The following is a 57,671-nucleotide window of genomic DNA, read 5'->3' as shown; positions in this document are numbered from 1 at the left end:
ACCTTGAGTCGTACTTTCAAGACCAATCACTTGTGTTTCAGTAAGCAACTGACAGTTTGGAATCGAGTCAAGAGCCAGTGTAGCCGATGCTGCAATACGAAATACGCTCCAGCCATGTTCCTGAACGGCGACTACTGGAAACTTCAAAGATTCCAAGTCCGCTGATTTCGCGAATGGTATCACCCAGTCGTCAACATGTTTTGGTTGTTCAGGTTGACTGCGACTGGCTAATTCTTCCAATTCGTCACGACCATAGAACTTGTAATAATCGCAAGGTTTGCCCAACACTTGGTTCGCTGGATCTGAATCCACCAGCTCCTGGTAGCATCGTTGTATGGTGATCAATCGTTCATACAGCTCATCGGGACTACCACCGTCGCTATAAGGCACAGCAATGACGGTTGGACGTCGATTGATGGTATGTGGGTATAGGCGAACCGTTTCAATGGATTGTTTTAATAGTTCGATACATTGAGAAGTCGAGATCTCTCTGTATAAATTTCCACCAGCGTGTAAATGGCAAATCGGAGGGCCACTGATTAAAGTTTTGCTTTTTTCAAGCAACACAACATTTATACCGATTTCTGCCAAGTGCAAGGCTGCGGTCGAACCAGCAATGCCTCCACCGATCACAGCGACAGTAGGCGTATCAAATTTTGTATTATCAGGCTGCATTTATGTTGCTAATTTATTCATTCTCAGAACATTTTACTGTGTTTGTACACCCAAAAAAATCACATTTTTTGAAGGGGATAAATATGACAATTTCAAGTAAAAAAAATTAAAAAAAGTCTTGACTCATATCCTGTGACTACACAAAAAATTGTCACTGTGAATAACAAAAATCCCCTAAACATTACGCTTATTGGCTTCGCACCAAATGACGAGTTATCTACAGGCTAAGTTATCCAAAACTTTATCCACTGTTTTTGTGGATAACTGGATAACTTAGCCACTGAAGCGCTAGTTAAAGTCTTTGTTTATAGGGACTAGCAGTCGTTTTAACAGACTGTTCACAACCAGCGCAAGTGTGCAAAACGTCACCAATGGCAATGCAAACCAAAGTGAAAAATGAAGGCTGGGAGAAAGATCAAACCCAAATGACATAATGCCCCCAACAACGGCTTCTGCACCTATGGTCGCTATCAATCCAGCCACCAGAGCCATCAATCCATATTCTGCCCAAATAGTTCTCGTTACCCGCTTTTTACTGGCTCCTAACGTCCGATATAACTGTAATTCAGATTGCCTCTGCCCCAAACTCAAACGGAGCAAAGTGAATATCAACAGTAAACCAGCAATAACGCCGAGCGCAGCAAGTACCGTGATAGACCAGACAATCTGAGTGAGTAATTGCTGAATTTTTTCGCCCATACTACGAATATCCATCAGACTCACGGTTGGATGATTTCTGGACAGCTCATTAAGCACACCGTTATGCTGCTCTTCCACTCTAAAACTCACCAAGTAAGTGGCTGGAATGCTCTTTAGGACATCGGGAGTGAAGATAAAGTAAAAGTTAGGTTTCATATCACGCCACTCAACTTGGCGAATACTGTTCACGTTCGCTTTCACTACCTGGCTGTTGATCACAAACGTAAGTTCATCACCTAAATTGAGGTTAAAGTCCTCAGCAACATCCGATTCAACAGATACGCCGTTACTCTCAGACCACTGTCCTAGGAGAACAGTGTTATGTTGGGGAATGCCTGTGCCAAAGGTAAAGTTAATTTCACGTCGTAGTACGTCGCTACCCTCTTCCCCTTGAGCCTGATCTTTGGCATCAATACCGTTGATTTCGGTCAAGCGCCCGCGAATAATTGGGTAGTCTATTGAGCGCTCAATATTATGCTCATCTAACACACTCAGATAGCCGTCTTTTTCATAGGGCGCAATATTCAGAGCAAATGCGTTCGGCGCATTTTCAGGAATCGTTTTTTGCCAATCAGACAACAAGTCGGTGCGCACCAGCCACATAACGGCCAGTAACATCAATGACAGAGCCAAGGCACCAAACTGGATACCAGTGGCAAGTGACGAGCGGTTAATTCGACTCAGTGCAAGTTTGAATGACGTCGATAACGGGAGGCGTCCCAACATTCTGGTGACAAATAAGCTCACAACTGCAAGGGCAGCAAATAAAGCAATCATGCCCCCTAAAACAATCCAAACCAACGTGTTTTCGCGATAAACAAACAGCATCGGCACAATGGGCACTAATACTAACCAGCGTGTTTTACGATCTTTTTTGGTTGTCGTCTGAGGTTGCATGACATCTACTGCACTCACATTCAAAAGGCTTAGCAGAGGAATACCCAATGCTGGCACAGCAATTAAGATACTGGTGAAAATGGAGACGAAAACTGGTTGTAACCCATAACTCGGTAGAGGGTTGGGTAGCAAATCGACAAGCGGTATGCGAAGCAGGTATTCAAGCACGATACCAATGATCACTCCGATGACCGATGCACTGGTCAGTAAGATCATAACCTGCATACCGAGCCAACGACCGATCCATCGCTTACTGGCGCCAAGGCTTTTCAGCATTGAGATAGTTTTCCGACGCGTTGCCACATAATGCTGGCAGGTCAAAACTAAAGTAGTTGCTGCCATAATGACAACAATCGCCACCGTTAATGACAGGTATTGTTCAGTGCGCTGAAACACTTCGTTGGTTCGGCTCGCACTATTTTGATCACGCCAGCGGTCACTAGGAGTGAGCTCAATTGACTGTTTGACCTGCTCAATATCGGAGTCTTCACCATTGATAAACAAGCTAAAACGAACTCGACTTCCTAGCTGGACTGCACCTGTCTTGTCTAAATCAGAATTATGGATAAATGCCGAAGGCATCTGCTGGAAAGGATTAAAACTTAAGCCGGGTTCTTCAACAATACGGCCGGTAACGGTAAAATCAGCATCACCAACAGTGACACTGTCACCAATAGTCACCTCTAATTGGGAGAAAAGTCGTTCATCAAGCCATAACTCGCCGGGCTTCACAGTGTTGAACTCTTGTTTGTCATCTGACAGCACCATCTCACCACGCAAAGGGTAAGCACTATCAACGGACTTCACAGTAATCAATTTCATGCTCTGGTCGCTAAACGCCATGGTTGCAAAACGAGTTTGAGTTGACGTTAAGAGCCCAGCATCATTGGTTGCTTTGTAGAGCAGATCGGGGATTGGATTTGCTGTCGCAAAAACCGTGTCAGCCGTCAACGCCTCTTTTCCCTGTTTAACGATAACTTGTTCCATTCGTTCAGCAAGGGCTGTTAACGCGAAAATGCAGGCAATAATGAGTGTAAGAGCAATCGACACAGGCCAAAGCTGACCATATCGAATTTCACTCAGACTCCAAGAAAAGAGTCGGCGATTCAGTGCTGGAGAATTAGTCGTTCCCATTACGATTCCTCCAGATGTCCCGCCTGAATATGAACGCGGCGATCACACAGTTCTGCTAGCTTCATATCATGTGTGACAAGTACCAAAGTCGTCCCGTGCTGTTTATTCAGTTCGAAAAGCAGTTCGACCACTTTGGTTGCCGTTTGCTGATCTAAATTACCGGTTGGTTCATCGGCAAATAGGACTTGAGGCTGGACCATAAACGCACGAGCAAGAGCTACACGCTGTTGCTCGCCACCAGACAATTGGGATGGCGAATGATGAAGTCGATGTTCTAGACCCACCGATGTCAACAAGGCTTTGGCACGTTCAACATCTTCATTTTCACCTTTTAACAAACAAGGTAAGGTGACGTTTTCTAATGCACTGAGGCTAGGTATCAACAAAAAGCTCTGAAATACAAAACCCACGGATTCACTACGAATAGCCGCCCGCTCTTCATCACTCAGTGTATTCAGTGTTTTACCCAGTAAATGCACCTCACCCGAAGTCGGGGTATCGAGCCCAGCCAACAAGGTCATTAACGTCGATTTACCTGCTCCAGAAGTGCCCACGATGGCAACACTCTCGCCTTCCTTGATGTCAAGATTTACCTTTTCCAGGATTGTTAATTGTTCCTGATTAGTAGAGACTACTTTGGATAGTGATTCAGCTTTAATTACGGATGCATGCATGTTTCGATTACTTTCCTTTGTATTGGTTCTTTTTTTTCGTTAACCCAGCAAGTGCCACCAAGCTCTTGATTTTAGGTGATAGCCTAAGTGCAGGCTATCAGATGCCAATTGAAAAAGCATGGCCTACATTATTGCCTGATGTTATGAACCAAAAAGGTAAAAATCTGACGGTCATTAACGGCAGTATTTCAGGTGATACGACAGGTAACGGCTTAGCACGTTTGCCTGAATTGTTAAAAGAGCATCAACCTGATTCGGTACTCATTGAGCTTGGTGCCAACGATGGCTTACGAGGTTTCCCACCCAAACTAATTCAGAGCAACCTCACTCAACTGATCAGTATGATACGCGACGCTGGCTCAGCACCGTTATTGATGCAGATACACGTGCTCCCAAACTATGGGAAACGCTACACTCAGGCATTTTCCGCAGTATACCCAGCAACAGCAAAGCAGCTTAACGTTCCGTTACTGCCATTTTTCCTTGAAGGTGTCATTATCAGGCCCGAATGGATGATGGACGATGGTCTCCATCCAAAAGCAGACGCTCAACCTTGGATAGCAGAATTTGTTGCCAATGAACTAATTAATCATCTCTAATTGGTCTAGCTCAATAAAATTTACCCAGCTTTACGTTAATGTTGCGAAACTCCGTATTGCAAAGGATGTTTCCATGATCATTCAACCAGTCATCGAAGGCGTGATTGCTCGCTCTGCCCACCCATTAGGATGCGAGCAATCTGTTCTCCAGCAAATTGAATACGTACGCCAAACCAAGCCGATCAAAAACGCCCCTAAACGCATATTAATAATAGGTGGTTCGTCAGGCCTCGGCCTCGCGTCACGTATTGCTTTGACGTTTGGGGGTGCCGAGGCCGATACCATTTCTGTTTCATTTGAACGTGAACCATCTGAAAAATCGGTGGGCTCTGCAGGCTATTTCAATAACACCTTTTTCAAAAAGCACGCACAAAAAGAAGGCCGCGTAGCGATCAACATTCAAGGTGACGCATTTGCCCCGCAAACAAAATCAACAGTCATAGAAGCGATTGAAACCTATTTTGAAGGCGAAGTGGATTTGGTTGTCTATAGTGTTGCCAGCGGCATGAGACCTGTACCCAATAGCCAAGATGTCTGGCGTTCAACAATTAAACCAATAGGTCAAAGCGTGTCTGGTGTCTCCATTTCCCTTGAACACGACCAATGGATTGAAACCACACTTACGCCCGCGTCGGAAGAAGAAGCAGAGTCAACACGGAGAGTGATGGGAGGCGAAGATTGGGAATCGTGGATAGATACGCTCATTAACTCTGAGTCTATCGCTCAAGGTTGTCAAACCATCGCTTTTTCATACGTGGGCCCACAAGCAACTCATCCTATCTATCTTGATGGTACGCTCGGGCGGGCCAAAATCGACTTACATCAAACTAGTCACGCTTTAAACCTCAAAATGGCAAACTTTAGTGGTGGTGCTTACGCCATTGTATGCAAAGCATTGGTGACTAAAGCGAGCGTTTTTATTCCCGGACTTTCTCCCTATATCCTAGCGCTTTATCAGGTGATGAAAAAGAGGGTTTACACGAAGGATGTATTCAGCAGATGCAACGCTTATTCTGTGAAAAACTGTATAACAGAAACGTTATTCCCGTTGACAATGAACGCTTGATAAGAATGGACGACTGGGAGCTAGACACAAACATTCAGGCGAAAGTCAGTCTTCTACTTGAAAATATGAATCGCAACAATTTCAAAGAGCTCGGTGACTATGAAGGTTTCAAGACAGAGTTTCTCAACATTAATGGGTTTGGATTTAGTGACATTGATTATACCAAACCGGTTGAACTGAGTGAGTTTTGCTCGTAACGTTTTTGCCTACAGCGTTCGTCTTACAAGTAAGACAGCCATACAACAAACGCCCTACTTTACTGACAGGGCTTTTTTTTTATCCGTAGCATTTGCCCTTCTTAATAATAAGAACAAAGGTTGTCTCCCTATCATGCTTCCTTCTAGGGCTCCTGACTAATTAGCGACTATTATTACCATAAGGGCTAGGATTGCCCACATAGAAGGCTAAGCGGCCAGGGATAAAAAATGTATGTCAAAAATCAATACCACAAACTTGGTCATTCCTGATGAAATGACCAGTGGTTGGCAAAATATTGTCGACCTGCTTGCTGAGATTGTGTCGGTGCCTGCTGCATTAGTTATGCGTATTTACCCTAAACATATCGAAGTTTACTCATCAAACAACAACGGGCAACACCCTTATCGCGTCGGTGACTCAGAAACCTTGGGACAAGGCTTGTATTGTGAAACCGTGGTGAATAAACAGAGCCAACTCATTGTTCCGAACGCCGAAATTGACTCTCAATGGCAAGATAATCCAGATATTAAATTTGGTATGCTGGCTTATTGTGGCGTACCAATCAACTGGCCGAATGGAGATACGTTCGGTACAATCTGTGTGCTTGATAACAAGGAAAATCATTTTTCCGAAACTTATCAACAGCTGATTGAGAGCTTTCGTGGCTCCATCGAATCACAACTAAAAACTCTATATCAAAATGAAAAGCTCAAACACCTCAACTTAGAGCTCAAATCCAGACTCCACACTCGCACGCAGGATCTTGTCGATCTCAACTATTCTTTGAACCAAGAAATAGACAAACGACGTGCCGCTGAACAAAAAATCCGCTATCAGCAAAGACACGATTTAGGTACTGGATTTTTAAATCGCTCCGCCCTTGAACACGAAGCGGATCACTTCATCAAAGACGTAGGCATCAGCCCTTCACTGCAGGCGGCGGCCATTCATATTGGCTTTACAAATGGCCGAAGGATCCAATCAAAATACGGCTACAGCTCGTGGGAAACCGTGTTGGTCCAATTCAGTAAAAGACTGGGCGACTTAAGTCAGTATCAACTCCTAACTTCCCGTCCGACATCGACCGATTTAGTCTTACTGCTAGAATCCTCTGAGCTTGACAACGATTTAGGGTCACTCTGCCATCATCTGGTTGAAATAAGTCAATCCGAATTTGATATCGATGGTGATAAACTACATCTCAATGCTTATATTGGAATCAGCACCACTAAGGATACACTGTGCCCAAAGAGCCTACTCAAATACGCCTCTGAAGCGATGCAATCGTGCAAAGACTCGGGACACAAATTCAGCTATTACTCACAAGCCATCGCCGATATTCAGAAACATATCAATCAGATGGAAAGCTATTTACTCCAAGCGGTTCGTAACGATGATTTATTGCTCTACTTCCAACCGAAAGTATCACCAATGACACATAAGTGGACCGGCGCTGAAGCTCTGCTTCGATGGCGACATCCAGTTTTAGGCGATATCTCTAATGAGACTCTCATTCATATGGCTGAGCAAAATGGTCTCATTTTTGAGGTAGGAAGCTTCGTACTTAGAGCGGCCATTCAAAAAGCGGCGGACTGGATGACACTCGTAGAAGACTTTAAGATTGCTGTCAATGTATCCGCTATCCAACTAAAGAATCCGAATTTTATAGATCAAATCGAAGATCTACTCAATGCCTACCAACTACCAGCAAAATTCCTCGAGCTTGAAATTACGGAAAGCGGCTTGATCGCTGATGAAGCCATAGCACTCAATACCTTAACCGGTTTAAATCGCCTAGGAGTGACGCTGTCACTTGATGACTTTGGCACAGGATACTCATCCTTTAATTACCTGAAGAAGTTTCCATTTGATGCCATTAAAGTAGATAAAAGTTTCGTCCAACAATTAGACGAAAGCGAAGAAGATAAAGAGATCGTCAGATCCATCATCCATGTTGCAAAAAAGCTAAACCTCGCCGTTACGGTTGAAGGCATAGAAAGCGTAACTCAAGAAAACTTTATCATTAGCGAAGGTTGTGAATATGGGCAAGGTTACTTCTACGGTAAACCTATGCCATGCGACGAATTTGAAACCAGTCTATTGAGCCAAAACTACCCAGGAAGTACAAACATTACCTATCAGTAGCTTAATCCTTTACTCTGTGGCGAGCGATTCTTATAATCCTCGCCTTTGTTTATCTCGCTTGAGAACGTCTTATGGACCAGCTAACCGCTACGTTAAAAAAAATCGAAAAACAGAATTATCGCGCTTATCAGCAGATAAAAGGTCAATATGACTTCGGCGATTACGCCTTTTCATCGACCATGTTCAGGCAGACCCTTACGCTTCAGCGTCGCGAGTGAGAGCGGTTAGACCATGGTCACTGACAGGATTGCAGTGGCTACGCGAAACGTCCTGTGCCTATCAAGTAGCAGCACGTGATTTCATTGCACGTAGTTTTGCTGAGTTCGCCAAGCAAGAAAACAGCGTAAGTATCGCCCTTACCGGTCAAACTGTTATGGATAGCACTTCCGTGTTATTCACAGACGAAGGTATCGAACTTCGATTCCGCGTTAATCTGCCAGCCGAAGGCCGCTCGGTATTGGGTAAAAAGGCGAACAACATCCTGACCTTCCACTTACCTAAGTTTATCCGTCGTGCCACACTAGAGCGTGAATTGGATAAAGATGCACTGGTTCACCACTGTCAAATCGTTGAAGACCAAGAATTCATTCGCAGTAAGTTAGATGAGTATAACTTGGTTGCGTTCGTTGGTAATGGTTCTGTTCTACCTCGAGTGGCTGGTAACTGTGATTTACCCATGAAAGACGCAGTCGCGCTAACTGCACCAGAGTCTTTGCAGGTGACTATCGCAACACCAAACCAAGGCGAAATCACTGGTTTAGGCATCCATAAAGGCATTACTTTAATCGTCGGTGGTGGATTCCACGGTAAATCTACTCTTCTGAATGCCATAGAGCGTTCCATTTACAACCATATTCCGGGTGATGGCCGCGAGCGTATTGTAACGAATCTAAATGCAATGAAAATTCGAGCAGAAGACGGTCGATGCGTACATAGCCTCAATCTTTCTAACTATATCAATCATCTTCCAATGCAACGTGATACCGAAGATTTCACGACACAAGATGCATCAGGTTCAACCTCTCAGGCGGCTTGGCTACAGGAATCAATTGAGGCTGGCGTTCAAGGTATTCTGATTGACGAAGACACGTCCGCAACAAACTTCATGATCCGAGATGAACGCATGCAAGCGTTAGTTAGTAAGGGTGACGAGCCAATCACGCCTTTGGTTGACCGCATTGGTCAATTGCGTGACGAACTTGACGTGTCAACGGTTATTGTTATGGGGGGTTCTGGCGATTACCTAGACGTAGCTGATACTGTGATTCAAATGCACGATTATCAAGCCGTCGATGTAACGGAAAAAGCACGACAAGTTGTAAAACAACACCCTACAGAACGAAACAACGAGTGTGAGAACGAGCTTAGGACATTCCGACCAAGATCTTTGAATCGAGTTGCTCTACAAAAAAATTCTCGCCGACGGAAAATTCCGAGTTTCAGCGAAAGGCGTCGACTCTTTACGATTTGGTAAAGAGTTTACCGACCTGTCTGCGCTGGAACAGCTGGAATCCAGCTCTGAAATTAACGCCATCGGTTGGTTGTGGTTTCAGCTAGCGCAATTGCCAGGCTGGTCGAACAATCCAGCTAAGGAAATACAGAAAATGCTTGAAGGTGATTGGTCTAAGAACATGCCGAATCAGGGTGACTTGGCCAAACCACGCACCGTAGATGCGATGGCAGCATTGAACCGAATGAGAAAATCGCAGTTCAAATCAGCAAATTAACGAAAAAGCGCCTTATTCAATAAGGCGCTTTTTTCAATGTCTTAATACATGCCAAGCTTCACAAAGTACGCGGAAGCGATCACTATTTCCGTTTTCTCTATCGGGGTGCCATTTCAGCGCAAGTTTACGCCAAGTTTTGCGGATTTCCGTTGGGCTCGCGTCGTGTGGAAGTTTAAACAACGACAACGCTTTCGCTCGATCCATGTCACCGCCGTTAGTACTGCCAACAAATTCACGATAACGAGTCCAGAACTCATTCAGCAGCCTCTTGACTTCCCCCTCTTCTGCTTCGTAATTATGCCAATCGAGATAATAATCACGCAAAGGATCTTCATGATCAACTTCATGTCCAAAGACTCTAGATTGAGGCATCAGTACGATATCCATCGCTTGCACCTGTAGCCAATTGTCTGGGTACAAGGTTTCTTGCAATTGGTACAATGCATTCATAATAAGAAAATTGCGTTTGAAGAGGTCTTTCTCGGGCGAACCGTCTAGCACTGGCAGTAGCTCTAGCTCGCTGAGATGGGAAGATAGTGTATGAACTTTCCATCCTGAAGGCTGTTTTCTGAGAATTTCCATAATAGGCCACAGTAGAGGGTTTTCCATATACTGCTGGAACTGGGCCGCAACTTCATGATGCTCGTTCATATGTACTCTGATTGGGGTTTATTTCTAATGAAAATCCAAAATGCACCGTTTGTCGAGTGAATATCTCAGATTTGAGGATCGCGACCCAAAAAAAAGAGCCAGCTATTGCTGGCCCTTTCTCAGTAACGAGGGATTAGATTACCCCTAGTTCACGTAGTCTTTCCATTAAGTAGCTGTCGGCGGTATGGCGCTCTGACAACACAACTTCTGGTTTAGGGTGGAGAAACAGTGGCAGCGAAATGCGTGACGTTTCCTGACGTGCACCGGTTGGGTTGATCACTCGGTGCGTTGTCGATGGGAAGTAACCACCCGATGCTTCTTGAAGCATGTCGCCAATATTAATGATCAGGCTACCAAAATCACATGGCACATCGATCCAGCTACCCTCTTTACTCTTTACCTGCAAACCTGGTTCGTTCGCGGCTGGAAGAACCGTTAGCAGGTTAATGTCTTCATGCGCCGCTGCACGGATTGCACCTGGTTCTTCTTCACCAGTCATTGGTGGGTAATGAAGAACACGCAGCAGCGTTTTGTCGCTCCCATCAATCATGTCAGACAAGGCAACAGAGAATTTCTCCTGTACATCTTTTGGTGCATAAGCTTCAACCCAACCTAATAGTTCTTGAGCGAACTTGTTGGCACGATCATAGTAATCCATGATCTGTTCTTTAAGCTCTTCTGGCATTTGCCCCCAAGGATATACATGGAAGTATTCTTTAATATCCTTAACTGTATGCCCTTTTGCGACTTCAGAAACTGAAGGTGGGAAGTAACCGTCTTGAGTTTCAACATTATAAGTAAACTCGTTCTTGCGCTCAGTCATAAAGAACTGATACCAGTTCTCATAGATAGACTCGACAAGCTCTTTAGGAATCGGGTGGTTTTTCAATACACCGAATCCAGTCTCACGCAGTGAGGTAACAAATTGCTGAGCAGCATCTTCAGCAAGGTAATCGACAGTTTCCAGTTTCATGGCTTTACTTTGAGTAGTTATTTAATAGTTTGAGCGGAGATTTTAAGTGTGACATATAGGTAAATCAAACTTTGATGAAATGAAACAGACAGTTTGAGTGTTAAATGTGCGATGTTTAAGCGTTTCAACATAAATAGTTAATTATCAGTTGACGAAAACGTTCAAATGAGCAATTGAACACCGTTTTATTAAATGGCATGATATAGAGAAATGTATTCAGGAAATCTTTCAATGAACTCTAACAACAGGTCTTCATTTTCGCTTTTAAGTGGTTTAACTACTACCTACGTTCTGGTCTTTTTGTTTTCCGCTTTCGAGCCATCTTCGCGCGCAGTTTGGATAGCTGAAATCATTCCCGCAATTGCTATTCTGGTACTTATCTGGCTTGTATCGCGCCAATTTCAGTTTTCTAGAACCGCATACTGTCTGATGTTTATCTGGCTGACATTGCACACCATTGGCGCCAAATACACATTTGCTGAAGTACCATTTGATTGGTTTAGCAACTTAATCGGTTCAGAAAGAAACCATTTTGATCGGGTGGCGCACTTTTCTATTGGGTTATACGCGTACCCTATTGCCGAATACTTAATCAAAAAACAATTAATGAACACAAAGCTAGCAACCGCTTTTGCTCTATTTGCAATCATGTCTCTGGCTGCAGGCTATGAAATAGTAGAATGGTGGTACGCAGCGATCGCAGGAGGCGACGAAGGCATCGCGTTTTTAGGTTCTCAGGGTGATATTTGGGATGCGCAAAAAGACATGCTTATGGATACGCTCGGAGCGCTCACTGCTCTAAGCTTGCTGGTTTCTCAGCAGCGGGTGCTTTCTTCAATCCAAGTAAGGTAAGGATTAAACCCTTCATTAAAAGGAACTTGAACAACTTGAGGCACCTCGTAGTTATGATTGGAAACGATCACTTGTTCAAGTTCCGCGTAGCAGGCTTTTCTGGTTTTGATGATCAACAGACTTTCGTTGTCACAGCACACTTCACCCTCCCAAATATAATGGCTATTGACTGGCATGGTCTGAATGCAGGCCGCCAGTCCTTTTTCAATATTAAGTCGATGATTTTCTGTTTGATTTCATCATTATTTGTGGTCGTTAGCGTAATACAGAACTGTTCACTCATACTTAATTCACCGCTCTATTTCTTAACTATTACCGGATAATCTTGTTCAATCAGCTCTTTGACGAAGCTAGAGCCTAGTCCCGTGTATGTTACCCATACCTTTTTCTTTGCTCGAGTTAACGCGACGTAAAACAATCGTCTCTCTTCAGCATAAGGGAAAGTATCACCCGACTGCGTTAGCGCGCCATCAATGTGGAGAGCTTTAACACGAGCAGGAAACTGACCTTCATCAACAGAAAGTACAATGACAAAATCGGCTTCCTTACCTTTACTTGCATGGCAGGTCATAAATTCAATCGACAGCAAAGCGAACTGTTTCTGCCATTCAGAAAGAAGCTCTGGCTTGTGATAATGATTTCTGCCGAGGAGTAATACTGTCTGAGTGCCTTTGGCTTTGTGATTGAGTTCATCTAAGATTTTCTCAACGGAACTACTCGGTGCTAAAGTAACGGCTTTTGATTTTTGCTCTTTATGACTTTGCAGCACTTTAACCAATTGAGAAGGGTTTTGTTGTACAAATTGGTTCGCTACTTCGCCTATCTGATTGTTAAAGCGATAGGTTGTATCTAGGTGATGTATCGTTGAGTGCGGGAAACGCTCTGCAAATCCTGTCGTCAGTTCAACATCTGCACCCGCGAATTCGTAAATGGACTGCCAGTCATCCCCTACAGCAAACAGCACACAATTGCGCTCATCCTTCTGGTTACATAATGCTTCAACCAAGGCCAAGCGTTGAGGTGAGATATCCTGATATTCATCAATCATAATGTACTTCCAAGGCGAATGAAACTTACCTTTGTTCACATGCTTTGTCGCTTGAGTGATCATAATATTGAAATCAATGTGGCCTTCTGATTTAAGCATCTCAAGCCATGCCTGATAACAGGGCCATACAAGAGCGAGTTCACTGTTTAATCGCGTATAATCACTATGTTCCACTAGCTTTTGCTGAATCTCTTTCTTTGTACAACCCATGGCTGAAAGTTGCGTGAGTTGTTGGTTTAGCCAAGCGATCAATTTGGGGTTTTCTACATGACTGCCGAGCTCATCATCCCCAGCTAAATAGGCTATTGGCCATTTTTGAAGGTGCTTTTGCCAACGTTTAAAAGCCGTAGGCGTCATCCAGTGCTTTTAAGCCAATCAACACACCACGCACTTTTGAGCTTGTCATCTAACGCAATGGGAGAAATAGTGACAGGCTGTTTTTCAACGTGGTTGAGGACTTTTAAGCCTAACTGGTGAAATGTGTTTACAGTAACACTCTCTGCACTCAAACCTATTTTGTTCTCAAGACGCTGCTTCATTTCCTCAGCCGCATCTCGCCCAAACGCAAGCATGAGTATATCTTCAGCCTGTGCAAGATGGCTTTGTAATAGATAAGCAACCCTTGTTGTTAAAACACTGGTTTTACCTGATCCTGCTCCAGCTAAAACGAGGTTATTATCATCATTAAGCAAAACCGCTTGTTGTTGGGACAAATTAAGTGGCGAAGATTCTATTTGCGAAAAAGCACTTTCCAATTATCAAGTTCCGTCACCATCCAATCCCGATTACGCGAGGCGATAACTTCATCGGTTTGCGCGATCCACGGTAACACAGTGGCCATTCTTTCTGGCATTCTCAACATGGCGTCTTCCAGTGCCATATCCATGCTAGAGAAATCACGCTTCAGCTTATCAAGCCAAGTATCTACGGTCGAATGCGTCAAAAAAGAGGGTTGACGTTCGAATCCTCGAATTTCCATTTCCCACTCAGGTAGGAATTGATTAAGCTGTGTACATTGGTGATGGTGCCATTTCTGATAAGAGGCGACAGCCAGTCTGGCAAACTCTCTGCACGATTCCCAAGGTAATCCCTGAATCAACCAAGAATGCTGTCGGCCATCTTCTGGGTGTGCAAAGAACTGCAAGCCTCCCCAACACAACCCTCGCTTGAGCTTCACTTTGCCATTCCAAACGTTAAATGGAATACGCTCTTCACAAGTTGCGGAACATAATACGAGAAAGTCAGACTCGATAGAAACCTGATGGTACTCATTTTGGATGAGATATTGCGCAGTCTTGTTGGCGATTAGCTGCATTCTTGTTTTGCCCTTGAATTCAATTGCTGCCATGATAACTCAACAGGATTGAAGAATGAAAAGATCCTGTCAATATCTCCTGCTAAGCTCACTGTGTAGAAAAGTTAATCAAACACACTTGTTTCTTTATCTGTATCAGAAGTTTACCATTGACTATTAGATACAATAGTTAATCTACAATAACTCTAAGAATCGATAACGTGCAATTTTTTAGCCAGCTTCGCCTTTATTGGGTAAACAAAACCATTAACTACAGCCTGCTTATTATGGTGACTCTGCTGGGAGTGGTCATTCCCAGTTGGTATTACCCCATTGACGCTTACATCATTCCTCTCATTCTCGGCGTTATTGCGGCAGCGTTGGCCGAAAATGATGATAAATTCAGCGGCCGGCTCAAATCGATCACTTTAACATTGGCGTGTTTTGCCATCGCGTCATTATCGATTGAGCTGTTATTTGATACCCCTATACTCTTTGCCTTAGGGCTGTTTGTATCCACATTTGGCTTTATCATGTTAGGCGCCATTGGCCCTAGATACGCCAGTATAGCGTTTGGCTCATTGCTTATCGCCATATATACAATGCTAGGCGCCCATGAGAGCACCAACATATGGCTACAGCCCATAATGTTACTTTCAGGTGCAGCATGGTATTTTTTTATGTCGATGGTTTGGTCAGCATTGTGGCCAATGCAACCTGTTCAGCAAAGCTTAGCAACCGTTTTTCTTCAGTTGGCCAACTACCTTGAGTCTAGAAGTCAATTATTCCACCCTGTAACCAATCTCGAGCCGCAACCATTCCGGATTAAGCAAGCGACGCTAAACGCAGCCACTGTCACAGCATTAAACCTGTGTAAAGCTACATTGCTAAGCCGTTCAAAACGGGGGCATGTTGATGTTGCAAGCGACCGATTTCTCAATATTTACTTTCTTGCACAGGATATTCATGAACGGGTCAGCTCAAGTCATTACCGTTATCAGGAGTTGGCTGAACACTTTGGACGCTCAGATGTCTTGTTCAGATTTAAACATTTACTGGAAAGCCAAGCCAAAGCATGTCGAAACGTCGCTCAAGCCATCCGATTAGGCAAAGAGTATCAACACAGCGAGGACTCCGTCGTTGCATTGGATGAGTTAATGAGCTCTCTTACGCACCTACAGGAACAAAATAATCCCCAGTGGAAGTCCCTTATACATCAGCTCAGCTACCTTTTCAAAAACCTCGCGACAGTAGAAAAGCAACTTAGCAACATCACTAACCCCGATGCTAGTGCACTAGAAGAAGATGTACTTGATGATACAGAGGTTCACACACTTAAAGCGATGTGGCTACGTATCACATCCAATCTAAATCAAGATTCGATGTTGTTTCGTCATGCAATTCGGATGTCTATCGCCCTAACTGCTGGTTATGGCATCATCCAAGCTTTCGGTATCGAAAGAGGTTACTGGATCCTGCTGACAACCTTGTTCGTATGTCAGCCTAACTACAGTGCTACGCGACAGAAACTCGTTGCTCGAGTGTTAGGCACCATTGTGGGCTTACTGATTGGTGTACCCTTGTTAACTTTTTTTCCCTTCTCAGGAAAGCCAATTAGTTTTTATTGTCGTCTCCGGTGTTGCGTTCTTTGCTTTCCGACTAGCAAATTATGGTTACGCAACGGGCTTCATCACTGTGTTGGTTTTATTCTGCTTCCACCAACTTGGAGATGGCTATGCTGTTGTTTTACCACGCTTGGCCGATACAATTATTGGCTGCGCTTTGGCAGTAGTCGCCGTCGCTCTTATTCTGCCTGACTGGCAATCAAAACGGCTCCACATTGCCATGGCAGATTCGATTCAAGCAAATCGCAGCTACCTCGCACAGATCATCGGCCAATATCGGATTGGTAAAAAGATAGTTTAACCTATCGAATAGCAAGAAGAAGTGCTCACAACCACGACGCAAACCTGACCAATGCCATCAGTTCCATGTTGGCAGAGCCAGGGCGTTATCGATCCGCAGTCGACGAAAGTTTTCGCTTTCTGACACTCAGTCATGCCTTGCTAAGCTATATTTCAGCATTAGGTGCGCACAGGACAAGAATCAATGATGAGGATACGCATAGACTTGTGCTCGACGCACACCGAGTGATTCATCAGCACCTAGATGTCCTGGTCAATCAGTTGAACGATCATTGTGATAGTTGTGATACCACCACAATTGACGATCCCGCGCTAGAGGCTAGATTGGCTGAATGGCGTGAAGAAGATGACAATTCGGCAAAAATGGTTTTGCAGCAATTGTATCTAATATACCGAATGCTTCCAGAATTACATTCATTGGCAAGCAAGTTCGCAGTGCGCGTGAGTCATTCAGACACTACCAACAAGGAACACTAATTAAAGTAGGCAGCAATGCTGCCCACCTCACCTTTTCTTTACACTCCCTGACATTACCCGGACATAATTTAACCACTTTCCCATAAACTAGAGTGACATGATTCTTACGGGAGTAAGAAGATGAAAGGAAGCATCTCTTGCTTTTCGAGCCAAAAGTCTAGATTGATTCGGAGGCAGCAGACTATGAACTCTAAACAGTTTGAACTGTTCAAACAGCAAATAAAAACTTTGAGTCCGCAACAGTTACATAAACTCAGAGGCGAAATTACACAAACACTGGAAGGTTCGAACCGTGTTCTGATTACAGATGAAGAGCAAAAGCTCATCGCTAGTCTGTTTTCTTAGCACAACTTGCCAAAAACGCAAATACACCTTAAGCTTACATTATACAGGGGGTGTCTATGTCAGTTTCCTCAGTACAGGCCGGCTATCAGCTGATTACGCAGTCATCGAACATGGCAGATGAAGCTGCACGCGAAATCAATCAGGCCCAGCATACTCCTCCTGTTCAAAAAGACGACTCCTATGAGTTCAACAAGGTTGAATTTAAACAACCAGAACCCTCAGTAGAGCCTTTAATCAAACTGACTCAGGCTGAACAATACAGCCATATAGGCACTAATGTTCTGCAACGAGATCAGGACATGATAGGAACACTGCTAGATATACACGTATAGCGTTAAATTTGAATCGATAGTAAAACAGCAGTTGTCTTCCCGCCCAGAGACGCTAGAATCCACTGATAATTTTCATTTTGTTTTCACCATGCCTAAACTCAATTTGTCTCACCGTGACAACGATACTGTTTTCAACCAAGGGCCACAATCCGATCACCTTGAACAACAACTCAAACCCCACTTCGAGCGCACTGCAATACGTTTAACGCCCAGCCCTTATATTTCTGAAAAGAACATAGTCAAGCGATGGGATAAACTAGGCGCATTTACCTCCAAGGAAGCATTGCTCGATCCGGTCACAGCCCAACAATCAGATGTGTACAACAAGAACATTGAGCACTTTATAGGCACAGTAAAACTACCTGTAGGTGTCGCGGGCCCATTGCGCGTCAATGGCCTCCACGCCAAACGCGATTATCATGTACCTCTAGCCACGACCGAGGCCGCCTTGGTTGCTTCATACAACCGTGGTGCTCAATTGATTACAGCCGCTGGCGGTGCAAGTGCCATGTTATTGAATGAAGGTGTGACTAGAACACCAGTGTTCGAGTTTCAACAACTCGTCGATGCTGGTCGGTTTGTCGCTTGGGTGGTGACACAATACGACCATTTTAAGCAAGTCGCGGAGTCTACGACATCGCATGGACAACTTCACGATATTAACGTCAATATAGAAGGCAATCACGTTTACCTTGTATTCGAGTTCTATACTGGCGACGCCTCTGGGCAGAATATGGTCACAATCGCGACCAACGAAGTTTTCAATTACATACTTAAGCATTCACCTATTGAACCTGAGGATGCGTTCCTTGATGGCAACCTCTCAGGAGACAAAAAACCGAATACCCATACTTTGCGTCATGTGCGTGGCAAAAAGGTCACAGCCGAAGTCAACCTTTCAAAAGAGTTGGTTGAAAAATTTCTCCACACTACACCAGAAAAAATGGTCAAGTTTGGCCAGATGACAACCACAGGAGCCGCATTAAGTGGATCTATTGGGGTTAACGCACATTACGCCAATGCACTAGCCGCTTTGTATATTGCTTGTGGTCAAGATGCTGCCTGTGTTGCGGAGTCCGCGATAGGAATCACACGCATGGAGATGAATAAACAAGGTGGCCTTTATGCATGCGTTACACTGCCAAATCTCATGGTGGGTACTGTGGGTGGAGGCACTCACCTACCTAGCCAAAAAGCCTGTTTAGAGCTCATGGGGTTATATGGCTCAGGTAATGCTAAAGCTCTAGCAGAAGTATCGGCCGTGCTTTGTCTCGCTGGTGAACTTTCCATCGTAGGCGCGTTTTGCGCTGGACATTTCTCTAAAGCTCACCAAAAGCTCGCCAGATAACAATCGAACTTTCTTATCGTTAGCCCTCGCCTAGTCGAGGGCTTTTTTTATTCTTTACACTTTCATTTTTCATAAAAAATTTCGTTTTGCTTTCGCAATTCTTTCTCATGAATGATCTAGAATCATATTTCTTTAGGTTAAACCTAACATCATCGACTACAATATGATTATATTCCGAAAAACAAATGCTCGTACGAACATTAGGAAGCGAAAAGATGACCATTAGTTACTTAAAAGAACAGAAAGAACAAGAATTACTAGACTTAATCGTCGTCGGTGGTGGTATCAATGGTGCTGGTATCGCTGTAGACGCCGCTGGTCGTGGCCTAAAAGTTGGCCTTTATGAAACTAAGGACTTTGCCGGTGCGACATCTTCAGCCAGTTCAAAATTGATTCATGGTGGACTTAGGTATCTAGAACATTATGAATTCCGCTTGGTGGGTGAAGCTTTAGCAGAACGTGAAGTCTTACTTGCTAAAGCACCACACATTGCTTTTCCCATGCGTTTTAGGTTGCCCCACCGACCATTTCTTCGTCCTGCATGGATGATCAGAGCGGGTTTATTCCTCTATGACCATCTGGGAAAGCGCACTTCTTTACCGAGTAGTAAGAAAATCCAATTAGATAACCAGAATGTTACCTTACCTGAACTCAAAGTGGGCTTTGAATACTCTGATTGCTGGGTTGACGATGCGCGACTAGTAATACTTAACATCATCCAAGCTCAAGAGCTGGGTGCAGAAGTGAGCAACTATTGTCAGGTAACGAAAGCGCAGCGTATCGAGGGCATCTGGCACGTTGAACTGTATGACCAACGTACCTGCAAGACCTTCTTCAGAAAAGCTAAAGCGTTGGTTAATGCCACTGGCCCTTGGGTTAAAGAGTTTCTAACAGAAAACACAAAACTACCCTCTCCTTACGGTATTCGCTTGATTAAGGGCTCTCACATCATCGTTCCAAAAATTCATGATGAAGAACAAGCTTATATCATGCAAAATGAAGATAACCGCATTGTGTTTGTGATTCCTTATCTCGGCAAGTTCTCAATGATCGGTACCACCGATGTTGAATACAAAGGCGATCCTCGTAAAGTCGCGATTAGCGATGAAGAAAAACAATACCTGATCGATGTGACTAACCAGCATTTTCGTAAACAAATTACTATTGACGATATCATTAGTGACTTTAGCGGCGTCCGACCACTTTGTGATGATGAATCTGATTCACCGCAAGCCATCACCCGAGATTACACCTTAGCGTTGGATCATAAAGAAGGCGAAGCCCCTTTATTGTCTATTTTTGGCGGCAAATTAACCACATACAGAAAGCTCTCTGAGTCCGCAATGCAGCACCTTTCTCCATACTTCAACTTGAAAGAGTCTTGGACTAAGAACGCCCCACTTCCTGGTGGCGAAGACTTCACATGGGAAAAGATGGAAGTTCAATTAGCGAAGCAAGTTCCATTTATAGGCAATGAAACACGCTTACGCTGGCTAAGAGCTTACGGCAGCCGTGTAGAACAGCTTCTAGAAGGTGTAAGCACAGAACAAGATCTTGGTATCAAGTTCTCTGCAGGAATCTATCAAAAAGAAATCGACTATCTGGTAAAGCATGAGCTTGGCACCAATGCTGAAGATGTTTTAAAACGCCGAAGTAAGCTTCATCTATTGTGCGACCAAGAATGTTATCAAGCTATTGAAAGCTATCTCGATGGAACAGATTACAGCATCCACGAACAATGTGCATAACAAATTGGGGGCTAAGCCCCCTGTTTTTAGCTTCAGAAGTGTCACTTATTCACAGAGGGAGTATATTTAAACAGATGTCGTTAAAATAATACTTAAGATATTTCTACCATGCCCTCTGTAAAAGACACCGCAACTGAACTTGTTAAATTACTTATCCCTGGAATGCGACTCTCTGCAACTATTGAGTTTGGCCCTGCCGATCAGTACCCGTTTAGCACTCACTACATCGGCTGCAAAACCAATCAATTTCTCATCATTGATTTACCTCAGAAAGTAACTGAATCACTTGTCATGAGAAAAATAAACAATGCATCAATCGTGATAAGGGGAATAACGAACACCAAACTTGGCCATGTCGTTGCTTTTAAAACCTCTGTTATTTCTCAAATCAGCTCCCCCGTACCTCTGATTTTCCTTCGTTTGCCTCAGCACTTTGCTTCAAAACCTATACGCGAGCACGAGCGATACGCTATGGACTTTCCTATTGAAGTCAAATCCAATACCATCAGCTACAAAGCAACGATGGTTGATTTTTCAGTGTCTGGGTGCGCATTTTTCATTTCAGGTGAGAGTGAGTTAAGCAAAAGCAGCACTCTAGAGTTGTACACTCCACTGGATGAGCTACTCCCAGAAGACCTGAAATATACGATTGTCGGTATTCAGAAAGAAAAGAAAGGCCATCGATTTGGTGTCAAATTCAATAAAAACATTCAACTCTCGGACCAACTAAAGCAAGAACTGCTTGAGCAATCTGCGTTGTCAACACTCTTCTAGTTTGGTAAGGAATTCGTCTTTGAAATGAATGAACGCCTGATTCAACGCGAGCTCTTTGATCGGCTTGACGATCACATAGTCGGCACCAACACTTAAAAACGCACGTTTAGTATCTTGCATTCCGTCCGCCGTACAGGCGAATATTGGAATGTCTAACTGCAAGTCCTCACGGATAATTTTGGTCGTTTCAATCCCACCGAGGTTTGGCAGCTGATTATCCATCAAGATTAAATCTATGTTTTCTGACTTCTTCAGATGGCTAATCGCATTGTGCCCATCCTGAACCCAAACCACCTCCATACCGTATTTCTCACAGAACGCTTTAGCGATAAACGCATTGGTATGATTATCTTCAACAAGTAAAACCTTTAGGGTTCTATCAAACAGCGTCTCAGGATCTGCCAACAACGTATTTGCTTCGAGCTGCTCAACTGACTCGGTCAATTCTATTGGTACGACCAAGCTAAACTTAGTGCCCTGTCCAATGGAGCTTTCGATATCAATATGGCCATTCAACATTTCAACTAAGCTATGAACAATAGCTAAACCTAGGCCACTCCCACCGTATTCTCGAGTGGTGGTGGTTTCGGCTTGAACAAACGGTTCAAAAATATGCGAAATTCGCTCACGCTCAATACCGATACCAGTATCCGAGACACTGATATTGAGATGAGGGTTGTGATCATCTTCATTACAATACAGTGATACGGTAACATGCCCCTCATGAGTAAATTTAATCGCATTACTAACTAGATTGAATAGAATCTGGTTAAGTCGTACCTGATCACTGTGCGCAAATGTTGCATTACTCACATTAGTGTCGACTTCGAAGCCAATGCCTTTTTCATCGCAAAGAGGTGTATAAATCTTCTCAACCGCACTAATTAACTCAATCAGTCTAAAATCTGCCGACTGGATATGGAATTTGCCCTGCTCAATTTTGGAAAAATCCAAAATATCATTCAGTACAGCAAGAAGGTGTTCGCCGCTATTACACAGCACATCAAGATGCTCAATATCTTCGGTATTAGACAGCTTCCCTTTCAGCAACTGAGACACGCCTAAAATACCATTGAGTGGCGTTCTAAGTTCATGGCTCATCTTAGCTAAGAAGTCAGCCCTAACCCGGGCCGACTCCTCTGCCTCTTTTCTAGCGGTTTGGCTTTGAATCTCTGCTTCTACAAAGCTAGTGACGTCCTGGCCTTGCGCCATGACATTATTAATTCCCTTATCAATAAATATTGGAGATAGATTCCAGCGGTAGGTCTTATCTCTTATCGCAATATTAATGCCCGTTAACGTCGCGCCTTTGGCACACATTCGAATATGCGGTCCAAGCTTTTCAACTAACAGATGGTAATCATCTTGTTCTGAACCTGTGTCTCTTCTAAAACTACGCTCAGCAGATGGATTGATTCTCAGGAGTTTACCATCAACATTCCACAGAGTAATCGGAGAAAGGGAGAAGTTGAACAAATCAGCAAATTGCTTCTCTTGTTCGCTTAACCTTTGGAAAGAGCGTTCAAATGAATGTCCAATCTGGTCAAACTCTTCGATCGACGAGCCAGGAAATGTGTAGGTGATTCTTGATTCAACGGTGTTTTCGGTATAGCTCATCAGCTTAGACAGTTCTTTGGATACCCGCTTACCCAACCATATACGGCTATATATCGCTATAACGATTAATAGTAATGCTGCGAGCGCCACCCACATATAGTGGCTGTTCACTAAAGTAACAATTGGCTTGTTATCTTGAATGGTATAAATAGATAAAAACGTCGTAACATTGCTGATCGTTAGATCGGTTTTAGACACCATGTATTGACCAGCGGTCAAGTCAGCAGCCGATTGCTCTAAAAAATCAATATGACGAAACTCCTTGTCTTTCGTACTAGAGGCGATGACTTCTGACCCAACAGCCAGTAGGACTTGATCGGCATTCCCGCCTTTCTGTAACGCATTAATTAGCGCGAAATTGTTGTTAAGTACTACGCCGATGTGCAGATAGCCCAATACTTCACCAGAAACCATATTGATGATTGGTACTCGACGTATCATCAGGTAACGAGTACCCAACAACGAGGGCGTTTGTGACAGATGCCAGCTCCCTCCTGTGGTCATTTCATTACTGAGATGCGCTAGCTGCTCTGGCGAAATACCGTAAAACTGATAATTGGCGTCGTCCCATATCATCTTTTTTTCAGAGGTAATAAAACGAAAATCTGGGGCCAGTTCGGGTTTAGCTTGATCAATACCATTAAAAAATCGGTCCAGTCCAGTCACATTGGCCCTGACAAAAGCGTCAACTAATGATTCGTTTCGGCTATAACTGTCTTGCTGAATTTCTAGAGCTTTAAGTCTAAAGTTGAAGATTTGTTGCACAAGGCTTTGCGTCTGCAATTTCGAACGCGCAACCTCTTGGGAAACGACTTGGCGATTTACCTGATAGTTCTGAAATACCATCACCAAAGAGAGGACCCCTATGGTGAGGAATATCGAACGGGTAAGTAATGTGGCGAGGCGGCTTTTGCTGCCTCGCTGCGATAATAATGCCATTATTGATCCGAGTACCTAAATGCTCTCTGCTTTAACTTATTCACGTTTTCCTGGCTGTCAGCCTTAGTCACCACTTCAAAATCACCAGAATAGACATGAGGCACATCTTTGCCTTCTAAATCCCACTTGATCGCTTCAGCCATTGCAATACCAGTATCATCGTTCATTCTCATCGCAGTGACATCCAAATCGCCTTTCGCAATCGCTTCAAGTTCAGCACTTCCTCCACCCCAGCCGTTTATGAGGATATCTCCCCTTTTCATAGACTTAAGAGCTTCAGAGGCACCGAGCGCAACGTCAGTTGAGCATGCATAAATAAAAGAAATACTCGGGTCCTTCTCAATCGCTTTCATGGCAGCGTTGAAACCTGATTCGCGAGTAGCGTTTGTGTAATAAGAAGAAGATAGCTGATAAGAATCATGATGGCTCATCTCTTCAATAAAAGTATCACCCCGAGCATCACTCACGTACCCTTCAGAGAAATAAAGTACGGAATAGCGGCTCTCCTTCGGAATGACATCTTTATAGTATTGCTCCAAAAGGCGAGCTCCCTTGATGTGATCAAACCCCACATACATGAAAGGCTGTTGATCATCCCAAGCGCGCACAGGCGTTGTGATGTTTTGTAAAATGAGTTTGGTGTTTGTCGAACTGAGTACATGTTCAATAAATTTTCGGTGCCGGGTCGTATCTAACGTAAAAATGAGATAGTCCGTTTTGTTTTGTACGGCTTCTAACAACGATAAGCTTTGCTGCCTTACATCAAGATTAGGACGAGTGAACACCTGATTGATATTGTATTTGATACCTAATTTTTCGAGTCGAGTTTCAAAGGCTTGGATGTTTCTCACCCAGTAATCAGAAATTTGTTGCCCCGGATAAATCACAGCGATCGAAACCGGTTTATCTTGTTTCAACATGATCGGAGTTGGATCGTTTCGCACTGTCTCTGAGAGCGCATCCGTTAGCTGTTTCTGCGCGGGGTTAGATTTTAGGTACTCATCATATTGCCAGTAACCATTGAGGACTTGTGTGGTGTGTGCATAACTGGTCGCTGATGCAACGACTGCCATTGATAAGAGCGTTGTTTTAAACATTGTTTGTCCTCTTACTGGATAACTAGCTAACTTTAGTTTTTAATTTATTAGAGAGTACTCTTTTATCTGCACTAGGTCGACTGTACGGCAATATATTAACTGATTAAAAACATTAACTTACAAAAAAGGCAATGTGGCATAATCGCCCTTAAAAGGTAAAAGACAGATTGCCCGACACACCATATTGGTTATTACCTGCATAGCTTCCAGCCAAATCCAAACTCACTAAATCACCGGGGCTAACGCCCACACCAGCGGTAATGGAATTGTCCAATGTGTCCTCGAGATCAATCTCATAGCCCAACCGAAGTTGCGCCCAGCCCATCGCATTCCCTTCAACCCCAAAGCGTAAAAATTGAGTGTCATCATTCTGGTCACTGAAGCGCTCTTGCTTAGTGAGATCCCAGTCAACCGTTGCAACGAAGTAATCCAAGGCATAGGCACCTGAAACGGTGGCCTGTGTATCCAACTTATAAGTACTCACACCACTGATATCAAGAGTCTGTAATTCCCGCGAAAACAAGTCTTTTATGGCGATACCAGCACGAAACTGGTGATAAAACCATACAGCACCAAGGTCCAAATTAAACGCGTTTTCCTTGGTTTCGCTTTGATCATAATCACTCAAATCAAAGTTTTCGACGGTTAGGGCTTGCTTGTAGGTACGCAAGGTTTGAAATTTTGGTGAGATACCAAGCGAAACATCCTGTCCTGAAATAGACACGCGCTTAGCAATGGCCACTCCAAACTCACTGTAGCCGAAAGCAATCATGTCTACGCGGGAGTTTTCATAGCGAGTTTGAGTATTCCCGCCGCTAGATATATCTGTTTTGGCGATGACATCAGCGTAGCCACGCAAAAACAAATTTGTGGAAAAAGCATCCAGAGGCAACGCAACAGACGCTATAACACCGCCGTTCACACCCAGAGGTTTATCATCTGAGAGCTGATCCAAATAACTGTTAATTTTCACTTCAAGGCCCGGCGTTGAAGAGTTGGCTTCATATTGTTTGATTGCATCTTGAAGATCATCAACGGTTTCAAGGGTTTTATCTGTATCTCGAATTCTGGCTCCAATACCGGGAAAAAGGATACCGAAACTATCAGAATCTCTGTATACCGCTACCAAAGCTGGGTTGTAGAAAGGCGCTAACACGTAATCGGCAGTCGTGACTCCCGTGTTCCCCATGCCATTTCCACGACCGTCGGGAACCACCGTTGCTGCTTGCGCAGTTAAGACAGCTAGACCAGACACAATCAATAATGATGTTTTTGTCAATAATTTCATATCCATATCAACCTTTTTGACATCTCATAATCAAGGTTAATACAAATTTCAGAAAAAGATGGGAATTTAATTGAGCAGATCAATATCAAAAAAGTCAGTTAAATTTGAGCTGCCTGAAATCAACTGCTCCTTTTGCGATTTCGTGAGTTTCTTGACGCGACACTCTATTTTTGAGGCAAATGAACGACTTTGACCGACTTTGGCTGACCATTCCAGTGTTAATGGCCCCTTTCCCTTTAACGCTTTAGCGCCAGTGCCTAATTGATGTTGAGAGTAGCGTCGCTCAACATCCGTAGTGATACCACAATACAGAGCATTCAAGCGTGTTCGAATAAGATAAACGTACCAATCCGAACACGTTACAGGTTGTTTGAACTGAGACATTAAGCTGTGAGTTGCTCGACAAGTTGACGAAGTTCTGCCATTTCCGATTTTAGCATCGCCACTTCTTGTTCAAGGACCTCGACACGATCATCGTTCACCGTTGCTTGAACAGAAGAAGCACTTATCGCTGTCATTGCTTCTAGATCCACGTCACCACTGAACAAATGCATATAACGTGATTCTCGCTTACCTGCTTCACGTGGCAATTTTACCACCAAAGCCCCTTCCTCTCGATCCGCCATTCGTTCCAGTACAGCTTCGACTTCTTTCACGTCCGTAAATTCTGCTAAACGGTTAGTACGGGTACGCAACTCACCTGGAGTTTGAGCACCACGAAGCAGCATACAGCAAACAATCCCTTTCTCTTGCTTAGTCAGTTTCAGATCACCAAATTCAGTGTTGCAAAAACGATGTTGAAACTTACTAGCGCGACTATTAAACCCACTCTCATCACTGACTAGACGACGTGAGATAAGTCCATCAATGGCTTGTTGAACGTCAATATCACTCAGTGCCATGACTGGTTCACGATTGCTCTTCTGATTGCACGCGCTGGTAAGGCTATTTAGGGTCAACGGATAGTAATCTGGCGTGGTGACTTCTTTTTCAATCAAACAACCAATTACACGGGCTTCAATAGGATTTAGTTCTATACTCATTGTTATTTCCTTATTTGAATCTTCCCAAATCAATGTTCAGAAAGGATGGGAACTTTTCTCATGATTCCGTTTTCATCGATCATCACGATTTTACTACGATTCAATTCAACGTCGGTGATCTCCTGACAAGTGCGTTCTTTGCGGTAAGCTTCAACGAGTTTACTGGAACGTTGGGGTGCTTCAGTGAGTGTAGGTTTGGGAATGATAATGTCAGAAGTTCGCATAGTATTGCGGCAGCAGTTGATATTGATAGTCAAATCATATCCTGAACTATAGCTGCTACTCAATGATCTATTAATTGGATCGGCGATAAATCCACCAATGCTTTGTAATGATTGATCTTAAGACTGTTATCGGTAGGAATGTTGTGTTTTAATCATTGACAGTTAAAGGTAAGTAAAGATAGGAAAGGAACCTATGAGTGGTGTATTTGAAATTGTAGCTCAGGCCCGCCGTAAAAATAAGCTAAAGCGCGAGTTGCTTGACAATGAAAAAAAGGTTCGCGATAACCGAAAGCGTGTAGACCTGTTAGACAACCTGATGGACTACATCAAACCAGAGATGACGCCAGAAGAAATTGTCGCCATTATCAAGAACATGAAAGCCGATTATGAAGACCGCGTTGATGACCACATCATCAAAAGCGCCGAAATTTCCAAAGAGCGTCGTGACATCAGTCGCCGTATACGAGAACTGACAGAAGAAGATAAGCAAGTACTGCAAGGTAAAAAGAAGTAGTTTTTTGCATCATTAACACGTTAAGCCCGCATGAAACAATGCGGGCTTTTTTAATCAAAGTCGAGATATAACCAACATTTTTGGTTATTAAAATTGACTAATCCACGTAAAACGTTTGCGTAATCGCTAACCTTCTACAAACACAAAACTGGGGCTTTCATCACACATTTAGCCCTGCTATATTTCATTTAGATAATCATTCAGACCATTCGAGGCATGGAGCTTCCTCATATATCTCACGATGAGAAGAATTGGTACCGACACGGTTCGGCAAACTTTAGAGGGTCAAATTATGGATATGAATATGGTTGAAATTTTAGGCTACGCTGCATCTATCATGGTAGCTATCTCTTTAACCATGAAAGACATCGTTAAGCTACGTGTACTCAACTTTATTGGTTGTGCACTTTTTACTGCTTACGGTCTTATGATTGACGCATGGCCAGTCGTTGTGACTAACGGCTTCATCGCTTGTGTTAACATTTACTTCCTTGCAAAGATGCAAAGCGAAAAAAAGAGCGCTGAAGCGGAAAGCGCCGCTTAACGAATGAATATCAGCAGATATAAAAAAGGCCCCGGATTCATCCGGGGCCTTTTGTTTTAGTCTTCGTCGTGCATCTCTGCCCAAGCTTGTGCGCATTTCACCGCACGCTTCCAGCCTTTGTAGCGACGACTGCGTTTTTCTTCATCGTGGTGAGGGGTAAAGGTCTTGTCCACTTCTGCTTTGTCTGCCACTTCATCCAAGCTATTCCAGAAACCCACTGCCAAACCTGCAAGATAAGCCGCACCTAATGCAGTGACTTCAGTGACCTTAGGGCGCAGTACCTGTGTATCAAGTACATCCGACTGGAACTGCATCAAGAAATTATTAGCAACCGCACCACCATCGACACGAAGTGCTTCAAGCTTAATTCCAGAGTCCGCTTGCATGGCATCGAGTACATCACGTGTTTGGTAAGCAATACCTTCTAATGTGGCACGGATAATGTGGTTGGAATTGACACCACGAGTCAGTCCAACAATGGTACCACGTGCGTATGCATCCCAGTATGGAGCACCCAGACCAGTAAAGGCAGGGACAACATAAACACCATTCGATGTGTCAACTTTAGTCGCAAAGTACTCAGAATCTTTTGCGTCTGCCAATAACTTCATTTCATCGCGTAGCCATTGGATCGATGCACCGCCCATAAAGACTGCACCTTCCAATGCATAGGCTGGTTCGCCCCCTGGCCCACAAGCGAGAGTGGTTAGCAAACCATTCTTAGACGTCACTTTTTCCTGACCAGTATTCATTAGAAGGAAACAACCCGTACCATAGGTATTTTTTGCCTGACCTGCGTTAACGCACATCTGACCGTACAGTGCGGCTTGTTGGTCACCCGCAATACCAGCGATTGGGATACGCGTACCTCCTTTACCACCAATGTTAGTTTGACCATACACTTCTGATGATTTCTTCACCTCAGGCATCATAGACAATGGAATATCCATTTCCTTAAGCAGTTTCTCATCCCATTGAAGTGTATTGATATTAAACAGCATCGTACGTGACGCGTTGGTGTAGTCTGTGACGTGAACACGGCCTTGAGTCATCTTCCAAACCAACCAGGTATCAACCGTACCGAACAGAAGCTTACCAGCAGCAGCATCTTCACGCGCCCCTTCAACGTTGTCCAAGATCCATTTGATTTTGGTACCAGAGAAGTAAGGATCTAAAACTAAGCCTGTATTTTCTTGAATGTATTCTTCTAAATTGCGCTGTTTGAGATCCTCACAGATTGCAGCAGTACGACGACATTGCCAAACAATCGCGTTATAAATTGGTTTGCCTGTTTCTTTGTTCCAAACAATGGTTGTTTCACGTTGGTTTGTAATACCAATACCGGCTACTTCGTCGCTACGAATACCCGATTTGCCCAATGCTTCCACCAACACTGAGCTTTGTGTCGCATAGATTTCCATTGGATCATGCTCTACCCAACCCGCTTGTGGGTAAATTTGAGTGAACTCACGCTGAGAAACGCTAACAATATTGGCGTCGTGGTCTAGTACAACCGCTCTTGAACTTGTGGTGCCCTGATCTAGCGCGACTATGTATTTTTGCTCAGTCATGATCATTTCCTTTTCGTTTCGAGATTTCTATTGGTAATTTTAGTATTAAACATGCGCTTCTTGATTCTCTTCAGTGTCTTCACACTGATTTGGAATCGTGCAACCTGTCCCTGTATTTGGCAGGTATTGAGCGATAAATTTCGGGTAAGCCCAAGCGCCAAAACATGCGCCAGCAATCGGACCTAAAATAGGGACGATAAAGTATGGAATCTCTTTAGCACCTGAGAGCGCGTAATCCCAACCTGCAAGGTATGCAAACAATTTAGGGCCAAAGTCACGTGCAGGGTTCATTGCAAAACCTGTTAGTGGGCCAAGAGAGCCACCTATGACAGCAATCAAAACACCGATAAGTAGAGGGTTCATTGCACCACGAGCCGCGCCGTTGTTTTCATCACCGAGTGCTAAAATGGCAAACATTAGAACCGCTGTGATAACAAACTCAACCGCTAGCGCTCCGGCAAACGACAACGACGCATGAGGGTATGTAGAAAAGATTCCTGCCGTTGCCAATGCGTCTTGGCTGCTGCGCGCAAAGCCCTGTGCAATCTCATAATCGACGAACAAGTTGCTGTACAAACTGTATACCAACGCAGCTGAGCAAAAAGCGCCCAACATTTGAGCGATGATGTAAGGCACAACCTTGGCTTTATCAAATCCATGAAAAGCCGCCAATGCAATCGTGACAGCGGGGTTGATGTGCGCTCCTGACACACCTGCTGTACAGTAGATAGCAATAGCTACCCCAAAGCCCCAGACAATACTGATTTCCCATTGCCCAAACTGAGCACCCGCAAGTACTAAAGCGGCTACACAGCCAACGCCAAAGAATATCAATAGTCCGGTACCTATAAACTCAGCGATACATTCACCAAGTAAGGTGGGTTTTCTATTCGTCATAGTAAGAGTCCTTGTTTACATTAAATATGTGCAATTTAGTTTTTGTATTGATTGCGCATCGTATTTTGCATACATAGGTATGAGATTAAACGTTCACACCCGATTAATGAGCGTTCGAGCACGTTTTGTTATTTTTATGTTCTCTATTTTGTTAATTAAATCAATTTTTTGATCTTCACTTTAAAAACCACTATTAACAATATCCTCACATTGCTCTAATGCACCCCCACTAACGCTTGCATTCAAAAAGCATTGACACAAAACAGGTGTATTTACTCTAATAAATCACTCGTCATATGTTGAACTATTGTTACGTATACTTTTAAACCGTCTTAACCGTGTATATCTGCCCGTATTTTAACGGATTGCAAAAATAAAAGGTTAATGATGAGCAACACAACAACCATAAAATACTCGTTCGCTCATATGTGAACAAGTTAACGAAAATTAAATGAAAGTAATGGCACATTATAATTATGGACATTTCACCAAGGCCCAACTTTACTATGGTTAAACGGTTCGAAACTGATGTGGTCATCATCGGCGGAGGCGCAACAGGTACAGGAATCATGCGCGATTGCTCACTGCGTGGTATCCGTTGCATTTTATTAGAACAAGACGATATTGCGTCGGGAACTACTGGACGTAATCATGGCTTACTTCATTCCGGAGCTCGTTACGCCGTCACAGATGGTGAGTCAGCAAAAGAGTGTATTCAAGAAAACCGCATACTTAAAAACATTGCTCGTCATTGTGTTGAGGATACAAATGGTCTCTTTATTACCTTACCTGAAGACGACCTTAGCTTTCAGGACACATTTGTTGACGCTTGTAGCAAAGCGGATATCCCCACCAAGCGACTATCGGCTAAACAAGCCCTTAAGCTGGAACCTAATGTTAACCCCAAAATAAAAGCGGCGGTCCAAGTACCAGATGGCACATTGGATCCATTTCGTTTATGCGCGTCTAATGTTTTAGATGCCAACGAGCACGGAGCGCTTCTATTCAACAAAACCAAAGTCACCTCCTTAATACGTCATGAAGATACAGTCCTTGGCGTGAACGGCTACAACACTGAAAAGAACGAATCCTTTCAAATATTTTCAAAGCAAGTCATCAACGCTGCTGGTATATGGGGACAAAACATTGGCGAGTATGCCGATCTCAGCATCAGAATGTTCCCAGCAAAAGGGTCGTTACTCATACTCGATTATCGAATCAACAACCTCGTCATCAATCGCTGCCGAAAACCTTCAGACGCCGATATATTAGTGCCTGGAGATACCATTTCTCTCATCGGAACGACATCAGAACATATCGATTACGATCAAATTAATGATCTCCATGTTACCGAACGAGATGTCGACGTGTTGCTGAAAGAAGGAGCGAAGCTTGCTCCTATCATGGCTAATACTCGCGTACTTCGTGCCTATGCTGGCGTACGACCACTGGTTTCCGTCGATGATGATGGAAGCGGCCGCAATATCAGCCGAGGTATCGTATTACTTGATCATGAAAAACGGGATGGTCTGAAAGGCTTCACTACTGTAACTGGCGGTAAACTCATGACCTACCGACTAATGGCAGAATGGGCGACAGACTTGCTGGCCGAGAAGCTATCTGTGAATGAGCCATGCACCACACATATCACACCCCTTCCCGGCTCAAACAAACCAGTTAGCAAGCCAAAGAAAACAGCCAGTATCGTAAAGCCTGTCTACGAATCAGCATATTACCGTCATGGTGAGCGTGCTTCTGATTTTCTGAATGAAAGTGTCGAAAAACAAGCCGTGATTTGCGAGTGTGAAATGGTTACCGCAGGCGAAATCGAATACGCGATTAAACAACTCAATGTACATACTCTGGTCGACTTACGTCGCCGTACACGTCTTGGAATGGGGCCATGTCAGGGTGAGCTTTGCAGTTATCGCGCTGCGAGCTTGTTTAACCAGTACGCCAACCACAACGGTAACCAGTGCAGTCAACTTCTTAATGAATTCCTAGAAGAGAGATGGAAAGGTACTAAGCCCATCTTCTGGGGCGATGCACTTAGAGAGGCTGAGTTTAGCCATTGGATTTACCAAGGTTTGTTTGGTGCTGGTCAATGCATCCCTCATAAAGACGCTAAGGAGGAGACCAGATGAAGTATGATGTCGTTGTGATAGGAGGCGGAATAGCGGGTTACTGCTCAGCTTTGAAGTGTTTGGAATCTGGATTAAAAACCGTCTTGATTAATCAAGGCCACAGCTCATTGCACTTCTCATCTGGCTCAATTGATGTACTTGGCAATCTACCAAATGGCTTAGAAGTGACAGACCCTTTTGAAAGCATTCCTGTACTCAAAGCGCTTTCATCCGAGCACCCTTATAGCAAGCTATCTGTTTCTGAGATAAAAAGAGCGCTGCTGTGGTTTCAAGCCATGCTGAGTGAGACTGGCGTCTCCCTCTCGTCAAACCAAAATGGCCATAATCATTACCGGATCACACCCTTGGGTACAATCAAACCAACTTGGTTGTCACAGCCGTACGTCCATCAATGGCTGCCGAATTCCTCACTAAAGAGGCTCGTTTTAATCTCCATTGATGGGTTTCGAGATTTTCAACCTCAACTTGCCCTCGATAATCTAAACCAGATTGAAGAGTTTCGCCAAGTCGAAAAGAAAATACTGTCGGTCCGTATTCCTGGCTTTGATTCTCTACGACAAAACCCGAATGAGCTGCGTTCTATCGATATCGCCCGAACACTAAAACAACCCAAAGCATTTTCGAGTTTTGTACATCAATTAAGCGCAGGAACCACTGCGGATGACCTAGTCATTCTTCCAGCCATCATGGGAAATGGCGACGGCCTTGCATTGATGGAACGATTACAAAGCGAGACTCAACTTTGTTTTCATGAAGTGCCGACAATGCCACCTTCCCTATTGGGAATTAGGATCGAAGAAGCATTGCAAGGCATGTTTACCAAAATGGGGGGTATACAGCTCAAGGGCGACAAGGTTGTTTCCGCACATTGGCATCAAGACAAAAAGGCGATTCGCTCTATACAGACGGCCAACTTAGAAGACTTTTCGCTCATCGCCAAACACTACGTGCTCGCTTCAGGGAGTTACTTTAGCCATGGTCTGGTTGCTGAATCGAATCGGATTGTCGAACCAATATTCAACTTAGATGTCCATTATCACCAAGATAGAAGCCAGTGGCGAAATAAAGACTTTTTCAGCCAATCTTCACACCCATTTACGCAGTATGGCGTGATTACTGACCGCGACTTTAATCCAACGCTGAATAGTCAAACGGTTCGCAACTTGCACTGCTGTGGTTCAGTATTGTCTCACTATGACCCGATACAACAAGGTTGTGGAGGCGGTGTTGCCATCGCAAGCGCTTTCCATGTCGCTAATAATATTATTCACGCCATAGCGTTAGAGGAGACTCACGTATGACCACCTATTTTGCTGATCACGCTCCTCAGGTCACCAGTTTTGATCATTGTATTAAGTGCACCGTTTGTACCGTTTACTGCCCAGTAGCGAAAGCAAATCCGCTCTACCCTGGCCCAAAACAATCTGGCCCAGATGGAGAGCGGCTGCGGATTAAAAACGCCGACTATTATGATGAAGCATTAAAGCTGTGCACCAACTGCAAACGTTGTGAAACAGCTTGTCCTTCTGGTGTCAAGATTGGTGACATTATTGCTGTGGCAAGAGGGAAATACGGAAAAAAAACTTATAGCCCTAAACTCATTAGAGATTTTGTACTCAGCCATACCGACCTTTTCGGGCATTTAGCGACGCCTGTCGCTCCGTTAATCAACAAAGTAACGGATAACAAACCCATCAAAAAAATCCTGCATAAGACTGTCGGGATCGACGAGCACAAATCGTTACCCAAATACTCCCACGGAACGTTTCGTCACTGGTACAAAAAACACGTGTCCAATCAAGATATCTATCCCCGTCAAATCAGCTACTTTCACGGATGCTTTGTCAATTACAACCACCCTCAGCTTGGGAAAGATCTGGTCAAGGTTCTCAATGCACTAGGCATCGGCGTACAACTATTGGAGAAGGAAAAGTGTTGTGGTGTCCCACTGATAGCGAACGGCTTTCATAGTAAGGCTCGTCGCAACGCAGAACTTAACATCAAACACATAGAAGATGCTGTTTCTAACCATGGTCATACCGTCCTTTCAACATCTTCAACTTGCTCCTTTACGCTCAAGCAGGAATACCCGCATGTTTTGGGCGTTGAAAATTCTCACGTCAGCGATCGTATTGAATACATCACTAAGTTCCTGTTAAAAGAATTTATGAATGGCAATACGTTGAATATGAAACCGATCAACAAACGAGTGGTTTACCACACACCTTGCCATCTGGAAAGAAGTGGCAACGTCATCTTCACTTTGGAGGTGCTAAAACAAATACCAGGATTGGAATTGATCATTCTTGATAGCGAATGCTGTGGGCTGGCAGGAACCTATGGTTTTAAAGAAGAAAACTATCAGGTTTCCATGAAAATTGGCCATCCTCTCTTTGAATCGATTAAGTCAGCCAAGGCAGACTTCGCTATTACGGATTGCGAAACCTGCAAATGGCAAATTGAAGAAAACACACAACGAGAAACTATTCACCCAGTCACGTTACTGGCAATGGCGATAAGCACTTAGAACGCATCTCAATAGCTGAGATGCGCGTTGAGAATAGATTGCAGACTTCCACTCCTTTTGATGGCTTTCAGACCTTGATTAAAAGTCATCAAATGCTGTTGACTATCAGGCTTCTTGTTGGGTAGCAACACATGCAGAGTATTCACAAACAGAGGTGTGGGGTGATAAGTCAAACGACTTCTCTCGGATTCCAAGCCTTCACTATTAAGCACATAGTTGACGTACGTAATATATAGTGGCGATACGTCAATAGTCCCAGCAAGCAGTTTTTTGATGTTTTCAGCCTCATCATGCACTCGCTCAACAGTGAGCTTGCCACTTTTCTCCGCCTTTTCAAACGCTTCACCGTAATAGCCACCAATCAGTGCACTGACTTTCAGACCTTGTAAATCTTCCACTCGATTCCAGTCGAATGCCTTTTGTTTTTGGTAGAACAAATGCGCATTTATCTTATAAACCACATCACTGATAAGGAAAGATTCTTTGTACGCTTCGTTGAGTTCCCACAACGCCGTCGCATCGGCTTTACCCTGTGCTGCAAAGTCAAATGCCTCTTTCCAAGTTGGTAAATGAACATACTTTACGTCTACATTTTGCGTCTCAAATGCAGCCGTGACGATTTGAGCGTTGATACCATAACCCGGTAGTGTTTTGGAATGATATGGAGGGTACTCACCACCAACAGCAATAGTGAGCGTCTGCGTAGACGCAGAGGTTGGAGTAGCGAAAAACAGTAAGTAGGCCAAAAAATACGACAAGGCAATTTGAGAAAAGTGGAAACTTAATCAGCATACTCTCTCCACAACATAAAATGGTGACGTGCCACCCAACGACAAGACATTAGGTTATATTTGAAGAGTTTAGCTTTGGCTTTTGAGTTACGCTAATTATTGGTCAGTTATTCGAAACGATAAACAGGACTTCTACGCGTCTGTTACAGGCTTTTCCGGCACTTGTCGTGTTTGAACATGCTGGTACATATTCACCATAGCCGCGTGTGTAGATAGAATTCATCGCCACATTATTGCTAACCAATTGCTTTTTCACCGCTTTAGCGCGTTTCATGGAAAGTGAATCGTTAAAAGCCGGCGCTCCAGTACTGTCAGCATGGCCATCAATCACAATATCAATGCCCGGCTGTGTTGCTAAATATCGGCCCATCATGTCCAGCCAATACATCGAATCAGGTTTAACCATTGACGAGCCAGTGTTAAATTTGACCGTATCAGTTAACTTAACCATGATGTGGTTACCCGGCAGTACCTCGTAGTCGACACCGTTTTTCAATAGGAAACTTTGCAGATCGCTATAGTTGCTGGTGCGCATCTGCCCCATGGGTCCTTTCACACCAGACGAAGCCAGTTGAGGTGCGTCTCCCCAATTCGGGTATCGTACTTCGAAGTCTGTTTTTGGGGCGGTCTCTAGCATGTCATCCGTGAGATAACGCATTTCTTTAGCCAGATTGCCACAACCAGTGAGAAGTAAGAGCAAAGGTAAGGCAAGATATTTCATTGATCCACCATTCGTTTCCGTTTCGATACATCATTTATATCGGCAACTCTGGGAATACTTTAATTATAATTTAACCCTTTTCTTATCGCCTGTTGACGACTTAACGTTCTGAAATGATTTAATAAGCATTTCACACTGTTTGCTATTTAGTTACTCGCCGTGAAAGAGTAAAATCCGCCTACTGTTATCTCACTGAAAACACATCGCGAACAGCGACTGCAAAGAGAACATACTATGAAAAAGATACTGGCCTTACTGACCATCGCAATTGCCACTCTATTGGCTGGGTGTGCAGAGAGCGATGTCCCGCAGGAAGGTAAGCAATTCCAAAAACTTCCTGTCAACTTATCGACCTTTCGCTTGCCTCAGGTGGCTGAAGTTTTTTCACTCAATTGTGGCCACTGTAAAAAAATGGAACTGGTTTTGCCTCAATTGGAACAACTCACCAAGCAAAACATTGGCAAGATCCACGTGACGTTTAATGAAAGTGCGCAAGTTGGTGCCATGATCTATTACAGCGCTGAAATGCAACTGGGTAAAAAGCCTGAAACATCGATGATGAATGAATTGTTTACCGCGGCTCAAATGGGTGACGACGCAACAATGGCCGCGAAAAAGCAAGCCATCGATGATGCTTTCCACTCTCGCGGACTAACCAGTCCTTACGAGCTCAAACAAGACCAGCAAAAACAGTTATTCAGAGCAATGCAAGTCGCTAAAGAGATCACTGAAAAAGGTCAAATTAATGCAGTTCCGACCTTTATCGTAAACGGTAAGTATATGGTGCTGACATCCGGTCATAAAAATGTTGAAGACATTGCCAAGACTATCAACTATTTAATTCAAAACAACCTTAAGTAAAAACGGAAAGGACTCATGTCTAAAATAATCATCCCAATCGTCATTTTAGTACTAGCTGGCTTCATGATTTATCGCACTATGGTGACCAGCAAAGCTGGCGAACAAAACTTTGCAGCAGGACAAGCATTTCTTCTTGAAAATGGTGAAAAAGAAGGTGTGGTAACAACGGAAAGCGGACTGCAGTACCTTGTGCTCAACAAAGGAACTGGTACGGTCAATCCAACCGCTAAGAGCAAAGTGAAGGTGCATTATCACGGTACGCTAATCGATGGCACTGTGTTCGATAGCTCAGTTGAACGTGGTGAGCCAATTTCATTCGCTCTTAACCAAGTCATCAAAGGTTGGCAAGAAGGCCTGACATACATGGTAGAAGGTGACAAGTTCCGCCTGTTCATTCCTAGCCCTCTGGCCTACGGCAAAGGTGGAAGTGGTCCAATTCCACCAGCATCAACGCTAATATTTGATGTCGAGTTGTTGGAAATCCAATAATCAACAAGGCCAATCATTCGTGATTGGCCTTTTTTCTATGCCAGCTCTTTTAACTCTCTGCAAATATGCTTATTCAAATGTTGTTGAATAAAGTTAACATCAGCTTTATAGAAATCGGTCGTCGGAATTTCATCCGCTGTCATCCAATGAAAAGTTTGCTGCCTATGTTCTGAATGGGCAACAGGTAGCGTCGATTGACCTGCATGAAGAACCACGTAGTATATTCTTCCACCATATTCATTAATATCGCTGTAAGTCGCAACGTGAGACAATCCACTCAAATGAGTCTCTTCATACAGTTCTCTGATCGCGGCATTGGTACCAGACTCATTGCTGTCCACTTCACCGCCGGGAAATTCCATAATCATACCTTGAGCAGGTCGGTAGCGCTCCTGAATCAGAACTTTTCCATCTCTGATGACGACGGCCATCGCTAAATGCTTCATTGGGGGCTCCTTGGATTAAGCTGACTATATCGGCGCTTTAGGCTCAGACGAGTTGTGTTTTTAGATTAGAAATGTCTGACACCGATACTGAATGTTAAGAACCAGCGTAGAGTAACCGAATATGCAATTCAGTTCTTTCACTACGTTCAAAAAACGCAATGTAAAATAATAAAAAACGGCACCTTATCCTTATGGGTGCCGTTTGAACTGAGCGATATTTTTTATTTGTACTTTTTCTGCACAAACCTCTTGCTTACATCGACAATGGCGACATCTTTGAAGAAGCTACGACCGAGTAACAACGGAAACGTGAGATGTGTTCTATCTGCAAGCGTGAATTCTGTTTTCTCTTTCAAATCCCCAATCTGGATCCAAGATTCAACAACAGGGCGACGCTCAGCCTCTTCTGTACTCGACTGACGAATTTTCACCCAGCGTTGCACTGGAAGAGCAATTTCTTTACTCTTGCTACCGTCGTGTTCGATCTTGAACTTCACCCAGTCTTTACCATCACGTTCAAATTCAACGACATCGGTAGCACTGATTGATGACGTTGTCGCACCGGTATCGATACGCGCTTTGAAGTTCTCTTCAAGCCCAGGAATATACACCCATTCCTGTTCACCGAGGATCAGTTTTCCATCCGATGTTTTCTTCGGTTGTGGTTTTGGCGGTGGTTTTTTCTCAGGTTTTACTTCCGGTTTGGGTTCCGGCTTACGCGGTTTCTCAGCTTCTTTATCTGGCTGCTCTGCTTTAGGCTTTTCAATTTGCGGTTTTTTGTCTGGTTCTGCTGGCTGCGGACCTGTCGTTGAACACGCCATTAAACCGCCACTAAGCATAACTGGAATCAGGAATTTCCATGTTTTGTTCATTCGATCACCTAATTCAATAACAAGATAGGACCACTTTTAAAAAGGCCCACATCAGTGTGAGCCTTAAAGCGACACTTAAGACACTTTAACTATCGCATCGGCTACGTAAGGAATGTCTTTTTCAGTCAAACCTGCGATGTTAATTCGACCATCTCCAACACCATAAATACCATATTCTTCACGGAGTTGCGTCATTTGGTCTTGAGTAAAGCCTAGCACAGTAAACATGCCTTTGTGGCTTTCAATGAAATCGAAATGTGACGTGTTATGGGTATTTCTCAATTCATTACATAAGGTTTGACGAAGGTTCAGCAGGCGCTGTTGCATTTCGCTCAACTCCTGTTTCCAAACACCGGTCAGCGCTTCACTTTGTAGGATGGTTTTGACTAATGCCGCACCGTGATCTGGCGGCATTGTGTACGTTGCACGTGCAAGCGTTAGCAACTTGCCTTTTGCATTGCCAACATCTTGCAATGACTTGCCAACCACTATGGCGGCACCCGTACGTTCACGGTAAAGGCCAAAGTTCTTTGAACAAGATGTGGTGATCAGCATCTCTTCCACATTGTCCGCCATAAAGCGTAAACCTTTGGCATCTTCTTCTAAGCCGTCACCAAAGCCTTGGTATGCAATATCGACAAACGGAATAAACCCGTTTTTCTGTGATAACTCCGTCACCGCCTGCCATGCAGAAAAGTCGATGTCAGCCCCAGTTGGGTTGTGACAACACCCATGCAGAAGGACCACATCTTTTGGTCCCGCCTGAGACAATTCTTCGAGCATTCGCGCTGTATCAACCTGTTTGGTTTCAGGGCTAAAGTAGCTGTACAGCTTCACTTTAAGACCCGCAGCTTCCATAACAGGACGATGATTAACGTAACTTGGGTTTGAAATCCAAACCGTCGTTTCAGGCTGAGCGACTTTCATCAGGTCACCAAGCATACGCAGTGCACCACTGGCGCCCGGTGTTTGGATGGCTGCAACGCGATCCATGGCTGAAGTACCCGAAAGCAGCAAATCAACCATACTCTGGTTGAACTCTTCACAGCCAGCCAAGCCGACGTAAGATTTCGTTTTTTGCGTTTCAACCACAATATCCTGTGCTTGAGATATTGCTTTCATGACTGGTGTTTCACCAGTACTGTTTTTGTAGACGCCAATACCCAAGTCCACTTTGTCAGGACGAGGATCATTACGGTAAGCGACGGATAAAGAAAGGATAGGATCCAGTGTAGGTGTTGGTAAATGAGAGAACATGAAAGTCATAACCCTTTGAAATTCAAGTAACGGTGTTCAACTTATCACTTAATCCCCTAATTCAGAAATAAAATTTTAGTGCCTAAGAGCAAAACAGGATAAAAACCTTTTTCGTTAACATATTTGCAACATAAAGAGTTCAGTCAGAACAAAACTCTATAGGTAGAGCTAAATCTTGAATCGGTGAATGATCTGATTGGAGCTACCACGCCACTCTAGGTTGAGATCCTTTTTCTCCTGCTCAAACTTGCCGTCAATTAAAACATCAAGTAACGCGACCACTTCTTGTTGTTCTACCGTCAATTCAGCCAGCGTATAACCTGTCCACATCCAGATATCTTTGTCTGGGCACTCTTTACGTACCCGCTTAACCAACCGAAATACATCAGCAACATTGGCTGGATGAAGTGGATCGCCACCGGATAACGAGAGCCCGCGTCTTTTAATACGGGTATCTTTTAAGTCCTTCAGAATCTGGTCTTCCACTTGTTGAGTAAACCACACTCCTGAGTCAATTCGCTGTGTCGATTGGTTATAACACCCGCGGCACTGATGTATGCAGCCAGAGACAAATAAAGTACAACGTGTGCCTGGCCCGTTAACCACATCCACAGGATAGTATTGGTGGTAGTTCATGACGTTTTCCGATGTTGGATACTTGAGAAAATGCTTTCGTGCTACTGCTAAAGGGCGAGTGACTCCCTCGCCCCTTTTCGTTACTGAACGAATTCACGCATTGGCTTTATAGATGCTTAACTCGGCGCTTTACTTCTTCTTGCTTACCAAAGTTGAACGGCCGCGCATCAGGACTGCCCAGATAGCCACACACTCTCCGGGTTACAGAGACTTTAGTGGAATCGTGATTACCACAGCTAGGACACGTAAACCCTTTACTCGTACAGTCAAATTCACCGTTGTACCCACATTCATAACATTCATCGATAGGGGTGTTGGTCCCATAGTAAGGAACGCGGCTGTAGCTGTAGTCCCACACGTTTTCCAATGCTTCAACATTGCGCTGCATATTTGGAAACTCGCCGTAACAAATAAAACCACCACTCGAAATCTGCGGATAAGGCATTTCAAAATCGATTTTGTCGTATGGGTTGACCTTCTTCTCTACATCGAGGTGGAAGCTGTTGGTGTAGTAACCTTTCTCTGTGACCCCTTCCAGTACACCGAACTCTTTTGTATCAATCCGGCAGAATCGGCTACATAAGTTTTCACTAGGCGTACCATACAAGCTGTAACCATAACCCGACTCTTCGGCCCATTGGTTTACCTTATCTTTAAGATACTTGATGATATCGAGCGCTTTCTGTCGAAGCTCTGAGTTGTCATAAACATGTGTCTGATTGCCGTATAAAGCATTAATCGTTTCATGAACACCTATGTAACCCAAAGAGATAGACGCGCGGCCATGTTTAAAAATGTTGGCAATAGGTTCATCAGCCTTTAGGCGAACGCCACAAGCGCCTTCCATATAGAGAATTGGCGCAACACGTGCTTTCACGTTCTCTAACCTAGCAATGCGTGTCTCTAAAGCACGGCGTGCGAGTTCTAACTTCGTATTCAAAATCTGATAAAACTTGCCCTCGTCACCTTTTGCTTCAATCGCAATTCGAGGAAGGTTAAGACTGACAACGCCCAGATTATTGCGCCCTTCATGGATCAACTCACTATTTTCCTCATAGGTTCCTAGGAAACTACGACATCCCATTGGTGTTTTAAATGAACCCGTGACCTCAACCACTTTGTCGTAATTGAGAATGTCTGGGTACATACGTTTTGATGCACACTCAAGTGCAAGCTTCTTAATGTCATAGTGAGGATCGTCGGCTTTATGATTCAATCCATCTTTTATTCCGAAGACAAGCTTAGGAAATACGGCCGTTTTACGGTTTTTTCCTAAACCAGCGATGCGATTTTTAAGAATCGACTGTTGGATCAATCGAGAAGCCCAACTGGTCCCTAGACCAAACCCGAAGGTAACAAAAGGTGTCTGGCCATTGGCGGTATGCAGCGTATTTACTTCGTATTCCAGAGACTGAAAAGCGTCATAACACTCTTTTTCGGTGCGCGCGCGTGCAAACGCTTCAGGTTCATGAATATCCCATTCCTGAGCAATGTTAAGGTGCTTTTCGTAACTGGCCATAACATAAGGCTCAAGCACTTCATCAATACGGTTAATCGTCGTGCCACCGTATATATGGCTGGCGACTTGAGCGATGATTTGCGCGGTCACTGCGGTCGCTGTAGAAATTGATTTTGGCGTATCTATCTCAGCATTTCCCATTTTGAAACCATGGGTCAGCATGCCTTTTAAATCGATTAACATGCAGTTAAACATCGGAAAAAACGGCGCATAGTCCAGATCGTGATAATGAATATCGCCTTGCTCATGGGCCTGAACAATATCGCGAGGCAAGATGTGTGTTTTGGCGTAATGCTTAGCGACTATCCCCGCCAGTAAATCACGCTGGGTCGGAATAACCTTGCCATCTTTATTGGCGTTTTCGTTAATCAGATCAACATTGCTTTCTTCGATTAATCCTTCGATCTCACGAGTCAAAACGCTTTGCTTCTCTCGTGCAATATCGCGATCATGGCGGTACTCAATGTACGAGCGTGCGAGTGACTTATAAGGCCCCTGCATTAACTCATTTTCCACCAAGGTTTGAATTTCCGTTATATGAACTTCATCGTGATCTTTAAGCTGCAGCTCCACCGCTAGCGCCACATTTAGCGCGTATATGGCGATTTCTTTATCTACATGCTCTGCCGCTGCTTCAACAGCAGCCTGAATGCGATCCCTGCTAAACGGAGCTCTAGAGCCGTCACGCTTGATTACGATTGGTTTCACCTTCTCTCCTTACCCTTTACATACTCACAGACTTATCCACAAATACACTATATAGGGTTATTTTTCATTCTACCGACACAATATGTTGTGGCGTATTTAACGAAATGAACCAAGCTCTTGTATTGATTTCGATCAATAAAATTAGGCCCTAGATTAAGAACAAATCGATCTTAGTGGCCGTGATCTCAGCTTGAAAGAAATGTATGAAAAAAGTGATTTTTATTCGATTTTAACTTGATTTTTGTTGAGTACTTATAGAATAAAGGCTGTACCTGAAAACAGAGTTTATAGCGTATGACTAACACTAAATTCAAAGCGATTTTGGCGATCCTGTGGATAACGAGTTCAACCGCTTCTTTTGCCGCTTCTGCTCTCACAGTCACAGCATGGAATTTGGAATGGCTGACCTCTCACCCTTCAGACAAATTCTCACAGTCCCAACGAAGCAAACAAGATTTTCAAGCACTCGCAGGGCACTTTTCGGCAATCAATAGTGATGTACTCGCTTTTCAAGAAGTGGACGACCAACAGGCGCTGCGTAAAGTGATTGGAGATGGTTATCGCGTTTATTTCTCTGACCGCGCGTCAGACGTTTATAGGAAGCAACAGTTTGACGAGATCAACCAATATACGGGGTTTGCAGTCAAACAAGATATTGAGGTGGCGGACAAGCCAGACATTCAACTTGATAAAAGAAAGAACAGTAAACTCCGATTTGGCACTTACATTGTACTCAACCCAAATGGCTCACAACCCATACATGCCCTGTCCGTCCATCTAAAAGCGCGCTGTAGCGGCGCCTATAAAAACAGCCGTGACTGCAAAATACTCAAATCGCAGGGCAAGGTATTGAACCAATGGATCAGTGAACGAGAGCGACAAGGACAGAACTACGCCATACTGGGCGACTTCAACCATAATCTCAGTGACAACGGAGATTGGTTATGGAAAGTCATTTCTCACTCTTCACAAGCCATACTAGCGACAAAAGGCACGCCGGCAAGATGTAAGGTACGTTCACGCAAGAAACCGAATAAAACGCACCAGTTTCGTTCGCTTATCGACCACATTATTGTGAGCCCCGGGTTGACCACCGCTCAAACCAATCAAGATGTGTTTCCCACTGCATTGGTTCTCCAACAACATTTAAGTGACCACTGTCCCATCAGCACCCAACTTAACTGATAAGGCACTCTTGCATTGTTAGTCTAAAGAAACCATTTGGGTACTCGGCGCGGTCACATGCTTAGCGAGTAAGGACCCTAACACCATAGATGCTAGGAAGATAACAATATCAAAATTGCCGAAAGCTAGGCTCGTAATGGCGGGGCCTGGACATATCCCAGCGAGTCCCCAGCCGACGCCAAACAATGCTGCACCACAGATGAGCTTGCTGTCTAGCTGCACTTTCGTAGGCAGAGAAAATACCTCTCCGGACAGTGCTCTGGCTTGAGGTTTTATCAAAAAATGATAGGCCGGTGTAAATACAAGTAACGCGCCCCCCATGACAAATGCTAAGCTCGGATTCCATGCTCCTGTGACATCTAAAAACCCAATCACGTTTTCAGGATTTATCATCCCTGACAACGCCATACCCATACCAAAAAGTAACCCACTGACTAATGCAGAGACTCGAACTGTCGTGTTACTCATAGTGTTACCCCTAGCGAATATAAACCGTCACAGCCGCAACCACCATAAAAATGACCGTTGCGACAAGTGAACGAAAGGAGAATCGACCGACACCACAGATGCCGTGACCGCTGGTACAGCCATTGCTTAGTCGAGTCCCAAACCCAACCAGCAAGCCAGCGATGACCAGAAAAAAAGGTAGAAATGGACTCGGTATCAGGTATTTCAATACCAATCACCACAACACTTAGAGCTCCGCCCGCAACCATGCCGATAAGAAACAGCAAACGCCACAAAAGATCATTAGATTTTGGTGATAGCACACCGTTGACGATGCCACTGATTCCCGCCACTTTACCATTAATCATTAACAGCAGAGTTGCAGATAAACCGAGCAAAACTCCGCCAGCAAGTGATAACCAAGGAAAAGACTCAAATGTCATGATGCCCTCCGACAAAAAACCGCATGGAAACACTCAATCAAAGTGTCGATTCGAGCGTCAGCTAAGGAGTAAAATACTTGTTGAGACACCTTACGTGCCTTAATCAAATGGTTTTTACGTAATACCGTCAAATGTTGGGAAAATGCAGATTGACTGAGGAGAGCATTGTTTTGCAGCTCCCCAACGCCAATTTCACCTTGTGTCAGTTGGCAAAGGATCATTAATCTAACCGGATGAGCCATGATCTTAAGAATACCCGAGGCTTCCTCTGCACTGTCTCTCATCTGAATGATATCAAGAGTATCTGGATTCATATCGACCTTACATTAGACTTTACTTAATTACCTCGAATTGTGGCCCAATTTTTTACATTAGTCAATGCTAAATTAGATAATTTACATTTAGAATATTTTAGTTTAGCATTGGCTAATATTTAGAGCATCAAGACCCATTCTTACAGGTATTCACTATGACTAAGCTTGTTATCATAGGTGACGTTGCGCGAGGAGCTTCAGCAGCAGCGCGTGCGCACCGATTTGAGTGAAAGCGCCGCAATCATTATATTTGGACACGGCGAGTTTGTTTGATTGGAAAAGTAAATAATAAACCACTCTTCTTTCGAGAGTGGTGACTCATGTACTTTGAATTAATTTTGGAGTTAAGTAATGACAAAAATTCTGATTGTTGGTGGTGTTGCTGGTGGAGCATCAGCCGCTGCACGTGCGCGCCGTTTGAGTGAAAGCGCAGAAATCATCATGTTCGAAAGAGGAAGTTTCGTCTCGTTCGCCAATTGCGGCTTGCCATACCACATCGGTGGGGACATTAAAGATAGAAGTAAGCTCCTCCTGCAAACTCCAGACAGCTTCTTAGCTCGATTTAACGTTGATGTTCGTGTTATGAACGAAGTCATATCTATCGACCGACACAACAAACAAGTTACGGTTAAGAATCTACTGGATAGTAGTGAATATACGGAACGCTACGACTTCCTTTTGCTGAGCCCTGGAGCCGGCCCTGTGGTTCCTCCAATCCCTGGTATTGATAACCCACTTACCCACTCTCTACGTAACATTCCAGACATGGATCGTATTATTCAAACCATCCAGATGAACAAGCCAGAACACGCAACGGTTGTTGGTGGCGGATTCATCGGTCTAGAAATGATGGAAGCCTTTCACCAGTTGGGAATTAAAACCACACTGATTGAGATGGCGGATCAGGTGATGACCCCTGTCGACCGCGAAATGGCGGGCTTTGCCCATGCTGAAATACGTCAAAAGGGCATCGATCTTAAACTAGGGGTGGCGCTTGAAGCCGTTGAGTATATACCAAACCAGCATATTGCTAGCTTTAGCTCTGGCGAAGACACCGAACACCAACATGTCGAAGGTGAGCTAAACCTAACCCTTAACAACGGTGAGTCGTTAACCACCGACATCTTGATCATGGCCATCGGTGTGCGTCCTGAAACTAAGCTGGCAAAAGAAGCAGGGCTACAAATTGGTGAGCTAGGTGGTATCTACACCAATGAAATGATGCAGACTAGCGATCCTAGTATCTACGCTGTCGGTGATGCGGTCGAAGAAAAAGACTTTGTTACGGGTGCACAAACTCTGGTTCCCCTTGCAGGGCCTGCTAACCGTCAAGGTCGTATGGCTGCCGACAATATGCTCGGACGCAATGAAACCTATCATGGTACACAAGGCACCGCTATTTGTAAGATTTTTGACCTTGCCGTTGCCTCAACAGGGAAAAACGAGAAGCAATTGAAACGCGAAGGTGTTGGCTATGAAAAAGTCTATGTGCATACCGCTAGCCACGCAAGCTACTACCCAGGCGCTGAAATTGTCTCGTTCAAGATGTTGTTCGATCCTAAAACAGGACAGATTTTTGGTGCTCAAGCGGTGGGCAAAGATGGTGTCGATAAACGAATTGATGTGATGGCGGTTGCCCAAAGAGCGCGCATGACTGTCGAGCAGCTTCAACACTTAGAGCTCACTTACGCACCGCCATATGGCTCGGCGAAAGACGTCATTAACCAAGCTGCATTTGTTGCAAACAACATCATCAAGGGTGATTCAACACCGATACACTTCGATGAAATGGACTCGCTAACTAATGATCAACTGCTTCTCGATGTTCGTAACCCAAGTGAACTCAAAAACGTCGGTTTCATCAAAGGTGCCATCAATATACCTGTCGACCAGTTGCGCCACAGGATGGAAGAACTGCCAAAAGACAAAGAGATTGTAATCTATTGCCAAGTGGGGTTACGCGGTAATGTCGCTTATCGTCAATTAGTAAATAGTGGTTACAAAGCAAAAAACTTAATGGGTGGATATCGAACTTACCTATACTCAAAAAGGTAATAAAGGCGACCAACCACAGGGAGCAGCCCGCTCCCTGAATTCTAAATTCACTCACCCGTTATGCAATTTACATATTTGTTTCACACTTGAGCCGTACTATCAGCGCGGTATTTCAAGGAGGAACCATTTTGATGACTGCTCATAAACTGGCTATCTTGGCCACTTGCACTGCTATCGCTCTGTCGGGCTGTGCGTCTCAGCCAAACACTCAACTGGCTATGGAGTGTAAGATCACCGAAAAGCCAGAAAAATCTCAGTCTTCTATCACCGGGTTAACACTGTTAGGTACTTACGTTGCTGACAGCCAGTTTGATACTTCAGCCGCTGAGATCGTCGCTTACGACGAATGCAGTGATCAACTGTTTGTGGTTAATGCTCAAGCAAAACGTGTCGACGTGATGGCGTTAGATACACAAAATCGTCCCACTAAAACCGCTCACATTGATTTATCCACCGCGGGTCAAATGGCTGGCATTGAGATTGGTGCGGCAAACAGTGTTTCCGTTCACAATGGCTTAGTTGCTGTCGCGATTGAAAATCAAGTGAAACAGAAAAATGGCCTAATTGCTTTGTATCAAGCAGAAACACTTGAGCTTGTTAAGACTTACCCTACAGGCGCACTGCCGGATATGGTGTCTTTCTCTAAGGACGGTCGATACATTGCAACCGCGAATGAAGGTGAGCCTAATGCCGATTACACCGTTGACCCAGAAGGCAGTATTACTTTAGTCGATCTTGCTTCGGGAGTTGAACAAGCGAAAGTTAGCCAAATCTCCTTCAAAGCCTTCAATCAGGGAGAGTCTCGACACCATGAACTCACCCGTTCAGTCAGAATATCCGCACCTGGGGCAACCGTTGCACAAGATTTGGAGCCTGAGTATCTAACTTTTGCCGATGACGGCTATTTATATGTCGCCCTGCAAGAAAACAACGCCCTCGCTAAAGTGGATGTTAGAGCGGCTTCCGTTGAGTCTATCTTCGGTTTGGGGGGAAGAGCTGGGAAATTCACACCCTAGACGCCTCGAACAAAGATAAAATAGTCGGCAACTTCCACTCCTATCCACAGTTGGAAGGCCTATACATGCCGGATTCCATCGTCAGTTTCCAAATCGATGGTCACACGTACATCGCAACCGCTAACGAAGGCGATGGTAGAGAGTATGGATTAAAAACGACGCAAAGTGTCTGTGATGAGCGCGGATTCAACTGGGATGAAGATAATTTTTCGGGCACAGAAAAATACACCAGTGAACAAGGTTTCTGTATCGCCTACAGCGATGAGCTACGTGGTAAGGATTTAGAGGTTGCTGCTTCCCACCCACTGAAACACTCATTGAGTGATAAGACACAACTGGGTCGCCTCAAAGTCATCAAACCCACTGGGAAACTTGAACAAAACGATACCGTGTACAGTTTTGGCAGCCGCTCGTTTTCACTATGGAATGAAAACGGTGAGCTGGTGTTTGATAGCGGAGATGAATTTGCAGACATCGTACACACGTTAGACTCAGAACATCTAAATAGCAGCAATGACAGCAACAATACGGCAGACGATCGCAGTGATGATAAAGGTGTTGAACCAGAAGCGATAGAAGTCGCCTTCATCAATAATCGCCATTACGCATTTATTGGATTGGAACGCCAAGGAGGGATTATGATTTACGACGTCAGCACTCCAACTGCCCCAATGTTCATTAGCTACATCAATAATCGTGATTTCTCCAAGCCGGTTTGTACTCAAGTGTCTGAAGGCGAATGCGCTAACGGTACCTACAATTCTGAAGCAGGAGATTTAGGCCCGGAATCTATTCGCTATTTCACCCGCAGCGGCCAGCATCTGCTCGCAGTGGGCAACGAGGTAAGCGGTACCACATCCATTTATCGCGTTGATCTATAGAACGGAAAAGGCCACATGATGTGGCCTTTACTGTCAATGCTCATCTGCTTGATAGCAAATTACGTTCAAACCAATCTCAGATAAAGCCACTTCAAGCTGCTGAAAACATAGACTCATTTAAATGGTTATCACTCCACCAGCCATCAATCTTCGTTCATTCTTCACTGCAATTGATAGTACCTTATGTTGTTTTTTTTGCATTGAGGCCATACGATAAAATAAATATATCGTCTACTCGCCGCTATTTTCGACTTATCAAGGCCTCCAGACTCGTTAATGATTATTTAATAAAATTAGTTATTCAATTGGGATAACTATATAAATAACAATAATGCCAATAGAAATAAATTACCTTGTTTACGTATTTTGTTGATCCGTGAACCAAGATCTTGCCGAGCAAAAAATAGCCATTGCATTTAATAACACTTAGTTATATTTTGTTTCGAAACATTAATATCTTATAAAAATAAAATGAAATTTGTCAGTTATCTGTTAACAGTTATCTCTTCCGCTGTTATTGCAAATCCACTCCCTAATGATGAGAAACTCCTTGATTCTTTAATCGAACGAGGGGTTATTTGTGATAACCAAACCTATGAAGAGAAACAAGAATCTCTCCAGATTTATCTTGCTAATAGATTCGACAAAAACAAAAAAAATAATAATAACAATAACAAGAAAAGTAACCCGACTGAAACAAAATGCATCTCAGCAGATAAGAATAAATAAGCTGAAAATTCATTAATTCATCTTCCCTTTGATTAGGGATTTTGTTGTTCACGCAACGTTATGCCCACTTTATTAAGTGGAATTTGGCAATCAGAATATAATAAGGAAATAATATGAGTCCTATGAGGAAAACACTGCTGGCAACAGCAGTGCTGACCCTTTTAGTGTCAGTGGTCACGCCAAAACACCTATAGACTTAGGTGTAATGAACGAAGAGAAAATCATCGAAATGTTGGTTCGAAAAGGCCTTCTTGATGAAAACTCTTCCGTTGACGAGCAGAAAACTGCACTTAACAAATACCTCAACGCAAAACTCAACAATGGCTTTAAAGGTGACGCGCAGTTCGGAAAAAAAGCACTCGAACAACGGGCGAAGATCCTAAAATCAATAGAAACCAAACAAGGTCAACATAGAGCACACATGTTTGCCTTTGACCTCTCTCAGAAGCGTACTGACAAGGTACTGGCCTTATTGGTTGATTTCCCAGATTTACCATGGAATGAAAACCGATTAACGTCTGAGCATACCGAGATGCTTTACGATAGCTATAAACCTGAACACTATCAGAACTTACTTTTCTCAGGTGCTGGTTATCTTGGCCCGAATGGCGAAAATCTTATCTCAATGCGTCAATACTACGAGAGTGAGTCTGGAGAAAGCTATAGTGTGGCAGGTCAAGCTGCTGGCTGGTATCGAGCTTCAAAAAACGCGTCATTCTATGGTGGCAACTCGGCAACAACAGACAACGATCTCAACGCTCAGGAATTGGTTCGTGAGGCATTGAACCAGTTAGCACAAGATCCAAGTATCAACCTTGCCGACTATGATATCGAAGACCGCTATGACTATGATGGTGACGGTAACTTCCGTGAACCAGATGGCGTGATTGACCACTTAATGGTGTTCCATTCTTCCGTTGGTGAAGAAGCTGGTGGCGGTGTATTGGGCGATGATGCGATTTGGTCTCACCGTTACAATCTAGGTAAGTACCATGTGCTAGAAGGTACTTCAAGTACGGTACCTGGTCGCTTTGACGGCAAATACGCGGCATTCGACTACACCATTCAACCTATTGACGCCGCGGCGGGTGTTTGTGCTCACGAGTATGGCCATGATTTGGGCTTGCCTGATGAATACGACACTCAGTACACAGGCAAAGGTGAACCCGTCTCTTACTGGTCAATCATGTCTTCAGGTAGCTGGGCTGGCAAGATTGGCGGCACGCAGCCAACGGCATTCAGCTCGTGGGCGAAACAGTTCCTGCAAGAGTCGATTGGCGGTAAGTGGATTTCGAACCAAACCATCGCGCTTGGAGACCTGACAACAAAAGGCGAAGAAATTACGCTTCACCAGACTATCGACAACGATAAGCAGAACATGGTCCGCATTGACCTACCTGTAAAACGTACCGAAGGTCATAAACCTTACTCAGGTAACTTCAGTTTCCACTCAGGTAAAGGTGACGATCTGAAGAACAAGATGTCTCGTCAGCTTACTCTCCCTCAAGGGAGTAATGTCAAACTGGTATTTAAAGCTTGGTATCAGATTGAAAAAGACTACGATTACGCTCGCGTATTGATCAATGGCCAACCGATCGCTGGTAACATCACAACGATGGATGACCCATACAACACAGGGCTTGTACCTGCTATTGGCGGTGAATCTGCTGGTTGGGTTGACGCAGAGTTTGACCTATCACAATGGGCTGGACAAACCGTAGAATTAAGCTTCGATTACGTGACAGATGGCGGACTGGCAATGGAAGGTCTGCATATCGATAACATCTCAATTGAAGCTGACGGTACTTCTACCTTGATTGACGATGCAGAAGGAAAATCTAGCTTTGCACTGAGTGGCTACCGCCTAAACGATGGCTTCAACGAAGCTGCCCATTACTACCTACTTCAATGGCGTAGCCACAACGATGTCGATGAAGGTCTGAACAACATCAAACGCTTTGGTCAATTAATGTCATTCGAACCAGGTCTAATCGTTTGGTATGTTGATGAGTCAATGACTGACAACTGGGTTGGTAAACACCCAGGAGAAGGTTGGTTGGGAGTCGTCGACGCTGACCAAAATGCAATGATTTGGGCTAACTCAGGAGCAGCGGCGCAAACGCGTTACCAAGTACGTGATGCGGCATTCTCATTGAACGATCAAAAAGCAATGCGTCTTGAAAACAAAGATGGTGACGTACTTGAAGATGTCAGCCTAATTGGCAATGCTTACTTTGCTGACAACCAAGACTACACCAATCCTCAAGCCCCTGATGCTGGTCGCCTTCTGGCTGAGCACGGTGTTCAAATCGAAGTGATTGAGCAAGCTGCCGACAATACTTACGGTGTCATTAAAGTCTCGAAAGCAGAACAACCTAACCAGGTTCCAGTCGCAGCATTTACCTTGTCAGCAGATGGCCTAAATGTTACAGCGAGAGACTCGAGTTCTGATAGTGACGGCTCAATCGTTGCGTACCAATGGGATTTTGGTAACGGCGAATCAAGTTCTGAGCAGTCACCTTCTTGGACTTATCTGAATGACGGTAGTTACACTGTTTCTCTAACTGTGACCGATGATCGTGGTGATCAGCATACGGCGACAGAAACAATTACCGTTGAAGCAAACAATGTACTTCCAACAGCAAGTGCACGTTACATTCATCTAGGTCGTTGGGTCACTATGTGGTCTACCAGCTCGGACCCAGACGGTCGCATCGTTGATACAGAATGGGTTCTACCAAACGGAAAAGTAAAACGCGGGCGCGTATTTACCTCTATCTTCCCAAGCTACGGCAAGCAGGAAGTTCGTTTGACCATTATGGACAACAATGGTGATAAAGTTTCTAAAGTCATCACTGTCGATTTATAAGGATTTCTCCGTTCCTTAACTTCCCTACTCCTCATATTTGAGTGAGATTTGAGCGCAACTCTGGTTGCGCTCTTTTTTATCTTTAATTCTTGGTGTTCTCTATCACTTGCCATGCTCCAAAACTCATTCAATACACTGTTAACTGAATATTTATTCTCATCTCTCAATCCAAGTTGATTTCTTCAAGAAATGTAGCCTAACGATAACTAGATGTGTCATTCAAATTTTAGAGTTTAAATATCTTAGTAAAACTGAGAAATGAAAGTACACACACTTCAACCAAGCGCACAATAAGTTCAAAAAGCCACCACATCGCTCATTAAGTAAACTTAATTATTAACTAATCATTTCTGTATAAAGTTTGATCTTTATTCAATCTCAATTCATTTAACACCTGATTACTTTGACTCCACCATAGTAAATATGCGATCAAAGATGAGTAAATACTCTACAACCAGAATAATAAGTGAATAATTATGAAGAAGACATTAATTTTGGCTGGCTGTATGTTTACAACGCCAGCTTTCGCAGATGACCTACCAATCACTCCTGAAACCGTAAGCGTGCGCTACGCGTCTGAAGTGCAAAACCAACAGACATACACTTATGTTCGCTGCTGGTATCGTCCAGCGCAGAACCATGACGACCCTTCCACTGAGTGGGAATGGGCTCGTGACGACAATGGCGATTACTTCACTATCGATGGGTATTGGTGGTCGTCGGTCTCCTTCAAAAATATGTTCTATACCAATACCCCGCAAACTGAGATTGAAAACCGCTGTAAAGAAACACTAGGGGTTAATCATGATAGTGCCGATCTTCTTTACTATGCATCAGACAATCGTTTCTCCTACAACCATAGTATTTGGACAAACGACAACGCAGTAAACAACAAAATCAATCGTATTGTCGCCTTCGGTGATAGCCTGTCTGACACCGGTAATCTGTACAATGGATCCCAATGGGTATTCCCCAACCGTAATTCTTGGTTTCTCGGTCACTTTTCAAACGGTTTGGTATGGACTGAATACTTAGCGCAAAACAAAAACGTACCGCTGTACAACTGGGCGGTCGGTGGCGCTGCCGGCACCAACCAATACGTCGCATTGACAGGCATTTATGACCAAGTGACGTCTTATCTTACGTACATGAAGATGGCAAAGAACTACAACCCAAACAACAGTTTGATGACGCTGGAATTTGGCCTAAATGATTTCATGAATTACGGCCGAGAAGTGGCGGACGTGAAAGCTGACTTAAGTAGCGCATTGATTCGCCTGACCGAATCAGGCGCAAGCAACATTCTGCTCTTCACTTTACCGGACGCAACAAAGGCACCGCAGTTTAAATATTCGACTCAGGAGGAAATTGAGACCGTTCGAGCTAAGATTCTTGAGTTCAACACTTTTATTGCAGAACAAGCGACACTCTATCAGGATAAAGGACTGAATGTGGCTCTTTACGATGCTCATAGCATCTTTGATCAGCTGACATCTAATCCTAAGCAGCACGGTTTTGAGAACTCAACAGATGCCTGTCTGAACATCAACCGCAGCTCCTCTGTCGACTACCTCTACAGTCATGAGCTTACTAACGATTGTGCGTATCATAGCTCTGACAAATATGTGTTCTGGGGAGTCACTCACCCAACCACAGCAACACATAAATACATTGCCGACCAAATCATTCAGACCAAGCTAGACCAGTTCAATTTCTAACTAAGTGGAAAAAAAGGAGGCAGTTTACTTGCCTCCTTTTTTATTTTCATACCATGCTAAACCGTGACACGTTTTCCCCTGACAACGTTAATACTAAACAAAGCAATAACAGCAAGCACAAAGGGCAACACGTAAACATTTAAGCTCTGCCACCCTACCGTTGCTTCAAGCCAACCCGATAACAACGCAGTGATGGTTACGCAGCTAAAGACAAAAAATTCATTAAAGGCCTGAGCTTTCGATTTGTTGTGCATGGCATACGATTGGCTGAACAGTCCAGTCGCGGCAATAAACATAAAGTTCCAGCCTACACCAAGTAGAACCAGAGCAAACGAAAAATGCCAAATAGACTGGCCGTGGATATTGATCGCAATGCAAAGCACAAATAGGATCCCACCGGTGAGAATTATCTGCCTCGCACCAAACTTTTCAATCAATTTGCCAGTAAAAAATGCAGGTACAAACATCCCAAGCACGTGCCATTCGATAACCCCAGCCGCCCTCTCGAAGTCGAAGCCACAACCTATCATCGCAATTGGCGTGGCTGTCATAAGAATGTTCATCACTGCATAAGCCACCATGGCTGCAAACACCGCCAACATAAAATTAGGTGCTTTGATAATATCAAGCAGTGGTTCAGCGTTATCCGCAGAGGCTCCTGTATGATGAGCCGGAAACTGAATAGTTTGCAGTAAGCACAATGCCATAATATTGAGTACGATCAATGACATGAAAGCACCGACGTAAAGCGAATCTCCTGTCATGTGTTGTGAGTACACGGCTAAGTTAGGCCCAAGGATAGCCGCCAACACACCACCAGCCATGGATATAGAAATAGCACGATGTCGTGCGTTTTCTTCACACACTTCAATGGCGGCAAAACGGTACAATGTACCAAAACCAATACCAATACCGAGTAAGAAGGTCCCAACACAAAAAAGATAAAATTGCTCACTATACAAGGCATAAGTCGCGACGGTAGCACCAGCAATGCCGACCAAGTTACCAAGACTAAAACCTTTACGCCGGCCAAACTTGCCCATAATCAAAGAGGCAGGGATAGTAGCCACCATTAGCCCTAAGAATTGCAACGCGACGGGCAAGGTGATCATACTTTCACTGGGTGCAATTTGTTGTCCCACCAGCCCAATCACAGAGATAAGTAGGATATTGCCTGTCATCAGTAATGCCTGACACAACGACAAAATCCAAACATTCTTATTCACTTTAACGCCTCGTTAACCGCTATATTTGCGTGTATTTCAGTGGTATCAAACAACGGGATATCAGTATCTTGCTCTGATATCAATAAGCCGATTTCGGTGCAGCCTAGTATCACGCCTTGCGCACCCTCAGCAGAAAGATCCTCAATAATGGTTTTAAAATCTTGCTTTGAACGCGCGTTAACATCACCTAAGCAGAGCTCATCGTATATCACATCATGGACAAGCCTGCGCTGAACGCCATTTGGCACAATAACGTTTATTCCGAACTTATCGGTTAAACGTTGTTTGTAAAATACCTGCTCCATTGTAAAGGCCGTACCCAGTAAACCCACGGTGTTAATCCCTTGCTCTACTAGCTGCTGACCAGTCGCATCGGCAATATGAAGCAGCGGAATTGATACGACTGCCTCGACCTGACTCGCTACTTTGTGCATCGTGTTAGTCGCAATGATCAGAAAGTCTGCGCCCGCCTTTTCAAGTGATTGCGCCGCTTCACTGAGAA

The 57,671-nt window shown here is 44.1% G+C and carries 40 protein-coding genes and 10 pseudogenes (2 of these 50 only partly in view); 24 read left to right on the top strand and 26 right to left on the bottom strand.

The window, feature by feature from the left end:
• The 3 genes from KW548_24040 to KW548_24030 all read right to left on the bottom strand — a co-directional run.
• On the bottom strand, positions 1 to 675 hold the beginning of the coding sequence (locus KW548_24040) for an FAD-binding oxidoreductase (protein QXX08653.1). The gene continues 765 nt to the left of window position 1, outside the view; only the first 675 of its 1,440 coding nucleotides appear in the window; the start codon lies at positions 673 to 675; its stop codon lies off the left edge, out of view.
• A 288-nt stretch (positions 676 to 963) separates the two neighbouring features.
• Positions 964 to 3,405, bottom strand: coding sequence for an ABC transporter permease (locus KW548_24035; protein ID QXX08652.1), 2,442 nt, complete (start codon positions 3,403 to 3,405; stop codon positions 964 to 966).
• Positions 3,405 to 4,079 carry an ABC transporter ATP-binding protein gene (locus tag KW548_24030; protein ID QXX08651.1) on the bottom strand — a complete coding sequence of 225 codons (675 nt, stop codon included), beginning with the start codon at positions 4,077 to 4,079 and terminating at the stop codon, positions 3,405 to 3,407. Before KW548_24030 ends, KW548_24035 begins: the two co-directional genes overlap by 1 nt.
• Here KW548_24030 and tesA point away from each other — a divergent pair.
• The 4 genes and pseudogenes from tesA to KW548_24010 all read left to right on the top strand — a co-directional run bounded on the left by tesA (position 4,078) and on the right by KW548_24010 (position 9,814).
• A pseudogene (tesA, locus tag KW548_24025) lies at positions 4,078 to 4,678 on the top strand (multifunctional acyl-CoA thioesterase I/protease I/lysophospholipase L1). The gene KW548_24030 and the pseudogene tesA overlap by 2 nt on opposite strands.
• Positions 4,679 to 4,751: 73 nt before the next feature.
• Positions 4,752 to 5,941 (top strand): annotated as a pseudogene (locus KW548_24020) (trans-2-enoyl-CoA reductase family protein).
• 232 nt (positions 5,942 to 6,173) lie between these two features.
• The gene (locus KW548_24015; GenBank protein ID QXX08650.1) at positions 6,174 to 8,087 is read left to right on the top strand and encodes an EAL domain-containing protein; all 1,914 of its coding nucleotides are present in this window, start codon (positions 6,174 to 6,176) and stop codon (positions 8,085 to 8,087) included.
• 71 nt (positions 8,088 to 8,158) lie between these two features.
• Positions 8,159 to 9,814, top strand: a pseudogene (locus KW548_24010) (ABC-ATPase domain-containing protein).
• Positions 9,815 to 9,847: 33 nt separating this feature from the next.
• On the opposite strand, the gene KW548_24005 reads toward KW548_24010, so the two are convergent.
• Complete coding sequence (locus KW548_24005) at positions 9,848 to 10,465, bottom strand: DnaJ domain-containing protein (GenBank protein QXX08649.1); 618 nt, start codon at positions 10,463 to 10,465, stop codon at positions 9,848 to 9,850.
• A gap of 133 nt (positions 10,466 to 10,598) precedes the next feature.
• Positions 10,599 to 11,438, bottom strand: a complete 840-nt coding sequence (locus tag KW548_24000; GenBank protein QXX08648.1) for an isopenicillin N synthase family oxygenase — start codon at positions 11,436 to 11,438, stop codon at positions 10,599 to 10,601.
• A 231-nt stretch (positions 11,439 to 11,669) separates the two neighbouring features.
• Between KW548_24000 and KW548_23995 the strand changes: the two genes are divergently transcribed.
• Positions 11,670 to 12,290 carry a DUF2238 domain-containing protein gene (locus KW548_23995; GenBank protein QXX09522.1) on the top strand — a complete coding sequence of 207 codons (621 nt, stop codon included), beginning with the start codon at positions 11,670 to 11,672 and terminating at the stop codon, positions 12,288 to 12,290.
• Here the strand turns inward: KW548_23995 and KW548_23990 are convergent.
• Both KW548_23990 and helD read right to left on the bottom strand, forming a co-directional pair.
• Positions 12,254 to 12,573: pseudogene (locus KW548_23990) on the bottom strand (divalent-cation tolerance protein CutA). The gene KW548_23995 and the pseudogene KW548_23990 overlap by 37 nt on opposite strands.
• A 15-nt stretch (positions 12,574 to 12,588) precedes the next feature.
• Positions 12,589 to 14,653: pseudogene (gene helD, locus KW548_23985) on the bottom strand (DNA helicase IV).
• Between the two features lie 200 nt (positions 14,654 to 14,853).
• Here helD and yccS point away from each other — a divergent pair.
• The 6 genes and pseudogenes from yccS to KW548_23955 all read left to right on the top strand — a co-directional run bounded on the left by yccS (position 14,854) and on the right by KW548_23955 (position 21,581).
• Positions 14,854 to 17,034 (top strand): annotated as a pseudogene (gene yccS, locus KW548_23980) (TIGR01666 family membrane protein).
• Between the two features lie 183 nt (positions 17,035 to 17,217).
• Positions 17,218 to 17,379 carry a hypothetical protein gene (locus KW548_23975; GenBank protein QXX08647.1) on the top strand — a complete coding sequence of 54 codons (162 nt, stop codon included), beginning with the start codon at positions 17,218 to 17,220 and terminating at the stop codon, positions 17,377 to 17,379.
• A 56-nt stretch (positions 17,380 to 17,435) separates the two neighbouring features.
• On the top strand, positions 17,436 to 17,711 hold the full coding sequence (locus KW548_23970; protein ID QXX08646.1) for a hypothetical protein: 276 nt from the start codon (positions 17,436 to 17,438) through the stop codon (positions 17,709 to 17,711).
• An 88-nt stretch (positions 17,712 to 17,799) separates the two neighbouring features.
• A complete protein-coding gene (locus KW548_23965) occupies positions 17,800 to 19,059 on the top strand; it encodes a hydroxymethylglutaryl-CoA reductase (protein QXX08645.1) in 1,260 nt (419 codons plus the stop codon).
• Positions 19,060 to 19,274: 215 nt separating this feature from the next.
• Positions 19,275 to 20,807, top strand: a complete 1,533-nt coding sequence (glpD, locus tag KW548_23960) for a glycerol-3-phosphate dehydrogenase (protein ID QXX08644.1) — start codon at positions 19,275 to 19,277, stop codon at positions 20,805 to 20,807.
• Positions 20,808 to 20,915: 108 nt separating this feature from the next.
• Complete coding sequence (locus KW548_23955; protein ID QXX08643.1) at positions 20,916 to 21,581, top strand: flagellar brake protein; 666 nt, start codon at positions 20,916 to 20,918, stop codon at positions 21,579 to 21,581.
• Here KW548_23955 and KW548_23950 read toward each other — a convergent pair.
• From KW548_23950 to KW548_23930, 5 genes are all read right to left on the bottom strand, one after another.
• Positions 21,567 to 24,137 carry a response regulator gene (locus tag KW548_23950; protein ID QXX08642.1) on the bottom strand — a complete coding sequence of 857 codons (2,571 nt, stop codon included), beginning with the start codon at positions 24,135 to 24,137 and terminating at the stop codon, positions 21,567 to 21,569. The genes KW548_23955 and KW548_23950 overlap by 15 nt on opposite strands.
• Complete coding sequence (locus KW548_23945) at positions 24,137 to 25,234, bottom strand: autoinducer 2-binding periplasmic protein LuxP (GenBank protein QXX08641.1); 1,098 nt, start codon at positions 25,232 to 25,234, stop codon at positions 24,137 to 24,139. Before KW548_23945 ends, KW548_23950 begins: the two co-directional genes overlap by 1 nt.
• A 148-nt stretch (positions 25,235 to 25,382) precedes the next feature.
• Complete coding sequence (gene traF / locus KW548_23940; GenBank protein QXX08640.1) at positions 25,383 to 26,522, bottom strand: conjugal transfer protein TraF; 1,140 nt, start codon at positions 26,520 to 26,522, stop codon at positions 25,383 to 25,385.
• Between the two features lie 66 nt (positions 26,523 to 26,588).
• Positions 26,589 to 26,906 (bottom strand): GIY-YIG nuclease family protein, encoded by a 318-nt coding sequence (locus KW548_23935; GenBank protein QXX08639.1) that lies wholly within the window; start codon positions 26,904 to 26,906, stop codon positions 26,589 to 26,591.
• Positions 26,906 to 27,565: a YceH family protein gene (locus KW548_23930; GenBank protein QXX08638.1), complete on the bottom strand. Its 660-nt coding sequence runs from the start codon at positions 27,563 to 27,565 to the stop codon at positions 26,906 to 26,908. The genes KW548_23935 and KW548_23930 overlap by 1 nt, the downstream gene beginning before the upstream one ends.
• 417 nt (positions 27,566 to 27,982) lie before the next feature.
• On the opposite strand from KW548_23930, the gene KW548_23925 reads away from it, so the two are divergent.
• Entirely contained in the window at positions 27,983 to 28,303 is a 321-nt protein-coding gene (locus tag KW548_23925) for a DUF496 family protein (GenBank protein ID QXX08637.1), read from the top strand.
• Positions 28,304 to 28,595: 292 nt separating this feature from the next.
• Positions 28,596 to 28,847 carry a YgjV family protein gene (locus tag KW548_23920; GenBank protein QXX08636.1) on the top strand — a complete coding sequence of 84 codons (252 nt, stop codon included), beginning with the start codon at positions 28,596 to 28,598 and terminating at the stop codon, positions 28,845 to 28,847.
• Positions 28,848 to 28,903: 56 nt separating this feature from the next.
• Here the strand turns inward: KW548_23920 and glpK are convergent, their stop codons facing one another.
• Positions 28,904 to 30,418, bottom strand: a complete 1,515-nt coding sequence (glpK, locus tag KW548_23915) for a glycerol kinase GlpK (protein QXX08635.1) — start codon at positions 30,416 to 30,418, stop codon at positions 28,904 to 28,906.
• Between the two features lie 45 nt (positions 30,419 to 30,463).
• Entirely contained in the window at positions 30,464 to 31,315 is an 852-nt protein-coding gene (locus tag KW548_23910) for an aquaporin (GenBank protein QXX08634.1), read from the bottom strand.
• A 476-nt stretch (positions 31,316 to 31,791) separates the two neighbouring features.
• Between KW548_23910 and glpA the strand changes: the two genes are divergently transcribed.
• The 3 genes from glpA to glpC are packed head-to-tail and all read left to right on the top strand — an operon-like array spanning position 31,792 to position 35,986.
• Complete coding sequence (glpA, locus tag KW548_23905) at positions 31,792 to 33,459, top strand: anaerobic glycerol-3-phosphate dehydrogenase subunit A (protein ID QXX08633.1); 1,668 nt, start codon at positions 31,792 to 31,794, stop codon at positions 33,457 to 33,459.
• Positions 33,456 to 34,760, top strand: coding sequence for a glycerol-3-phosphate dehydrogenase subunit GlpB (gene glpB / locus KW548_23900; GenBank protein ID QXX08632.1), 1,305 nt, complete (start codon positions 33,456 to 33,458; stop codon positions 34,758 to 34,760). The genes glpA and glpB overlap by 4 nt, the downstream gene beginning before the upstream one ends.
• On the top strand, positions 34,757 to 35,986 hold the full coding sequence (gene glpC, locus KW548_23895) for an anaerobic glycerol-3-phosphate dehydrogenase subunit C (protein QXX08631.1): 1,230 nt from the start codon (positions 34,757 to 34,759) through the stop codon (positions 35,984 to 35,986). The genes glpB and glpC overlap by 4 nt, the downstream gene beginning before the upstream one ends.
• A gap of 8 nt (positions 35,987 to 35,994) precedes the next feature.
• Here the strand turns inward: glpC and KW548_23890 are convergent, their stop codons facing one another.
• Entirely contained in the window at positions 35,995 to 36,732 is a 738-nt protein-coding gene (locus tag KW548_23890) for a transporter substrate-binding domain-containing protein (protein QXX08630.1), read from the bottom strand.
• A gap of 148 nt (positions 36,733 to 36,880) precedes the next feature.
• Positions 36,881 to 37,498, bottom strand: coding sequence for an OmpA family protein (locus KW548_23885; GenBank protein ID QXX08629.1), 618 nt, complete (start codon positions 37,496 to 37,498; stop codon positions 36,881 to 36,883).
• Between the two features lie 234 nt (positions 37,499 to 37,732).
• Between KW548_23885 and KW548_23880 the strand changes: the two genes are divergently transcribed.
• Entirely contained in the window at positions 37,733 to 38,359 is a 627-nt protein-coding gene (locus KW548_23880) for a thioredoxin domain-containing protein (GenBank protein QXX08628.1), read from the top strand.
• 15 nt (positions 38,360 to 38,374) lie between these two features.
• Positions 38,375 to 38,848, top strand: coding sequence for an FKBP-type peptidyl-prolyl cis-trans isomerase (locus KW548_23875; protein QXX08627.1), 474 nt, complete (start codon positions 38,375 to 38,377; stop codon positions 38,846 to 38,848).
• A 35-nt stretch (positions 38,849 to 38,883) separates the two neighbouring features.
• On the opposite strand, the gene KW548_23870 is transcribed toward KW548_23875, so the two are convergent.
• The 5 genes from KW548_23870 to nrdD all read right to left on the bottom strand — a co-directional run bounded on the left by KW548_23870 (position 38,884) and on the right by nrdD (position 44,286).
• Positions 38,884 to 39,294 carry an NUDIX hydrolase gene (locus KW548_23870; protein QXX08626.1) on the bottom strand — a complete coding sequence of 137 codons (411 nt, stop codon included), beginning with the start codon at positions 39,292 to 39,294 and terminating at the stop codon, positions 38,884 to 38,886.
• A 221-nt stretch (positions 39,295 to 39,515) separates the two neighbouring features.
• Entirely contained in the window at positions 39,516 to 40,166 is a 651-nt protein-coding gene (locus KW548_23865; protein ID QXX08625.1) for an ATP-dependent zinc protease, read from the bottom strand.
• 75 nt (positions 40,167 to 40,241) lie between these two features.
• On the bottom strand, positions 40,242 to 41,423 hold the full coding sequence (locus KW548_23860) for an aspartate/tyrosine/aromatic aminotransferase (GenBank protein QXX08624.1): 1,182 nt from the start codon (positions 41,421 to 41,423) through the stop codon (positions 40,242 to 40,244).
• A gap of 168 nt (positions 41,424 to 41,591) precedes the next feature.
• Positions 41,592 to 42,059 (bottom strand): anaerobic ribonucleoside-triphosphate reductase-activating protein, encoded by a 468-nt coding sequence (gene nrdG / locus KW548_23855; protein ID QXX08623.1) that lies wholly within the window; start codon positions 42,057 to 42,059, stop codon positions 41,592 to 41,594.
• Between the two features lie 106 nt (positions 42,060 to 42,165).
• Positions 42,166 to 44,286, bottom strand: coding sequence for an anaerobic ribonucleoside-triphosphate reductase (nrdD, locus tag KW548_23850; protein ID QXX08622.1), 2,121 nt, complete (start codon positions 44,284 to 44,286; stop codon positions 42,166 to 42,168).
• A 294-nt stretch (positions 44,287 to 44,580) separates the two neighbouring features.
• Between nrdD and KW548_23845 the strand changes: the two genes are divergently transcribed.
• A complete protein-coding gene (locus KW548_23845) occupies positions 44,581 to 45,471 on the top strand; it encodes an endonuclease/exonuclease/phosphatase family protein (GenBank protein ID QXX08621.1) in 891 nt (296 codons plus the stop codon).
• Between the two features lie 18 nt (positions 45,472 to 45,489).
• Here KW548_23845 and KW548_23840 read toward each other — a convergent pair whose 3' ends face one another.
• The 3 genes and pseudogenes from KW548_23840 to KW548_23830 all read right to left on the bottom strand — a co-directional run bounded on the left by KW548_23840 (position 45,490) and on the right by KW548_23830 (position 46,675).
• Positions 45,490 to 45,939, bottom strand: a complete 450-nt coding sequence (locus KW548_23840; protein ID QXX08620.1) for a YeeE/YedE family protein — start codon at positions 45,937 to 45,939, stop codon at positions 45,490 to 45,492.
• A gap of 10 nt (positions 45,940 to 45,949) precedes the next feature.
• A pseudogene (locus KW548_23835) lies at positions 45,950 to 46,361 on the bottom strand (YeeE/YedE family protein).
• Positions 46,358 to 46,675: a metalloregulator ArsR/SmtB family transcription factor gene (locus tag KW548_23830; GenBank protein QXX08619.1), complete on the bottom strand. Its 318-nt coding sequence runs from the start codon at positions 46,673 to 46,675 to the stop codon at positions 46,358 to 46,360. Before KW548_23830 ends, KW548_23835 begins: the two are co-directional and overlap by 4 nt.
• 351 nt (positions 46,676 to 47,026) lie before the next feature.
• Here KW548_23830 and KW548_23825 point away from each other — a divergent pair, with 351 nt between their 5' ends.
• From KW548_23825 to KW548_23805, 5 genes and pseudogenes are all read left to right on the top strand, one after another.
• Positions 47,027 to 48,730 (top strand): FAD-dependent oxidoreductase, encoded by a 1,704-nt coding sequence (locus tag KW548_23825; GenBank protein ID QXX08618.1) that lies wholly within the window; start codon positions 47,027 to 47,029, stop codon positions 48,728 to 48,730.
• A 131-nt stretch (positions 48,731 to 48,861) separates the two neighbouring features.
• Positions 48,862 to 50,627, top strand: a pseudogene (locus KW548_23820) (choice-of-anchor I family protein).
• Positions 50,628 to 51,098: 471 nt separating this feature from the next.
• Positions 51,099 to 51,356, top strand: coding sequence for a hypothetical protein (locus KW548_23815; GenBank protein ID QXX08617.1), 258 nt, complete (start codon positions 51,099 to 51,101; stop codon positions 51,354 to 51,356).
• Positions 51,357 to 51,469: 113 nt separating this feature from the next.
• Positions 51,470 to 54,225, top strand: a pseudogene (locus KW548_23810) (immune inhibitor A).
• 476 nt (positions 54,226 to 54,701) lie between these two features.
• Complete coding sequence (locus KW548_23805; protein ID QXX08616.1) at positions 54,702 to 55,943, top strand: SGNH/GDSL hydrolase family protein; 1,242 nt, start codon at positions 54,702 to 54,704, stop codon at positions 55,941 to 55,943.
• Between the two features lie 56 nt (positions 55,944 to 55,999).
• Here KW548_23805 and KW548_23800 read toward each other — a convergent pair whose 3' ends face one another.
• Both KW548_23800 and KW548_23795 read right to left on the bottom strand, forming a co-directional pair.
• On the bottom strand, positions 56,000 to 57,169 hold the full coding sequence (locus KW548_23800; GenBank protein ID QXX08615.1) for an MFS transporter: 1,170 nt from the start codon (positions 57,167 to 57,169) through the stop codon (positions 56,000 to 56,002).
• A pseudogene (locus KW548_23795) lies at positions 57,166 to 57,671 on the bottom strand (aspartate/glutamate racemase family protein) (it continues 186 nt past the right edge of the window). Before KW548_23795 ends, KW548_23800 begins: the two are co-directional and overlap by 4 nt.

This window comes from Vibrio neptunius, assembly GCA_019339365.1.
In the GTDB taxonomy this organism is placed as follows: domain Bacteria; phylum Pseudomonadota; class Gammaproteobacteria; order Enterobacterales; family Vibrionaceae; genus Vibrio; species Vibrio neptunius.
This window is presented reverse-complemented; position numbering and strand designations above follow the sequence as displayed.

Bases quoted from the DNA above. Each gene is read 5' to 3' on its own strand.
- KW548_24035 (QXX08652.1), bottom strand. From the start codon at position 3,405: ATGGGAACGACTAATTCTCCAGCACTGAATCGCCGACTCTTTTCTTGG.
- KW548_24030 (QXX08651.1), bottom strand. From the start codon at position 4,079: ATGCATGCATCCGTAATTAAAGCTGAATCACTATCCAAAGTAGTCTCT.
- KW548_24015 (QXX08650.1), top strand. From the start codon at position 6,174: ATGTCAAAAATCAATACCACAAACTTGGTCATTCCTGATGAAATGACC.
- KW548_24005 (QXX08649.1), bottom strand. From the start codon at position 10,465: ATGAACGAGCATCATGAAGTTGCGGCCCAGTTCCAGCAGTATATGGAA.
- KW548_24000 (QXX08648.1), bottom strand. From the start codon at position 11,438: ATGAAACTGGAAACTGTCGATTACCTTGCTGAAGATGCTGCTCAGCAA.
- KW548_23995 (QXX09522.1), top strand. From the start codon at position 11,670: ATGAACTCTAACAACAGGTCTTCATTTTCGCTTTTAAGTGGTTTAACT.
- KW548_23975 (QXX08647.1), top strand. From the start codon at position 17,218: ATGAACTCTAAACAGTTTGAACTGTTCAAACAGCAAATAAAAACTTTG.
- KW548_23970 (QXX08646.1), top strand. From the start codon at position 17,436: ATGTCAGTTTCCTCAGTACAGGCCGGCTATCAGCTGATTACGCAGTCA.
- KW548_23965 (QXX08645.1), top strand. From the start codon at position 17,800: ATGCCTAAACTCAATTTGTCTCACCGTGACAACGATACTGTTTTCAAC.
- glpD (QXX08644.1), top strand. From the start codon at position 19,275: ATGACCATTAGTTACTTAAAAGAACAGAAAGAACAAGAATTACTAGAC.
- KW548_23955 (QXX08643.1), top strand. From the start codon at position 20,916: ATGCCCTCTGTAAAAGACACCGCAACTGAACTTGTTAAATTACTTATC.
- KW548_23950 (QXX08642.1), bottom strand. From the start codon at position 24,137: ATGGCATTATTATCGCAGCGAGGCAGCAAAAGCCGCCTCGCCACATTA.
- KW548_23945 (QXX08641.1), bottom strand. From the start codon at position 25,234: ATGTTTAAAACAACGCTCTTATCAATGGCAGTCGTTGCATCAGCGACC.
- traF (QXX08640.1), bottom strand. From the start codon at position 26,522: ATGAAATTATTGACAAAAACATCATTATTGATTGTGTCTGGTCTAGCT.
- KW548_23935 (QXX08639.1), bottom strand. From the start codon at position 26,906: ATGTCTCAGTTCAAACAACCTGTAACGTGTTCGGATTGGTACGTTTAT.
- KW548_23930 (QXX08638.1), bottom strand. From the start codon at position 27,565: ATGAGTATAGAACTAAATCCTATTGAAGCCCGTGTAATTGGTTGTTTG.
- KW548_23925 (QXX08637.1), top strand. From the start codon at position 27,983: ATGAGTGGTGTATTTGAAATTGTAGCTCAGGCCCGCCGTAAAAATAAG.
- KW548_23920 (QXX08636.1), top strand. From the start codon at position 28,596: ATGGATATGAATATGGTTGAAATTTTAGGCTACGCTGCATCTATCATG.
- glpK (QXX08635.1), bottom strand. From the start codon at position 30,418: ATGACTGAGCAAAAATACATAGTCGCGCTAGATCAGGGCACCACAAGT.
- KW548_23910 (QXX08634.1), bottom strand. From the start codon at position 31,315: ATGACGAATAGAAAACCCACCTTACTTGGTGAATGTATCGCTGAGTTT.
- glpA (QXX08633.1), top strand. From the start codon at position 31,792: ATGGACATTTCACCAAGGCCCAACTTTACTATGGTTAAACGGTTCGAA.
- glpB (QXX08632.1), top strand. From the start codon at position 33,456: ATGAAGTATGATGTCGTTGTGATAGGAGGCGGAATAGCGGGTTACTGC.
- glpC (QXX08631.1), top strand. From the start codon at position 34,757: ATGACCACCTATTTTGCTGATCACGCTCCTCAGGTCACCAGTTTTGAT.
- KW548_23885 (QXX08629.1), bottom strand. From the start codon at position 37,498: ATGAAATATCTTGCCTTACCTTTGCTCTTACTTCTCACTGGTTGTGGC.
- KW548_23880 (QXX08628.1), top strand. From the start codon at position 37,733: ATGAAAAAGATACTGGCCTTACTGACCATCGCAATTGCCACTCTATTG.
- KW548_23875 (QXX08627.1), top strand. From the start codon at position 38,375: ATGTCTAAAATAATCATCCCAATCGTCATTTTAGTACTAGCTGGCTTC.
- KW548_23870 (QXX08626.1), bottom strand. From the start codon at position 39,294: ATGAAGCATTTAGCGATGGCCGTCGTCATCAGAGATGGAAAAGTTCTG.
- KW548_23865 (QXX08625.1), bottom strand. From the start codon at position 40,166: ATGAACAAAACATGGAAATTCCTGATTCCAGTTATGCTTAGTGGCGGT.
- KW548_23860 (QXX08624.1), bottom strand. From the start codon at position 41,423: ATGTTCTCTCATTTACCAACACCTACACTGGATCCTATCCTTTCTTTA.
- nrdG (QXX08623.1), bottom strand. From the start codon at position 42,059: ATGAACTACCACCAATACTATCCTGTGGATGTGGTTAACGGGCCAGGC.
- KW548_23845 (QXX08621.1), top strand. From the start codon at position 44,581: ATGACTAACACTAAATTCAAAGCGATTTTGGCGATCCTGTGGATAACG.
- KW548_23840 (QXX08620.1), bottom strand. From the start codon at position 45,939: ATGAGTAACACGACAGTTCGAGTCTCTGCATTAGTCAGTGGGTTACTT.
- KW548_23830 (QXX08619.1), bottom strand. From the start codon at position 46,675: ATGAATCCAGATACTCTTGATATCATTCAGATGAGAGACAGTGCAGAG.
- KW548_23825 (QXX08618.1), top strand. From the start codon at position 47,027: ATGACAAAAATTCTGATTGTTGGTGGTGTTGCTGGTGGAGCATCAGCC.
- KW548_23815 (QXX08617.1), top strand. From the start codon at position 51,099: ATGAAATTTGTCAGTTATCTGTTAACAGTTATCTCTTCCGCTGTTATT.
- KW548_23805 (QXX08616.1), top strand. From the start codon at position 54,702: ATGAAGAAGACATTAATTTTGGCTGGCTGTATGTTTACAACGCCAGCT.